The sequence below is a fragment of the Sorangium sp. So ce1014 genome (assembly GCF_051521505.1).
Taxonomy (GTDB): domain Bacteria; phylum Myxococcota_A; class Polyangia; order Polyangiales; family Polyangiaceae; genus Sorangium.
Genome location: NZ_CP150356.1, coordinates 4245244 through 4302665, shown reverse-complemented (window position 1 = coordinate 4302665; position 57422 = coordinate 4245244). Strand labels below are relative to the sequence as shown.

The following is a 57422-nucleotide window of genomic DNA, read 5'->3' as shown; positions in this document are numbered from 1 at the left end:
GACTCGGGCACCGGCCAGGTGCGCCTCTCGCCGGTCGTCGTGCGCGCGAGCGACGACGGCGACGGCTCGACGTCGCTCGCTGTCTCCGCGCCTGCTGCGGGCGGCGCGCCGTTGCTCGTCGAGGGGGCGCGGGTCAAGGGCAAGGTGACGGGCATCGAGCGGTACGGCGTCTTCGTCCAGATCACCGGCACGTCGGGTCGCTCGGGTCGCGGGCTCGTCCCGACAGTCGAGACGGCGACGCCTCGCTCGGCCGACCTGAAGAAGCACTTCACCGTGGGGCAGGAGATCGAAGCGAAGATCCTCAACGTGGACGAGTCCGGCAAGATCCGTCTGTCGATCTCCGCCCTCCGCGTCGACGAGGAGCGCGGCCAGTTCGAGTCGTACGCCAAGGGCGACCGCCCCGGCGGTGCCGGCGGTGCCGGCGACAAGGTCGCCAAGCCTGCCCCTCGCAACTTCGGCACGCTGGGCGACCTGCTCGCGAAGAAGGTCAAGCGCTAGCGCGCCTTCTCCCGCTCCATCCTCCCTCACGCTCACGCCTCGCTCGGCCTCCCCCCATCCCGCCGGCAGGAGATTGCATCTCCCCCTCGGTTGAGCGTACACCTCGCCCGCTCAGCCCCTTGCGGCCCCGGTTTCAGCTTCGCTCGCCCGCTGGTCTCGCGCTCGCGCTCGCCCCCGCGGCCCTCCTCTCTCTGCCTTCGCCTTCGCGCCGATGCTTCCCCTCGCTCGAGCCTCCGCCCCCGCGTCGCTGCCCCCATCGCAGCGCTCCCCGCGCGCCTCGCGCTCTGGCTCCCGCTCCTGCCCCACGGCGCTCACCGGCTCCCTTTCCGGCGCCGGCTCACCCCCGTTCTCGCTCGCCGCCGTCGCCTCCGCTCCCCTCCTCGCCTTGCTGACCGCAGCCTGCGCTCCGGCCCAGGATCCTCCCGGCAGAGCGACCGACGATCCCGTTGCCGGCTCCCCGGAAGCGCCCGCCCCGCTCGCTTTCTCCGCCGTCTCCGCCACCCCGGGTCTCCCCTCGCTCGACCCGGCAGCGCCCTCCGCTGCCTCTCTCTCCCCCTCTCCTGGCTCTGCCTCTGGCTCCCCCTCGCCCGGCGCCGCGCTCCCTGCGTCCCTCACGTCGTCGGCCGCCTCCTCCTCGTCCGCGAAGGAGGCCACCCTTCCGGGCCAGGGCGCGAAGATCGCCAGCATCGCGATGCGCACCTGGATCTACGTCGCCCCCGACGAACGCTCGACGAGGCTCGGCTATCTGCGCGCCGGTGCGGTGGTCGATCGGGCCGAGCTCCCGGTGGGCACCGACGGCTGTGCCGGCGGCTGGTACCGGATCGCGCCGCGCGGCTACGTCTGCGTTGGCAAGGGCGCCTCGCTCGCGCTCGAGCACCAGGTGGTCGCCGCTGCCGTGCGCGGCCCGCGCCGTGGTGCGCCCGTGCCTTACCACTACGTCATGTCGGGCTCGCGCCCGCCGCACCTCTACTTCCGGCTCCCGACCGCCGAGGATCAGCGCCGCGTCGAGGGCTCCACGCTCGGCGTCCACCTCGCTCGCGCCGTTGTTGCGCCCTCGTCGTTGCCGCTCGACCCCGTGCCGGCCTTCCTGCTCGCCGGCCGGGATCTCCCCAAGCCGTACGGCGCCGAGGAGAAGCTCCACTACTCCGTGCACACGGGCCGCGCCAAGGAGAGCTCCGCGTTCGGCCTGATCACGACCTTCGAGTGGACCGATCGCCGCTTCGGCCTCACGACCGAGCTCGACCTCATCCCGCTCGATCGCACGCGTCCCGCGCGCCTCAGCGAGCTGCGCGGCGTGATCATCAAGGATCTCGACGCCGACGGCGCCGACGCCCCCGCGAGCGCCGCCTTGGACGCCGCAAGCTTCTCCATCGCCGAGCCCCCCGCCGACGAGCTGCCGCCCGCGCCGCCTGGCGCCGACCCTCGCGTCGATCCCAGCCTGAAGGGCGCCCCGGCCTTCGTCCGCGTCCACGGGGCGACGCGGCGGCGCCTGTCCGCCTCGGGCCGTGCGCTCGTCGGCGCGGGCGCTGCGCCGTTCCGGTCGGGCTGGGTGCTCACCGGCCGCACGCAAGGCGGCGCCAAGGGGCTCGTCGAGACCACGGAGGGCTCATGGCTTGCCGGGAGCCACCTCGTCATTGCCGAGCTGCGCAAGGACCCTCAAGGGTTCGCGCGCGACGGCAAGAAGTGGATCGACATCTCGATCCGCCGCCAGCTGCTCGTCGCTTACGAGGGCACGCGCCCCGTGTTCGCGTCGCTCATCTCCAGCGGTCGCAGCGGCATGGCGGATCCCGAGGAGACCGACGCCACCGTCCGCGGCTCGTTCTACATCCACGCGAAGCACGTCTCGACCACGATGGATGGCGACGACGAGGCGACCGAGGCGTTCGACCTGCGCGACGTGCCGTACACCCAGTACTTCCACGGGGGATACGCGCTGCACGGCGCCTACTGGCACGACGAGTTCGGCAAGGCGCGCAGCCACGGCTGCATCAACCTGGCGCCTGCCGACGCGGCCTGGCTCTTCGAGTGGACCGAGCCCGCCGTCCCGTCCGAGTGGCACGGAGCCCTCAATATCGAGGGCGGCGGCACGCTCGTTTACGTGCACGGCTGAGCTGGCTCCGCTGCGCGAGGCGGCCGATGCCTCGCGCGCGAAGCCAGCTCACCGCCGGTGCGCTACTGGCTCTCCCGTCCCTGTTACTGGCAGGACGCCGGCATCTGCGCGCCGAGCAGGAGGCCGCGCAGCGTCGAGAGCGCCTGCCGGCCCTGCGGCGAGTTCGCGAGGCCGTCGCACGCCGAGGCCGCCGCGAGGTAGCCGCCCTGCTGCTCGGGCGGCGCCGACTTCGCGTTCTGGCGCAGCGCCGCGCAGCACTTGCGGATCCCGCTGGAGTCACCGGTGACCACCTTCTTGCCGGCGTCCGCGTCCGCCGCGTCGTCCGCCGCGTCCGCCCCGGCGTCCTCTTCAGGCACGATCTGCGTCGTGGGCGTCGGCGTCGGGGCCGGCGTCACCACGGTCGGCGCCGGCACCGGCGGCGGCTCCTCTTCCTCCTTCTTGCACCCGTTGCTGACCAGAGCCACCGCGAGGGGGAACGTCAGCGCCCCCAGAACCGTGAAGAGCCGTGTAGGTTTCATCTCGCCTCAAGTATCCGATCCGCGTTTGCGTGGGAACTTCTGTTCGACGACGGACGCCCCGATCGTAACCAGCTTCCCCGAGCGCACACGGTCATGAACCTCGCCGACTGCACGCCCTCGGCGATCCGAGCGGTCGAAGTATGGGCGTCGCAAGCCCGCTCGCAAGATCGCGAACGCCGCCGACGGGCACGCCTCAGGTGCGCCCCGACCTCGCCTGCAGGCGCGTCCGTCGCCCCACGCGCGGGGCGCATCCGTCGCCACGCGCGCGGGGCGGACGCGGGGCGGAATGGAGCGCAGCGACGTGCGCTGGCCGGCGTGCGAGGCGATCCGGCGCGCGCGCCCCTGGCCCAAGCGCGCGCTCGCGCGCATGTCAAAACCACGAAAGGACACGCCGACCGGCCGGCGGAGCGTCACGACTCCAGCGTTCGACCGATACGGCTGAAGCAGAAGCAACCATGAAGAGCACGCAGCACAAGGAGTGGAGGAACGAACACCGCTCCGCTGTCACCAGCCCCGCGGATGACACCTCGGTCGCGTTCGCGATCGACGCGCCGGCGGCCGGCGAGACCGCTGCCGCGGCGCCCTCGGCCGCGTCCGCGGAGCGGGCCGCGGGCGAAGATCGCGACGTGTCCTCGGGGCAGATCGACCTCACCGCGCTCAGCGCCGGCGCGGAAGGCGCTCCCCCCCAGGTCCTCGACCTCTTGCCGGTCTTCCCGTTCGGCGAGCCGCCAGCGTCCATGCGCGGCCCCGCATCCGCGCGCGGCCCCGCATCCGCGCGCGGCCCTGCATCCGCGCGCGGCCCCGCGTCCGCCCGCACGCCCGCGGCGCCGTCGCTCGACGCGCCGAAGCGCGCGTGGCGCGCCCGCTCGGCCGCCACCCTGCTCGCGGCCGCCGCCGCGGTTGCGGCCCTCACCGCGAGCGTCTCGGCCCCGGACGCCGCCCCGGGGCCTCCCGCGACGGCTGGGCTCGCGGCCGCGGCGCGCGTGGTCGAGGCGCGGCTCCCGCGCGTCGATGCGATCGCCGTCGATGCGATCGCCGTCGATGCGATCGCTGCCGTGCCTGCGGAGCGCGTGCCCGCCGCGCCTCGCGTCGACGGCGCCGTCGCTGCCGACGAGCCCGGCACCACGGCCTCGCGGCGCGCGCCCGAGGGCCGCACGCGGGCCACCGGGGCAGCCGCTCCGCCGCACGGCAAGGCCGGCCCCGCGGCGCCGGACACGACCGACCGCCGCGCTCCCGCCGACCCGTGCCGCGGCGACCTGTTGTGCGCCATGCGCCGCGCGACCGGCGGCTGATCCACCGCGCCTGGGGGATGGCCTTCATGTGAATCACTCCGGGGCGAATCAGGCCACCACCTGCGGCTGAAGCGACCCCTGCGCCGCCGAGCGACGGATCTCCGTCGCTCGGCGGCGGCCCCTCCACGCCGCCGAGCGGCCGCTCCACCGCCGAGCCCCTCGGGTCGGGATCGCGCCCGGCCCGGCCTGACCCCGCTCAGGCGGAGGCGGAGCTCGGCCCGGGCGCCGAGCCGGCGTGCACCGCGATCGAGTCGAGCAGGCGGTTCAGATCGAACGGCTTCGCGACCGACGCGCACGCGCCGACCTCACGGGCCCAGCTGCCGGCGTCCACCGCCGCCGTCATGACCAGGATCGGCGCGCGCGGACCGGGACACGACGCGTACGCCCGCGCGAACCCCCAGCCGTCCATCACCGGCATGCGCATGTCGAGCAGGATGAGGTTCGGCCTGTTGCGCTCGAGCAGCGCCAGCGCAGCCTCTCCGTCGCTGGCCGAGAGGACGTCGTAGCCCTCCTCCGCCAGCGTGATCTCGAGCATCTCCCGGATCTCCTGATCGTCGTCCACGATCAGGATCTGCTTGCGCCGTTTCACGCGGCTCCTTTCGGTTTGCAGCTTGGCTCGAGGCGCGCTGCTCGCCTGCCCCTCCATCCCGGTTCCACAGGTTCCGTCTGCCACGCGTCCCCCCCACACGGGTGCCCCCCGTGCGATCTCCACCCAGGCAAACGATGTCACGCCGGCGTCCCACGTCGCACGTGACAAGCGCAATCTCGACTGCGGAGCCCGTTCGGGGCAGAAGCTCACGCCCGCGGACGCGCGCCGGCCGGTGAGGACGATGCGCTCTCATCCGTGACCTCCATCCTGGGCAGAAGCGACGCGTCGAGCGCTGTCCTCCCCTCGCTCGCGAGTTGCTCGATCGCGCGCGCTGCGCGGGCGATGTCGCCGGACAGGAGACCTACCGCGACGCCGCCCATGCCCTCCGGCACGCCCGCGAGCCGCGCGTGCGCCTTGTCGAGCAGGCGCACCGCCCCCGACGGGCTTCGCATCCGCGTGAGCTTGTGCAGGGCGGCGGCGACGAGGATGAGCCCCTGGAGGAGCGCTTTCCTCACTGGATCCGGCTCGTCGCGCCACCCGTCCTCCCACAGCTCGTGCGCCTCGTAGAACAGCCCGGCGCGGTAGGCGCCCAGCCCGCGCTGGACGATCGCTTCGAGCTCGGCGTCGGGGGTGTTCATGGCGCGGACCGGCGGCAGAGGCGAGCAGAGCAGTGCAGAAGACGAGCGGGACGACGAACGATAGCATGCGCCCCGGCGCGCCCGCGCTCCGCCCCTCCGGTGCTACGCTCGGCGCGTGCAGCGGTGGATCCTCGTCGGGGTGATCGTTGGGCTCCACCTCGTGGCGTTCGGGATCGGCCTGTTCCTGCGCCGCTACCGGCTCCGGCGCCGCCCGCTGCCCTCCGCCGCGTCAGCGCGGCACGCGCCTCCTCCACCCGCCGCCCGCCGCGCTGACGCGGCACGCGCCTCCGCCGCCCGCCGCCCACCGCGCTGACGCGGCACGCGCCCCCCGCCGCGGCGCGCTCAGCGCGCGAGCAGGCTGCGCAGCCGCTCGAGCGCCACGGGGTGCGCCCGCACCGAGAGCCGGCCGCCGGCGTCGTCGTACTCCTCCGAGAGCACGCGCGCGTTCTCGTAGATCTCCCCGATGAGGCTCTGCTTCGCGTACGGCAGGAGGAGCTCGGCCTCCACCATCGACTCCTCGAAGAAGGCGATGATCGCCTCGCGCAGCGCCGCCACGTCGGCCGGGGTCTTCGCCGAGAGCAGCGTCGCCTCGGGGAACTCGAGGCGCAGCGCGTCGCGCTCCTCCTCCGGCAGCCGGTCCACCTTGTTGAGCAGGAGCCGGCTCGGCACCTCGCTCGCGCCGATCTCCGAGAGCACGCCGCGCGTCACCCCGAGCTGATCGCGGAACGTCGGGTCCGACGCGTCGGCCACGTAGAGCAGGAGCGACGCCTCGAGCGCCTCGTCCAGCGTCGACCGGAAGCTCGCCACGAGATCGTGCGGCAGCTTCTTGATGAAGCCGACCGTGTCCGAGACGAGGATCCGCGGGCGCACCTCCGGGTGGAGCGCGCGCACCGTCGTGTCGAGCGTCGCGAACAGCTTGTCCGCGACGAGCACCTCGCTCCCCGTCAGCGCCCGCATCAGCGAGGACTTGCCGGCGTTCGTGTAGCCGACCAGCGCGACGCGGCGCTGCCCCTGCCGGAGCGCGCGGCGCGTCGACTGCTCGCGCTGGACCGCGCCGAGCTCGTGCTTCAGCTCCGCGATGCGGTCGCGGATCTTGCGCCGATCGAGCTCGAGCGCGCTCTCGCCGGCGCCCTTGCCGCCGATGCCGCCGCGCTGCCGGTCCGCGCCGCCGCCCATCTCGCGCATCCGCGGCGCGACGTAGTTGAGCCGCGCGATCTCCACCTCGAGCTTCGCCTCGCGGCTCCGCGCGTGGCGATGAAAGATCTCGATGATCACGCCCGCCCGATCGAGCACCTGCGCGCCCGTCGCGCGCTCCAGGTTGCGCGCCTGGCTCGGCGAGATGTCGTGATCGACCGCCACGACCGTCGCCGTGCGCGCCTCCTGCCGGGCGCCGCCCGCGCCCGGCGCCGCGACGCCGCCATCCTCGTCGTCGTCTGCGTCGTCGGCGTCATCGCCGAGCTCGCCGTCGGCCCCGTCGCCCTCGCCGCTCTCCGCGGCCCGGCGCGCGCGCGCCTTGTTCTTCCGCTCGGGCGCGCCCGAGGGCACGACGCCGCTGCCGCCCGTGAGCTCCGCGAGCTCCTTGAGCTTGCCCTCCCCGAGCACCGCGGCCGCCGCGAGCGCGCTGCGCCGCTGTGACACGGTCGCGATCACCTCGAAGCCGAGCGTGTGAACGAGGCGGCCCAGCTCGGCCAAATCAGCGGCGTGCTCGACATCGTCGACGCCGGGGAGCTGCACCCCGACAAGCACAGCGAGAGGACGTTCGGTTTGGGTCGTGGTCATACGGTGGTGTGCGAGGGCGGGAGCTTCGCCATATCCACCCTCGCGACGCAAGCCGCGCGCTCTCCCGGCGCACGCGAAAGACGGCCCTGGGGGGCGTTCCCCGGGCTCATCCCGGCGCGGACCACGAGGCCGTGCAGGGCCGCCCCGACGCCGCCGGCAGGCCGTCACCTCGGCGGAGCGCCCGCCCGCCGTGCGCCGCGCGACCGCGCCGCGAGGCGCCGCCGCGCTCGCGCCGGCTCACCGCGATCGCGCCGCCTCGCGGTGCAGCCGCGCGCCCTCGATGGCCAGCGACGCGAGGCGCCCGAGCTCCGCGGCGACGCCCGTGTCGTCGTGCCGGAGCTCGCGCTCCACCGTCCAGAGGCTCAGGAGGCCGAGCTTGCGGCCGCGCGCCGCGAGCGGCACGAGGATCGCCGAGCGGGCCCCGAGCTCCCGCAGCGCCGCGAGGTGCTCCGGCCCGCGGGCGACCCGCTGCAGCCACGGATCGGTGACCAGCGGGACGAGCGTGGGCTCCCGGCGGGCCACCGCCTCGGCCAGCGGGCCGGCCTCGCCGAGCAGCAGCGGCGGGTGCCTGAGGAGCCGCGGCAGGAGCGCCCGCGCATCGGCGAGGCGCGCGGACGCGACGAGCCGCGGGAGGCCGCCGTCGTCATGGTCGAGCGCGCAGAGGTCCGCGAAGCGCTCGCCGCCGAGCCGCACCAGCTGCTCGACCGTCGCGTCGTTGTCGAGCGACTCCGCCAGCAGCGCGCTCGCCTCGATCACGAGCTCGCGGCCGCGCTCGGCCTTCCGGAGCTCCGTCATGTCCTCGACGGTCATCACGGCCGCCGAGATCCGCCCGTCGGCGTCGCGCACAGGCGTCGCGCTGAAGCTCCCGAGGCGGCGCTCCCCGTCGCCGCGGATGAACTCGAGCTCCTCGCGGACGACCGTCTCGCCGCCGTGCAGCGCCCGGAAGAGCAGCCAGCGCGCGCGCTGGTCGTCGTCCGCCTCGCTGAGCAGCGTCCGCATCGGCGCGTTGCTCGGGGTCTCCTCGGGGCCGCGGACGATCTCCGCGAACCGCCGGTTGCTGAGCGCGAGGGTGCCCGCCGCCCCCTCCGCCACGGCCACGCCGACCGGGAGCCGCTGGATCGCCGTCTCGAACCGGCTGCGCTCCGAGGCGAGCTGCTCGCGCAGCTGGGCCTGCGTCGCGAGCGCCGCCGCGCGCTCGGCCGCCTTCCTGAAGAGCAGCCGGTCCCCCTCGGAGAACTCGGCCACGCGCCGGGAGCTCACGACCGCGACGCCGACGAGGCGGCCCTCCGAGAGCATCGGCACGCCGTAGAGCGCGTGCAGCGCGTCGCTCGGGCGCTCGCTCTGCGCGCCCGACTCGGGCCCCGCCGCGCCGCCCCCGGCGTCGGTGGCGAGCGGATCCGGCGCCGCCGAGCGCAGCGCCACCGGGCGCCGCTCGCGGACCACGCGGCCCACGAACCCCTCGGCCAGCCGGTAGGCGCGCAGGCCCCACAGCGCCTCGTCGACGCCGATGGCCGCGCGGATCCGCAGCACCTCGCCCTCGATCAGCAGCATCACCGCCCAGTCGACCGAGCGCGCCGACTCGATCAGCACCTCGATCAGCCGCCGCAGGAGCCGGTCGATGTGCACGCTGCCCATGCCCTCGGCCGAGACGCGATCGAGCGCCCCGAGCGCGCGCTCCCGGGCCGCGGCGCTCCGCGTGGCCGGATCGATGATCACCTGATCGAGCGCCTCGTGCAGGACGGTCATCTCGAGCCACGACGGCTGCGTGCCGGTCCGCTCCAGGAGCCGGAGCACGCAGCGGCGCAGCACCGAGTACTGGGCCGTCACGTCCTCCAGCTCGAACCCGTCGCGCAGCCTGTCGCGCACGCGGAAGCCGAGCAGCGGCTCGGGGAACTCGGCCGACAGCGACTCGACGCCGGTCCACGAGTCGCGCGCCTCGTCGCTCTGCGGCACCACCGCCGCGGACACGGCCGCGTCGAGGCGCTCGGCGATGCGCTCGAAGACGGAGGGCAGCTCGTCGCGCAGCGCGACGTAGCCCGGGGACTGCTCGCCCGGCGCGCGGCGTCTCTCGGCGCGCTCCCACGCCGCCAGGACCTCCGCGCCGTGGGAGCGGAGGAAGGCGGCGAGCGGCGACTTGGGCAGGTCTCTAGGGGCCATTCACGCGCTGGCCGTAGCCGAGGCCCCCCCAGTCTACGTCAGCCCGCGACGGCGTAGATCCAGAAACGAACCGGAGGGCCTCCGGCCTATCCGGCTCTCGCACGGACGGCGTGACGTCGGTCACGATCGCGCCGTCCGGTCGCTCCGACCGGCGCTCGCCGTGCGCCCTTCCATAAGCGGTTGTTGAAGCGGCGAGCGGCCCTCGCTCGCCCGCCGGCGCGCCGCGCTTCAGGGCGCCCCCGGCGCGGGTCCGCTCGCGTGCGCCCGCCGGCGCGCCAGCGCGAGCGCCCCGGCGGCCGAGAGCGCGAGCCAGATCACGCTCCTGCCGCCGGGCGGCGCGGCGGCGCCGACGCTCGCGGCGCCCGGCGCGCCGATCTTGCACCCGCACCCGGCCGGCTCCTCGGCGGGCGGCGGCGCCGATCCCCCGCTGCCGGTGCCGACGTCGCCGCCGCACTGACGGGAGCCGATGGTGAGCGCCGTCGCGCCCCAGAGGTCGGTGCAGGTCGAGGCCGCGCCGCTCTCCTTCGCGCACTCGATCGGACCGCAGAGCCCATCGCGGTGCAGGAGGGCCTCGAAGCTCTCTCCCTCGTCGACGGAGCGACCGACGGTGAAGCCGTCGGCGAACTCGTCGCCGCAGGCGAAGAGCGCCGCGGCGGTCCAGGTCAGGCATCGCGCGCCGACGTCCGAGATCTTCTCGAACTCGAGCGAGCTCGTGGGCGCGCGCAAGATCCCGTCCTGGGGGCCGCCCACCATCACGCTCGCTCCGTCCGGCGACAGCGCGAAGCCGAGGAGGTCGCCCTGGCTCTCGAAGACCGTGGTGAAGCTCTCGCCACCGTCGTGCGAGACGATCAGCGCGTCGGTCGGATCGCCGTCGAGCCGCACGTAGATCGTCTCGGGGTCGGCGGGATGGATCGCGCCGATGTACGGCAGGCGCATGTCGTCGCTCCCCGGAATGTCGAGCCGCTCCCAGGTCGCGCCGCGGTCGTCGGTCCGCTGCAGGGCCCCTGTGTACTCGGGCGCGCCGAAGCGGCCGCTCACGTAGACGCGCTCGCGGTTCGACGGGGCTGCGTCGACCGTGTGGGCGAGGAAGTCCTCGGGCAGGTCGGCGCCCGCCTTCGTCCAGCGGTCCGCGTTGTCGCTCGTCTCCCAGAGCTGGGTCAGGAACCGCCCTGCCCCGAGCCCCGCGCTGACGACGAGCACGGCCCGCGAGGGGTCCTCGCGATCGGCCGAGAGGTCGATGACGTAGCGGTCCAGCAGCTCGCCCTGGGCGAACGACCAGTCGCAGCCGCCGTTCTTCGACGCGCTGAGCCCGTCGAAGACCCCGGCGAGGATCGTCCCGTCGGCGAGGAAGGCCAGCATCGGGTCCTCGTTCCCGCCGAAGCCGACGACCGGCTCGCAGATCCAGCGCCACGCCGCGCCGCCATCGTGCGTGGAGAGCAGCCCGTAGGTCGCGCGCACCATCAGGCGCGACGGATCGCTCGGGTGGCTCGCGATCAGGCCTGCGGCCGGGAAGCGCCCGTTGGCCGAGGCCGGCGCGGCGAGCGCCGCGAGCGAGAGCAGCGCCGCGGCGGGGAGGGCCAGGCGGCCGCGCCGCGGCGCGCTCGGCCTCCAGCGCGGGTGAGACGTCGCCTTTGCAAGGGGGTGCACGGGGCGGAAGCCTACTGCACCTCGAACGTGAATCCCGCCTCGTCGATGAGGGACGCGGCCAGGACGCGGCATTCCACATCCCAGGCGCCCATCATCGAGAGGGGCACGTTGACCACCTGGTACAGGCCGGGCTCGATCTCCACGCCGTCGTGCCCGGACCCGTGCCCCATGGAGAGCATCCTGGCGTACACGCGGAGCTTGATCCTCTTCACCGGGTTCCCCGAGTCGGTCCAGGTGAGCCGCACGTTGAAGGTGTTCGGGCCCCGCTTGATCGGCTCGGTCGACTGCACGTCGAACTCGATGCGCCCGTTGACGCCGACGTCCAGCCGGTCCCCGGGATCCGGCTCCCGGTCCGAGGATCCGCAGCCCTGGAGCACGAGGAGGGCGAGCGCCGCGAGCGCCGCGCGGCGGGCCCGCGCCCCGCGGGGCTCCCGAGATGACCTGGTGAGCAGCCGATCACGCGGTTCAATCATGTCGTCCCCACACGTAACGGAGGCCTGCCGACAGGGCGGCGAAGGCGCCCTCGCTGCGGCCGATCCCGGAGATCGGCACGTCCACCTGGAGGTTGCCAACGGCGGTCCAGCGCGCGCCGACGTCGTGGGCCAGCACCGCGAGCAGCGCCGTCCGCTCACGCTCTCCGCCCCGCCGCCCGGGGCGGCTGCTGACCACGCGCGGGGATCCCTCGCGCTCGTAGAGGCCGCCCACGCTGAGCGAGGTGCCGGAGGCCCACACGGGCCCCGCCGCGGCGACGACCTGCACGCGGTCCGCGGGCTGCACCTCCTCGCCTCCCGCGGCGTGGTAGGCCGTGCGGACGCTGATCGACGCGGCGAGCAGCGCCTGGACCGAGCCCCACGACTTCTCGAAGACGATCCCCGGCCGGAACTCGGCCACGCCGAGGTCGGTCGTGTCGGCGCCGTTCGCGCCGAGGTCGATCGCGCTGGTGCCGCCCGCGTCCGCGCCGGACGCGCTGGCGCCGGTGGGCTCGAACACGGGGTCCTCGCCGTACCCGGTCGGGAGCGTGACGCCCAGCGTGAACGCGGCGGACGGGATCCACGGGGACATGGCGCCCTCGATCAGCGCGATGCGGCCTGCCGCGCTGACGTCTCCCACGTCGCCGCCGGAGAACGTGCCCTCGAGGCCCGCCCCGATCCAGGTGTGCCGCAGCGGGAGGGAGATGCCGAGCTGGAGGCGCTCTTCGATCCGCACCATCCACCCGACGTCGGCCCTCAGCTCGCGGTGGTAGACGCCCTCGCCGAGGGCGTCGAAGTCCCGCTCCGGCGTCCACGCCCCGAGCTGCTCGGCGAACCGGAGCGAGAAGCTCGCCGCGGCGCGCTCCGAGGGCGCGAGCCACTGGGCGATCCCGTGGCCCGTCCCGCAGCAGGCGGACGCGCGCGCGGCTCCTGGAGACGCCGCGAGCGAGAGGAGGATCGCGGCGCCGGCGAGGGCTCTGGGCAGCACGGGCGCTGCTATAGGCGACGCCGCTCCCCGGTGACATGCGTCATGTTGTCGCGCAGGGAGCCGCCGTATCGCGGTCGGGTTGCCCCTTGCGGCGGGCCCCTCCGGCGCTCCGTCCGGCGGTGTTCAGCTGGCGAGCGTCTGCCGGTAGACCTGGACGTAGCGGCGCGCGGGTCGGTCCCAGCCGAGGTCGAGGCGCATGATGCGGCGCTGGACGGCGGGCCAGCGGGGCGACGTCAGGGCCGCGAGGGCCCGCTGCACGCCGCCGAGCAGCGAGGTGGCGGTCGGCTTGTCGAACAGGAACCCCGTGCCTGTCTCCAGGGCGGCGTCGAGGTCGACGATCGTGTCGACGAGGCCTCCGGTCCTGCACGCCACCGGGGCGGCGCCGTAGCGCTGCGCGTACAGCTGCACGAGGCCGCACGGCTCGAAGCGCGACGGCACGAGCACGAGGTCGGCTGCGGCCATGAGCCGGTGCACGACGGCCTCGCTCACGCCGCCGAGGAACTTCGCCCGCTCGGGCGCCTTGGCCGCGGCGGCGGTGAGCTTCTCCATGAGCTCGGGGTCGCCCTCGCCGGCCACGACGACGCTGACGTCGCCCTTCAGGATCTTCGGCATGGCGTTCGCGAGCAGGTCGCTGCCCTTCTGCGCGACCACCCTGCCGATGGACACGAGCAGCGGGCGGTCCGGCCGGATCTCGAGCCCGATCTCCTGGAGGAGCGCGCTCTTGCAGCGGCCCTTGTTGCTCACGTCCTCGGCGTCGTAGCGCGCGATGATGGCCGGGTCGGTCATCGGGTTCCAGACGGCGTAGTCGATGCCGTTCACGATGCCGGTCAGCTGGTTCGTCCGGGTGCGGAGCACGCCGTCGAGCCGCTCGCCCTGCTTGGGCGTGAGGATCTCGTTCGCGTAGGTGGTCGAGACGGTGGTGAGCGCGTCCGCGGCCAGGATGCCGCCCTTCAGGAAGTTGAGCTGGCCGTAGAACTCGAGCCGGTCTGGCCGGAAGTGGTCGCTGTCGAGCCCCAGGTACGGGAGCGTGTCCTTCGGGAAGAGGCCCTGGTGGGCCACGTTGTGGAGGGTCAGCACGCTCCGGCCGGGCATGGGCGGCTGCTGGTGCCGGAGCAGGTACGCCACCATCGCGGTGGGCCAGTCGTGGGCGTGCACGATGTCGAACGGCGAGCCGGTCCGTGCCCGCTGGCGGACGAGCTCCACGACGGCGCGGGAGAACAGCGAGAACCGGCGCGCGTTGTCCTCGTAGTCCCGCCCCTCCTCGCCGTAGATGCCGGGCCGATCGTGGAAGCCGGGCACGTCGAGGACGATGAGCTCCACGCCCGTGCTGAGCCGCCCGTCCAGGAGCGTCACCTGGATGGGCCCGCCCGGCGACACCTGCGGGTCGACCTCGAGCGGCATCGGGGTGAGGCGGCGCGCCATCATCAGCCCGCTCGAATCGAGGGCCCGGTAGCGCGGCAGCGCGATCGTCACCTTGTGGCCGAGCAGCCGGAGCGCCTTCGAGAGCGACGACACGACGTCAGCCAGCCCGCCGACCTTGACGATGGGCGCGATCTCGGAAGCAGCGAAGAGGATGTCCATGCGGGCGCGGTGTGTAGCACGAACCGGTGGACGTACGGGGCGCCTTCCGCACACCCGGGCGGGGGGTTGGGAGCGAAGAACGCGAGGCGGCCAGGACGCCGTGCCCTCCGCCTCCGGCTCCTCGTCGAGCGCCTCGACCGTCTCCACGGCGGCCCGAGCCGTGTCAGCCCGCGACAGGAGCCGCGGCGAGCGCCCCTGGCCGCGCATGGCGGAGACACGCCGAGCCGCTCTGTGTATCTTTACCTCATGAGCAGCACACTTATCTTTCCCAGGCTCTCTTGGTACCTCGCCCTCCTCGCCACCGGCATCGCCGTGAGCTGCGGTGGCAACAACGACGGCGATCCACCGCCCCAGGGCTCCGGCTCCAGCTCCGTCAGCGGCAGCGGCAGCGGCGGCGCGGCCGGCGGCGTCGGCTCCACGGGCGGCGGCGAGGAGCCGATCTTCGTCGGCAGCGGCGGCGGCCTGATCAGCACCAGCGGAAGCGGCGGCGCCGGCGCCTGCCAGCAGCTCGACATCACCTTCGAGCCGCAGACGCCGACCGTGATGATCGTCGTCGATCGCTCCGGCAGCATGTATGACAGCGGCTACTGGGCTCCGCTGCAGACGGCCGTGCTCAACGTCGTCGAGAGCCTGCAGGCGAACGTGCGCTTCGGCTTCCTCACGTTCACGGGGGTCGCTCCGGCGCAGTGCCCGCTGCTCACCGGGACCGACGTCATCGCCCTCAACAGCCACGCCGACATCGCGGCCGCCTACGAGGAGGCCTCCGTGAGGCCGGCTCAGAAGCTCGAGACGCCCACCGGCATGACGTTCAACGAGACGGTCATCCCCGATCTCGTCGCCTTCGGAGAGCCCGGCCCCAAGTACATCCTCTTCGTCACCGACGGCGAGCCCGATCGCTGCGACGACGGGCCCTCCGTGTGCGCGCGCGACGACGTGGTAGGCGCGGTGCAGTCCGCGTACACGCAGGGCATCGGGACGTTCGTCTTCGGCCTCGGCGACGGCGACTTCGCGGAGCACCTCCAGGATCTGGCGAACGCCGGCGTCGGCCAGCCGGTCCGGCGACCCCAGAACACCCAGCAGGACTGCTTCACCGGCGCGGGCACGTACGCCGACGCCGGCGGCTCGGCGATGTACTACACGCCGGACCCGACCAACGCGACCGCCCTCGAGAACGAGCTCAACGCGGCCATCTCCGGCGCCAAGAGCTGCACGTTCGACCTCCAGGGCTCGATCGCGGTCGATCTCGATCACGCGTCGGAAGGCCAGGTGCTCATCGACGGCACGCCCGTGCCCTACGACGCGCAGAACGGCTGGACCATGGAGAGCCCGACCCAGCTCGTCCTCGCCGGCGACGCCTGCGCGCAGCTCAAGAGCGCGACGCAGGGCATCTCGTTCGACTTCCCCTGCGAGATCATCGACCCCCTGTGAGCGGCGGGCCGGCGCGCCTCGACGCGGCGCCCGCGGGCGGCTTCCTTTTCCGCGCACCCGGCCGGCGCCTTTGCTAAAGCCCCACGGCAACCTCGACCCATGACCAGGATCAGCGCGCGGGAGCTCTCCGGCACGAGCGGCCCCTTCGGCCGCGGCACACAGGTGGTGCGGCCGGAGGAGGTGCCGGAAGGGTCGGTCGTCACCGTGCTCCGCGTGCCGCCCGAGTCGGCGGGCATGCGGCTCGACCGGTTCGTGCAGTCGCAGCTCAAGCGGACGAGCCGCACGCGCGCCGCCGAGATCGTCTCCCGCGGCGCCTACTCGCCCGAGGCGCGGCGCCTGCGCGGCAGCGATCGCGTCCGGCCGGAGCAGTGCATCCTCCTCTGGCGCGCGCCGTGGGACGAGCAGGCGCCCGACACGGCGATCCCGGTGCTCCACGAGGACGAAGCGCTGCTCGCCGTCAACAAGCCGCCGGGCCTGCCCGTGCACCCCACGGCCCGGTACCACAAGAGCACCGTCATCAAGATGATGGAGGCCGCGCGCCCCGGCGAGCGGCTGTTCCTGGCGCACCGGATCGACAGGGAGACGAGCGGCGTGCTCCTCCTCTGCCGAACGCCCGAGGCCGATCGGAGGGTGAAGGCGCAGTTCGAGGAGCGCACCGGCGTCCTCAAGCGCTACGTCGCGATCACCTGGGGCTGGCCCGAGCACGACGCCTTCCGGGTCGAGCTGCCGCTCGAGCTCGACACCGCGAGCCGCTACAAGGTGAAGATGCGGGTGGCAACGCCGGGCCGCGGCCTCTCGTCGGCCACGGCGTGCGAGGTGCTGGGCCGCCGCGCCGACCCCCTCACCGGCCGGCGCTACGCGCTGATCCGCTGCACGCTCGAGACCGGCCGGCAGCACCAGATCCGGGTCCACCTCGCGACGAGCGGCCTGCCGCTCGTGGGCGACAAGCTCTACGGGCCGGACGAGGGCATGTTCGCGCGCGGCGCCGACGGCGAGCTCACCGACGAGGACCGCCGCGCGCTCGAGCTCGACCGCCACGCCCTCCACGCCGCGCTCCTGGAGCTCACGCATCCGGCGACAGGCGGACGCGTGCGCATCGAGGCGCCGCTCTCGGACGATCTGCGCATCTTCTGGGACGCGCTCGACGCCTGATCCGCGCCCGAGGACGGGGCCGCCGCGGGGGGTGGCCTGATTTGCCCCGGAGAGATCCCCATGAAGGCGGGAAGACCGGAAGATCATTGATCTTTTCTCCCCGCCTTCCCGCCTTCATGCTCACATCCGGCCACCACCCCCGCGCGCGGCGCCCCTGCCGCGGCGGCCCCGCCGTCGGCGCGCGCGAGGGGCCGCGGATCTTGTACCGTCGCGCCGACTTACGTACGATGACCAGGATGACGCGTGCGCGAGACGACCTCGAGGCGCTGCGGGATCCAGCGCTTCGGTCCACACCGCTCGAGGCCGAGAGCACCGCCCAGCGCACGGCAGCCGGGCCGGTGGAGCCCGGTCCGGAAGAGACACAACAGGCCGCCGAAGCGCCCTCTCCAGGGGAGCTCCCCGGCGCGGACGGCGAGCGACCCGACGCGGACGGGCCGCAGCAGGCGAGCTCGGAGCGGTCGGAGCCGGCCTCTTCCGCCGGCGTCGCGCCGTCCGAGGCCGACCCGCGCCCCCGGGGCGACGAGAGCCTGGATCGCGAGCGCTACGAGCGGTACGCGATGCCCGCGAGCGACCTCCCCGCGGCCCACGTGCAGGCCTTCCGCGGGGACGCGGGCGGGGTGCTCGCGATCGTCCGGCGCGCCGTGCAGTCCGTGACGCGCGATCCGGCGCGCCACCGGCGCCGGCTGCCGAAGTCCCGCTTCGACGCGATCCGCAGCCTGCCGGAGCTCGCGATGGCGCTCGACCATGCGGTGGCGCGCATGCAACCCGAGAGCGCGCCGCCGCCCGAGGTGGCCGAGCGGCTCGACGCGCTCTACGAGGCGCTGCGCCCGACGCTCGCCGCGGCCGAGGTGTGCTTCCCGCGCGGGATCGTCCCGGAGACCTACGGCATCGTCCGGCGCGCGCTCGTCGCCGGAGATCCCGCGAGCGCGGCGGCCAGCATCACCAACCTCATCCTGGACCGGTGGAACCACGTGCAAGGCCGGATCTCCCTCACCAGGGACGAGGTGACCCGGGTGAACAGCACCGCGAAGTGGCTGCTCAGCAACACCCGCCCGACCGAGCGGCTCGACTCGCGCGACATCCGCGATCGGCTGTGGTCGCTCCTGCGCGAGCGCTACGAGCAGCTCCGCGTCATCGCCCAGGAGGTCTCCGGCGACGACTCGCGAGACTACGCCCCCGAGCGACTCGCGGCCGACTAGCCCCGCGCGGCGCGGTGTACCGCCGCGCGCGCGTGCTCTAGCCTGCCGCTGTGCAGGAGATCCGCAAGACGGTCTGTAACCGCGACTGCCCCGACGCTTGCAGCATCGTGGCCACCGTGAAGGACGGCCGCGTCGTGCGCCTCGGCGGCGACCCGGACCACCCGGTCACGAGGGGCTTCCTCTGCTACCGGACGTCGCGCTTCCTGGAGACCCAGGACTCACCCGAGCGCCTGACGACGCCGCTGCTCCGCAAGGGCGGCGAGCTCGTCCCGGTCTCCTGGGAAGAAGCGCTCGACGCCGCGGCCGAGCGGCTGCTCGCGATCCGGCGCGAGTCGGGCCCGGCCGCGATCTTCCACTACCGGAGCGGCGGCTCGCTCGGGATGCTCACGGGGATCACCGACGCCTTCTTCGCGCGGTTCGGGCCGGTCACGGTCAAGCGCGGCGACATCTGCTCCGGCGCGGGCGACGCCGCGCAGCTCGCCGATTTCGGCGAGGAGGACAGCCACGACCTCGCCGACCTGAAGAACGCCCGGCAGATCCTCCTCTGGGGCAAGAACGTCTTCACGTCGAGCCCGCACACCCTGCCGGTGCTGCGCGAGGCGAGGGCGCGCGGCGCGGAGCTCGTGCTCGTCGATCCGGTGCACCACAGGACGGCCTCCCTGTGCGCGGCGTTCTACCAGCCGCGCCCGGGCGGCGACTTCGCGCTCGCCATGGCCGTCGCCCGCGTGCTCTTCGACGAGGGGTGGACCGATCCGCGCGCCGCGGACTACTGCGATCACCTCGACGCCTTCCGCGCGCTCGCGCGGGGCCGCTCCGTCGCGGCGTGGTGCGGCGAGGCCGACGTGCCCGAGAGCGCCGCCCTGGATCTCGCGCGCCGCCTCGCCGACAGGCCCGCGGCGATCCTCGTGGGCTGGGGCATGGGCCGGCGCACCACGGGCGGGGCGATCGTGCGCGCGCTCGACGCGCTCTCGGCGGTGAGCGGGAACCTCGGCATCCCCGGCGGCGGCGTCTCGTTTTACTTCAAGCGGCGCGGCGCGTTCGATCTCTCGCCGTTCGGGGGCGATCGCCCCGCGCCCCGCACCGTCTGCGAGCCGCTGTTCGGGCAGGAGGTGCTCCGGATGAGCGACCCGCCGATCCGCGCCGTCTGGGTGACCGCCGGCAACCCGGTCGCGATGCTGCCCGCGTCGGACGCCGTCGCGGAGGCGCTCGCGACGCGCGAGTTCGTCGTCGTCGTCGACTCCTTCCTCACGGACACGGCGCGGCTCGCCCACCTGGTGCTGCCCACGACGACGCTGCTCGAGGCGGACGACGTGCTCGGCGCCTACGGCCACCATTACCTCGGCGTCGCCACGCCCGTGGTCCCGCCCCCGGACGGGGTGAAGAGCGATCTCGAGATCATGCAGGCGCTCGCGCCGCGCGTGGGCCTCGGCGGCGCGCTCGACGGCAGCGCCCGCGACTGGAAGCGGCGGGTCGTCGAGCCCAGGCTCGCGCCGTTCGGCATCACCCTCGAGGCGCTGGAGCGCGCGCCGGTGCGCAATCCGCTGGCGCCGAAGGTGCTGTTCGAGGACCGCAAGTTCCCGACCCCGACCGGGCGGGTCAACCTCATCACCGAGGAGCCGGAGGAGCGCGCGGATCCCGACGAGCGCGAGCTCCCGCTGCTCCTCATGGCGCTGTCCACCGAGAAGGCCCAGTCGTCGCAGTGGGCCAGGCCCCAGCGAGGCCCGGCCGTCGTGACGGTCCACCCCGACGCGGCGAGCGGCGTGGCCGACGGCGGCCTCTGCCGGATCGTGTCGCGCGTCGGCGCGATGACGGTGCAGCTCCGCCACGATCCCGCGCAGCGCCGCGACGTCGCGCTCATCCCGAAGGGCGGCCACCTCCGCGACGGCCGCTGCGCCAACGCGCTGATCCGCGCCCGCACCACGGACATCGGCGAGGGCGGCGCGCTCTACGAGGAGCGGGTGCGTATCGAGCCGGACGAGGGCGGCACCTGACCGGCGGCGCGCCGCGGCTCAGTCCTCCTGCGCAGGCGCCCGCATCGGCTCTCTCGGCGTGGTGCGCTCGGGGGGAGCCGCGGCCGAGCCCTCCACGGCGTCGCCGATCTCGCGCGCCACGCCCTCGACGGTGCGCAGGCTGATCCGCCCGGCGAGCACCAGGGTGGCGCCGATCTCGCGGCAGTCGATCGGATCCAGCCGGATGGGGGACGCGAACGCGTTGACCGCCGCCATCTGCCCCGCCGCGTAGTCGAAGCGCGCGCCGAACACGAGATCGCCGTACTGCGTATAGGAGACCATGCCGAGCCCCGCGTGCACGCCGCTCATCCGCTCCAGGAAGAGCTTCGACTCGGCGGTCGTGGGGCCCCGCAGGCTCGACAGCGCGTTGAAATCGGTGACCACGCCGCCCACCACGCTGAGGTCGCGCGTGACGAACACCTCGGCGCCGAGCCCCACGTTGACGATGGGCGCCGCCTCCTCGACGATGTCGAGCCGGCTCTGCCTCCGGCTCGTCACCGCGCCCCTCTCGATCGCGATCTCCTCCCGATCGGCGGTGATCCGCGCGAGCTCGCGCTGGCCCAGGTAGAAGAAGCCGTCGAGCTCCAGCCGCAGCCGGCTCCACTCCGCGCTCGCGCCCACCGCCACGCGCGCCGGCGAGGGAGCCACGAACTCCCCTTCACCTGCCCAGGTGCGGACCGACGCTGTCCCGGTGGCGAGCGTGTCGTGATAGCTCGCGTCCAGCGCGTCGAAGAGATGCACGCTGGGCGTCCGCACGCTGATCCCGGCAGAGAACACCGAGGTCAGCCGGTACGTCACCCCGAGGTGCGCGAGCACGTCCCAGGAGTCTCCGGAGAGCGCGGCCTGGTACGTCGCGCTGCTCGCCGAGCCCGTGCTTGTGTCCTCCACGACGCTGGCGACGCCGAGCGAGCTCGTGTAGCGGGTGCGCACGACCGGGAGCGAGGCGCCGATGGCGAGGCGATCGGTGACGCGGTAGCTCCACGACGGACCGGCGCTGAAGCGACCCCATGCGTAGCGGAGCGTCTGCGCCTGGCTCACGCGGCGCGGGCCGGATTCCCCCGAGAACCGCAGCGCGTCGAACCCGAACTCGTTCTCCTCGGTCTTCCCGAGGCAAGCGGCGATGGTCTGGCGGCCGACCCGCGCTCGCCGCGAATCCGCGTCGCCCGCGCCGCGCTGCCAGTCGAAGAAATAGCACATCGCATCAGGGAGGGAGTCCAGGCCGTGATCGCTCACCGTCGTGTGATCGAGCCGGAGGTCGCCGTACAGGGCGGAGTCGACCGGACCTGGCTGATGCCACGCCTCCAGCGTGCGATGCGCGTAGCGAAAGAACGTCGACGAGAACGCGATGTTCCGGTCCTCGATGCGGATGATGGTGGCCGGGTTCAGGAAGGGCGCGGCGCCGTCGACGCCCAGCACGACCCCTGTGCCTCCGAGGAGCGCCGAGCGCCCGCCGAGGAGCGCGGACTCGTACCGTCCTTGCGCATGCGCCGCGGCTCCGTCGAGCATCCCGAGGAGCGCGCCGGCGATGCCGGCCAGCGCCCCGCGCGCTCCGCCGCGGAGAACGCGGGCGTGCGGGCTCGGCGGCGTGTCCGGCGCCAGCATGGCTCGTGGCGCCGTGACCGCGGCGGCAGCGATGCCCCGCTGTGGCAGGACGCGACGTGCGTGCGCCGCGAGACGTGCGCGCGCCGGGACGTCCCTGGGCGCCACGGCGCGCATCCTCTTCGCCCTTCCCTCGCCTCCGGGGCTGCGCGCGGCTTGCGGCGGAGCCGTGTCTGGAGCCCAGGCGGGCGCACCGGCGCTCGGCACTAGCGGCGCGCCGCCAGCGCGCCCAGGCCGAAGGCGATGGCGTCCTCGACGGCGGCTGCGACCGGTGCGGGAATGCGCGTCCTGCGGTCCAGCCACACGCGGGCGCGATTCCCGACGAGCGCGCCGATGGCGGCCGCCGTTGCCCCGACCACGGCGCCTGCGAACCGCATGTTCCTCTCGGGGCTTTGCGTGCCGACGGCGGCGCCCAGGAGCGCCCCGATCAGGAGCCGCGCGCCGAGCGGACCTCTTGCGAGTCGGCTCGGCGCGGAGGGCAGCTTGTCCATCAACAGCTCTCCGCCTGCGAGCACGTTGAGCGCGCGCTGGGCTCCGGGCGAGCGAAGCGTGCGCCAGAAGCTCCCGCGTTGCCCGTCGAACGCGCCGCGCCGCGCGCTGGCCGCGAGGAGCCTCACGCCCAGCATGGAACGCATTCCTGTCACCATCCCGAGCCCAGCTGCCTGCCCCAGGAGAAGAATCTCCGAGTGGCGCGACTGCCGGGCGCTTCCCACAGCCCTTACCGTCTCCATGGCGATCCCAGAAGCAACGCATATGCCCTGGTGGGTCTGGGGCGTGCGAAGTACACTTGCGAGGGACAGCTCACCCGCCTGCGAACCGGTCCGTCATCCCTGTGACACCCATCACCACGCTGAGGACTGTCGACCTCGAGGGGGATCGGCTGAAGCGCCTGAACGCGCTCGGCCACTTCCTGGACAATGCGATCCGCATCCCCGGCGTCGGCTATCGGGTCGGTTACGACGCGCTGATCGGGTTGGTCCCGGGGGTCGGAGATCTCATCGGCTTCGGTCTCTCGATGTACATCGTGCTTTCGGCGGCGCGTTATCGTCTCCCCGTCTCGACGGTGCTTCGGATGATGCTCAACGTGGGTCTCGAGACGTTGTTCGGCACGGTGCCTTTGCTGGGCGACCTGTTCGACGCCGCCTACAAGGCGAACGCGCGCAACCTCGACCTCCTGCAAGCGCACCTTGCAGCGCGCGCGCAGCTCGGCGCCCGCCCCTCTGATCGAGGCTTCTACGCCGGCCTGGCCGTAGCGATCGGCTGCCTCCTGGCCCTGGCCGCCCTCCTACTTTTCTCCCTGACCAGAGCGCTACAAGCCCTCCTACCCCCCTAAACCCCCGCCCCCGGTCCCCCCGTCCCCCCCGTCCCCCCGGTCCCCCGAGCTGCCCGAGCGGCGCGCGCCCGCACAGGAGACGGGCCCAGATCGGCGTTTTCGGCGCGGAGGCGTACTCCAGTACGCCGAGCACCGAAAACGTCGAGATGGGCCCGTATCCGAAGCGGGCGCGTGCCGCTCAGTTGCGGGAGGAGGTGAAGAGGCGGAGGACGTACCAGAACAGCAGGGCGACGGAGGCGAAGAGCTCGAGCGCGGCGCCGACGTACCGGTCCTCGGGGAAGTGGTGCAGGATGTTCGACGTGTCGTAGAGGATGGCGGCGCCGGCGAAGGCGACCATCGCGACGCTGAAGAACGTGCCGAGCTGGAAGCCGAACAGCAGCCCGGCCCCGATGAGGACGAGCGCGCAGATGCCGCCCCAGCGCAGGAGACCGCCCAGGAAGGAGAAGTCCTTGCGGGTCACGAACGCGATCGCGGTGAGCCCGGCGAAGCCCGCCATCGTGGCGAGCGCGGCGCTCTGGATCGCGCCGGGCGCGACCATGTCCGCGATGTAGAGGAGCGGCACGAAGAGGATCGCCTGGGCGACCACGTAGCCGCCGAGCGCGGCGTACTGCACCGGCTTCGACATCGACGTGTGCGCCGCGCGGCTGGCGAGCCAGCTCACGAGCATGAAGGCTCCGAGCACCACCAGCCAGCTCGTGCCCATCATCGCCCTGGCGATGACCGAGGCGACGCCGGTCTTGAACAGCGCGACCTCGATCGCCGCGAAGAGCACGATCGCCCCGAACAGGTGATTGTACGTTCGCACGAGGAAGCGCTCGCGCGAATCCGCGGCGGCACGGAGAGCCGAAGAACGGGTCCCGTATCCTGCGAAGTTCTGGTCCATGTTCCCTCTCTGGGTAGGCCTCGATTTTCGGCTCGTGGCTCCCCGATTCCTGATCCCGACCCTAGCACGCGACAACCCCGCGGCGCTGCTGCCGGGCGAGGTCATGCCGCGCGAGGCCGCGCCGCCGTCGCCTCGTCGAGGTCTCCCTGGAAAGTCGACCTAGATCCCCTTGGGGATCTTGTCGAGGTCCACCTGGGAGAGCGCATGCCGGATCAGCGCGCTTCGGTTGGCCTTCGTCATGCCGCGCGCCTTGAGGGCGCTGACCATCTCATCCAGCCTCTCGAGATCCCCGGTGTACATCGAGATACAGATGACCTTGTAGTGCTGCGGTCTCTCGGGCGGCGGCGCAGCACCTGGCTCGGATGCGGCGCCGGTCGCCCGGGTCTTCGCGCGCGAACGCGGCGCTTCCGTGGGTGTATAGAACGCCCCGGACAGAACACCTTCCACCTCGTCGCGATCGAGCAGCGCCCGCGCGGCGCCCCCGAGATCGCCTTCGCTCTTCATTGCGTCCTCCAGCTCTCTGCCCGGTCGGGGCTCCGCGAGTGCGGGCCCTTCATCCATCGAGACCCGCTGCCGCGGGTCCCTTCATCCAGCGAGACCCGCTGCCGCGGGTCCCTTCATGCGCCGGCCGCCGCAGCGCCCGGCCGCTCTGCCGCCGCGTCCGCCCGGTCGGTGCCCCGCGATCCCGGCTCGTGCGCCGCCCCTGCCTCCGAGCCGGCCGCGCCCCGCTCGCGACTCTCGATGATGCGATCGACCACCGCCAGATAATCGTCGGCCGCCGGGGTCCCCGGCGCATACTCGAAGATCGTCTGCCCCTGCGCGGGCGCCTCCTTGACCTTGATCGCCTGCCGGATCGGCGCGAGGCAACGCTCCCCGAAGTGCTGCTTCATCGTGCTGACCGCCTCACGCGCGATCCTCGCGCGGCCGTCGAAGAAGGTCGGCAGCACGCCCCAGATCTGCACCGGATGGTGCAGCAGCGCGTTCACGTTCTTCACCGTCTTGATCACCTGCCGGACGCCGACCAGCGACAGGTAATCGCACGCGACCGGGACGAGCACGCTGTCGGCGAACACAAGCGCGTTCTGGTTCATCAACGACAGGCTCGGCGAGCAGTCGAGCACCACGTAGTCGTAGTCGGCCGCAGCCGCGGAGAGGCGATCCGAGAGCACGCGGTCCCGGTTCTGGCGCCCGGCCAGGTAGAGCTCGGCCGCGGCCAGGGTCTCGTTGGAGGGGAGGAGATCCAGGTTCGGCCGCACCGCCCTCGTCGCGTCCGCGACCCGGAGCCCCATCACGAGCACGTGATAGAGCGAGCGCTCCGCGCCCGCGCCGAGCGAGACGGAGACGTTCCCCTGCGCGTCGGTGTCGACGAGGAGCACCCGCTTGTCTCGCGCCGCGAGCCCGGCCGCCACGCTCACGGCCGTCGTCGTCTTGCCCGTGCCGCCCTTGTGGTTGAACACGGCCAGATACCGGGGCACCCCGGCCGGGCGCTGCGGCGCCCGCTTCGCGCTCCCCGCCGGCGACACGGGCACCGCGACCGCCCCCTGCTGCCCCCTGGGCTCCGCCGGGCGCGCAGCCGGCGCGCCCGGCGCAACGGCCGACGCCGCTGCCTGCGCGCCAGCCCGCGCCGAAAGCTCCGGGGACGCCGGCTCAGCGGCCTCCGCGACGGCGCGGGAGCCGCTCCCCGACAACGGAGCTTCGCGGCGGGTCGGCGGCAGCCCCTCGGCCGGCGCCGCGGCCGCCGCCGCGATGTCTCCGAGCCGCACCCCCTTCGCCTCGCGGACCAGCTGCGCCCGGCACCCCAGCGAGCACGCGTAGTGCCGCCGCCCGGCGACGTAGAGCACCTGCGACACGAGATCCGGGGGAAAGCGCTTCGCGCACGCGTCGCACGTGGCGAGCGAGGCGCCGCTCTCCCCGCCGAGCTGGCTCTTCTCCAGGCATTTTTGCGAGCAGAAGAAGGAGAAGCCGCCGTCCTTCTCCTCCATCTGGTACCGGAACTGGACCTCGAATCCGGTCCCGCACACGCTGCACGTCTCGCTGATTCCGCCCACAGCTCGCTCCTTCGCGCCGCGCACAGCGCTTTGCCCAGGCGCAGCGTTGACCATCATCACAGTCAAGCAACAAAGGTCAACTTTTCTGCGAACGCGGCGCACCCTTCCAGCGCAGGAAAGATCGCGCATCCCGGGACGGGGCCGGGACGAGGGCTGGCCAGCTGGGGCGGGGGCGGGCCGGCTCAGTGACGGAAGTGCCGGACCCCGGTGAACACCATCGCAACCCCCGCCGCGTCCGCCGCGGCGATGACCTCCGGGTCCCTCACGCTGCCTCCCGGCTGCGCGACCGCCGTGATCCCGTGCTCGGCGGCGAGCGCCAGGCCGTCCGGGAACGGGAAGTAAGCGTCCGACGCGAGGACGCTCCCGCGAGCCCGCTCGCCCGCCTTGCTGCAGGCGATGCGCACGCTCTCGACCCGCGACATCTGTCCGGCGCCGACCCCGACCGTGCTCCCGGGCACCGTGAGCACAATCGCGTTGGATTTCACGTGCTTGCAAACGCGCCAGCCGAGATCGAGCGCGTCGATCTCCTGCGCCGTGGGCGCCCGCTTCGTCACGACCTTGCCGCCGCGCACCTCGCCCCCCGCGGTCGCGTCCCGATCCTGGACCACGAGGCCCCCGCCGACGCGCTTGAACGTCAACTCCCGGTGATCCGCGGGCAGGAGCGCGCCGGTCGCGAGCACCCGGAGGTTCTTCTTCGTCCGGAGCACCTCCAGCGCCTCGGGGGCGTAGGCAGGCGCGATCACGCACTCCAGGAACGTCTCGATAAGCACCTCCGCCGCCGCCCGGTCGACCTCGCGGTTCAGCGCCACGATCCCGCCAAAGGCGCTCACCGGGTCCGCCTCGCGCGCCGTCCGGTAGGCGGCCGCGAGATCGCTGCCGATCGCGACGCCGCACGGGTTCGTGTGCTTCACGACGACCGCGGCGGGCTGGGTGAGCTCGCGCACCGCCTCGAACGCCGCGTCCACGTCGACGAGGTTGTTGAACGAGAGCTCCTTGCCGCCCGCACCCAGCGACTCGGCCAGCGCGAGCGACCCCACGGCCGCGCCGCGCTCGCGGTAGAAGGCGCCCGACTGGTGCGGGTTCTCGCCGTACCGGAGCGGATAGGCCCGCTCGAGGGCGAGCGTCAGGAAGCGCGGGTAGGCCTCGCGCTCGTCGGCGCTCGGCTCGCCCTCCTCCGGCAGCGACGACAGGTAGCCGGACACCATCCCGTCGTAAGCCGCCGTGTGGGCGAACGCCTTCGTGGCCAGCCGGCGGCGCGTGGAGCTCGACACCTCACCCGCCCTGTCGATCTCGGCGAGCACCGCGTCGTAGTCGGCCGGATCGACCACCACCGCCACGCGCGCGTGGTTCTTGGCCGCGCTCCGCACCATCGACGGCCCGCCGATATCGATGTTCTCGATGATCTCGGGGTGCGTGACCCCCGGCTTCCGGACCGTCGCCTCGAACGGATAGAGATTGCACACGACGAGATCGATCGGCTGGCCCCCGAGCCGCGCGAGGTCGTCCTCGTCGATCGCGCCGCGCATCAGGATGCCGCCGTGCACCCGGGGATGGAGCGTCTTCACCCGCCCATCCATCACCTCGGGCGAGCCGGTATAGGCCTCCACGCCGACGACCGGCACGTTGGCGTCCTGGAGCGCCCGCTGCGTCCCCCCGGTCGAGAGGATCTCCACGCCCTTTTCCGCGAGCCGCCGGGCCAGCGGGAGCAGGCCCGTCTTGTCGGATACCGAGATCAATGCGCGTCGAATCATCGCGACGCCAGCTAGTGCGTCTCGACGCGCGCCGCCAGCCTATCCGTCCGTCGCCGCGCTCACGCGCCGGGCGGGGCAGCCGGCGTCGGCTCGCCGGCCGCGGCCGGCGGCGCCTTGACCGGCGCGGCCTCGGTCACGAGCTCGCCGTCCCGGTACTCCAGGACGCCCTTGGGCGGCCCGAAGATCGCGTAGGCGTCGGGCAGGACGAGCGCCTCGCGGAGCACGTCGTCCACGTGCTCCACGAGCACGAGCCGCAGCGACTTCAGCACACGCCGGGGCACGTCCCGCAGATCCTTCCGGTTCTCCTTCGGCAGGATCACGGTCGTGATGCCGCCGCGATGGGCGGCGAGCAGCTTCTCCTTGAGCCCGCCGATCGGCATCACCCGGCCGCGCAGGGTGATCTCGCCCGTCATCGCGAGATCCCGCCGGACGGGCACCTTCATCAGCGCGCTCACGAGCGCGGTCACCATGGTGACGCCGGCGCTGGGCCCGTCCTTCCGGACGAAATCGGGGAAGTGAATGTGGACGTCGACCTTCTGATAGACGTCCGCCTCGAGCCCGAGGCGATCGAGGCGCGAGCGCACGTAGCTCATCGCCGCGTGCCCGCTCTCCTCCATCCCCTTCTCGAGCAGCCCGGTGATGACGAGCTTGCCCTTGCCCGGGACCACCGTCGCCTCGGCCGGGAGCAGATCGCCTCCGACGTTGGTCACGGCCAGGCCGTTCACGAGGCCGACCTCGTCGCGCTCCTCGCGCCTGCCGAGCCGGAACTTCGGCACGCCGAGGTACTTCGGGATGCTCTTCGCGACGACCTCGATCGGCTTCTCCTTGCCGTCCGACACGACCTTCCGGGCCACCTTGCGGCACACGCTCGCGATCTCGCGCTCCAGCGAGCGCACGCCGCTCTCCTTCGTGTAGTGGTGGATGATCGTCCGGAGCGCCCCCTCGGTGAAGTCGAGCGACACGTCCTCGAGGCCGCACTCCTTCCGCTGCCGGGGCACGAGGTACTTCACCGCGATGTTCAGCTTCTCGAACTCCGTGTAACCCGAGAGCTGGATGACCTCCATGCGGTCCTGGAGAGGCACCGGGATGCCGGACAGCGTGTTCGCCGTCGTGATGAACATCACGTCGGAGAGGTCGTAATCGAGATCCAGGTAGTGATCGTTGAAGGTGTGGTTCTGCTCCGGATCGAGCACCTCGAGCAGCGCCGCCGCCGGATCCCCGCGGAAGTCGGTCGACATCTTGTCGACCTCGTCGAGCAGGAAAACGGGGTTGTTCGTCCCGACCTTCTTGAGCGACTGGATCAGCTTGCCAGGCAGCGCGCCGATGTACGTCCGCCGGTGGCCGCGGATCTCCGCCTCGTCGCGCACGCCGCCGAGCGACAGCCGCACGAACTTGCGCCCCGTCGCGCGCGCGATCGACTTCGCCAGGCTCGTCTTGCCGACGCCGGGCGGGCCCACGAAGCAGAGCACCGGCCCCTTGAGCTTCTTCGTCAGCGCCTGGACCGCGAGGTACTCGAGGATCCGCTCCTTGATCTTCTTCAGGCCGTAATGGTCCTCATCGAGGATCCGCTCGGCCTCGACGAGGTCATAACGCTCCTCGCTCTTGTCGTACCAGGGGAGCTCCAGGATCCAGTCGATGTAGTTGCGCACCACGGTCGCCTCGGCGCTCGTGGGGTGCATCATCTTGAGCTTCTTGAGCTCCTTCTTGACCTTGGCGGCGGCCTCCTTGCTCATCCGCTTGGTCTTGAGGGCCTCCTCGATCTCCTGGATCTCGTTCTTGAACTCGTCGCGCTCGCCGCCGCCCAGCTCCTTCTGGATGGCCTGCATCTGCTCGTTGAGGTAGTATTCCTTCTGCGTCTTCTCCATCTGCTTCTTGACGCGACTCCGGATCTTCTTCTCCACCTGGAGAATCTCGATCTCGGACTGCATCAGCTCGATGAGACGCTCGAGCCGCTTCTGCGGCTCCTCCATCTCGAGCAGCGCTTGCCGGTCCGTCAGCTTGATGGTCGGCAGGTTGGCGATGATGGTGTCGGCGAGCCTCGAGGCCTCGTCGATCGCCTGCACCGCCATCAGGACCTCGGGCTGGATCTTCTTGTTGAGCTTGACGTACATCTCGAACGTCGACTGGACCGAGCGCATCAGCGCCTCGACCTCGACGCTCGCCACCGAGCTCTCGACGATCTCGTCGTACTCGATCAGGAAGTACGCATCGCTCTGGACGTAACGACGGATGCGCGCCCGGCGCTTGCCCTCGATGAGGACCTTGACGGTCCCGTCCGGCAGGCGGAGCAGCTGCATGATGGCGCCGACCGAGCCGACGCCGAAGATGTCGTCCGGCGTCGGGTCGTTCGTCTTCGCGTTCCGCTGCGCGGCCAGGAAGATCTCCTTGCCGCGGTTCATCGCCTCGTCGAGCGCGGCGATGCTGCGCTCGCGCCCGACGAACAGCTGTGAGACCATGTGTGGAAAGACGATGATGTCGCGTAGCGGGAGCAACGGGACGATCCCGCGCTCGGGTGCGTTCTTGCCGCGATCACTGTCGTTCTTGAAGAACATCCGCCGTCTTTCCGGGAGTATCGGGAGGCCGGGGCAGCCCCCACCTCGGTTGTCACACGTGGCTTGATCTACTGCTGAACTTCCACCGGAGCCGCGCGCGTCCCCCCGGGGACGCGCGCGATGCCGGCATCATCGAAGGGGGCGATCCAGGTGTTCGAGGCGAGGGCGCGCCGCACACGCGCCTTCCACCACGGCGCGCGCTCGGGCCGCGCGCCCTGACCCAAGAACCCCCTCGGGGCGAGCGCTACGCGAGCTCCGCCTCCTTCGTGTACACGATGAGCGGCGCCTCGTGCTTGACGATCACGTCCTCGCTGACGACGACCTCCTTGATGCCCGTGCGGGACGGGACGTCGTACATGATGTCGAGCATCGCCGACTCGAGGATCGCGCGCAGGCCGCGGGCGCCGCTGTTCCTCTCGAGGGCCTGGCGGGCCACCGCGACGAGCGCGCCCCGGGTGAACTTGAGCTTCACCCCGTCCATCTCGAAGAGCTTCTGGTACTGCTTGACCAGGCTGTTCTTCGGCTTCGTGAGGATGTCGATCAGCGCCTCCTCGTTGAGCTCGTGCAGCGTCGCGATGATCGGAAGGCGGCCGATGAACTCGGGGATGAGCCCGAACTTGAGGAGGTCCTCCGGCTGGACGACGCTGAGCAGATCGCCCAGCTTGAAGTCCTTCTTCGCCTTGATCTCCGCGCCGAAGCCGAGCGTGTTCTGGCCGGTGCGCCGCTGGATGATCTGGTCCAGGCCGACGAACGCGCCGCCGCAGATGAACAGGATGTTCGTCGTGTCGACCTGGAGGAAGTCCTGCTGCGGGTGCTTGCGTCCGCCCTTCGGCGGGACGTTGGCGATCGTCCCCTCGATGATCTTGAGCAGCGCCTGCTGCACGCCCTCGCCCGAGACGTCGCGCGTGATGCTCGGGTTGTCGCTCTTCCGGCTGATCTTGTCGATCTCGTCGATGTAGACGATGCCGCGCTGCGCGCGCTCGACGTCGTGATCCGCGTTCTGGAGGAGCTGGACGATGATGTTCTCGACGTCCTCGCCGACGTAGCCGGCCTCGGTCAGCGTCGTCGCGTCCGCGATCGCGAACGGGACGTTGATGATCTTGGCGAGCGTCTGCGCAAGGAGCGTCTTGCCGGAGCCCGTCGGGCCCAGCAGGAGGATGTTCGACTTGGACAGCTCCACATCGTCCGCGGCGACCCGGCTGTCGATGCGCTTGTAGTGGTTGTGAACCGCCACAGCGAGGATCTTCTTGGCGCGGTTCTGGCCGACGACGTACTCATCCAGCGTCGCCTTGATGTCGGCGGGCTTGGGGACCGGGGTCGACCCCGCGTACGGCTCGTCCTTCTCGACCTCCTCCGCGATGATGTCATTGCAGAGCCCGATGCACTCATCACAGATGTACACCGTGGGGCCCGCGATGAGCTTCTTCACCTCTTTCTGCGATTTACCGCAGAAGGAGCAGCTTAAATTGCCATTCGAGTGATCGTCCCGCCTTCGCTCCACTTCGACCCTCAGTGCGGCCGGCCGACGCGTCCGCTTCGATGAGAGGTAGGGTCCCGCCGCGGCGGCCCCTCCAACTTGGAACGGGAACGGCTTCCACCGTTCCCTGTATTTTCAGCGATGCGCAGCCAAACGCCGCGCCCGGATTCTAGTCCGGTGCCCGTACCGTCGCAAGCTAACGGGGGTGGTCTCCAGCCTGTGGCCGAAGTCAGGGAATCGCCTGATGGCGCCGCGGCGCGCGCCCTCGATGAGGCTGCGCGCCGCAGGCCGACGCCGCTCGCGCCAGCCCTCCGCCAGGGCACGCCCGCCGGACGAGGGGGCGCGGGCACCTACTTGATCCGCTTCGGGAAGACCTCGTCGATGAGGCCATACTCCTTGGCCTGCGTCGCGCTCAGGTAGAAGTCGCGCTCGATGTCCTTCGCCAGCTCGTCCCGGTTCTTGCCGGTCGCTTCGACGAGGATGTCGATCAGCGTCTCCTTGATCTTCTTGATCTCGCGCGCCTGGATCTCGATGTCCGTCGCCTGACCGCGCGCGCCGCCGAGCGGCTGGTGGATCATCATCCGGGCGTGCGGCAGCGCGAAGCGCCGGCCCTTGCGACCCGCGGCGAGCAGCACGGCGCCCATCGACGCGGCCTGGCCGATGCACATCGTCGACACCGGGCACCGCACGTACTGCATCGTGTCGTACATGGCGAGCCCCGACGTCACCACGCCGCCCGGGCTGTTGATGTAGACCTGGATCTCCTTCTCGGGATCCTCGCTCTCCAGGAAGAGGAACTGCGCGATCACGGCGTTCGCGACGAAGTCATCGATCTCCGTGCCGATGAAGACGATGCGATCCTTGAGGAGGCGGCTGAAGATGTTCCACTCCCGCTCGCCGCGGTGGGTCACTTCCGTGACCGTCGGGAGGATGTAGGCCTTCTCGCGTTCGAGAAACTCGATGGCTTGGGTGCGGGTTTCGACTCGTCGGGTCATCCGGTGCTCCGGGGGGTTTCCTGCCGCGCGGCAGGGCTTCTACTCCTGGGCCAGACTGCGTCCGATCGCAAGACCGAACGCGCCCGAGGTTACCGGAAATGTCGGCCGCTCGTTGGCATCCGCGCCTGCGCGCCTGCGCGCCTGCGCGCCTTCGCGCCTCCGCGCTTCCGCACAGATTGCGCGGGGCGCGCGAAGCGCCGGCGCGCCGCGCGTTGAACGCACGCTCGACGCACGCTCGACGTACGCGATGTGGCTCGATGAGGGCGCCGCGCAGCCACGCGCGACACGACCCGGACGAACTGCGCCGCCGGATCGGCTCCGGCGGCGCGCCGTGGCTAGCTCGCGTCCGTGACCTTCGCGGCGGCCTCGATGATGTCGAGGATCTTGTCCTCGAGGATCATCCCGGCGAAGAGCTCGCGCTTCTGGGGCTCGCGGTACTCCGCCTTGATCTTCGCGACGTTCTTGCCGCTCTGCTCGGCGAGCTCCTGGTAGCCCTTCTCGAGATCGGCCTCGGTGATCCTGACCTCCTTCGCCTTCGCGATCTCGGCCATGGCCAGGCCCGCGCGCACCTTCATCTCGGCGTCGAGCCGCACGCGGGCGCGGAACTCCGGCGTCGGATCGACGCGCTGCCCCTGCCGCCGGGCCGTCGCGAGCAGCTCGCGCTCGGCGAGCTGCGCCTGCTGATCGACGAGCGACGGCGGGACCGGGATCGGGTTCGCCTTGCAGAGCTCGATCACGAGCTGCTCGGCGACCGCGTCGCTCGCGCGCTGGGTCAGCTCCTTCTCGATCTTCTTGCGGACCGCCTCGCGGAGCGCGGGGAGGCTCTCCTCGCCGCAGTCCTTCGCGAACTCGTCGTCGACCTCCGGGAAGATGCGCTCACGCAGGTCCTTCAGCGTGATGTGGAAGAGCGCCTGCTTGCCCCGCAGATCCGCGTTCGAGTGCTGCTCGGAGAACGTGACCGGGACGTCCTTCGACTGGCCCGGCGTCATCCCGAGGAGCGCGTCCTCGATCTCCTTGAAGATCTGGCCGCTGCCGAGCTCGGTCTCGATCTCCTGCTGCTTCGTGTCGCGGAGGGCGCCGGCGACCTCGAGCGTGAAGGAGAGCGTCGCCATGTCCCCCTTGGCGCCCGGGCGCTCCGGGTCCGGCGCCTGCAGCGTCGAGTGCTCGCGCCGGAGGGCGGTGAGCTCGGCGTCGATCATCTCCTCCGTCGGCGTGGTCGAGGGGCGCTTCACCTCGAAGCCCTCCCACTTCACCTCGGCGATGTCGGGGCGGACCTCGAAGCGGGCCTTGTAGGAGAACGCGTCGTCCGGGCGCAGCTCGGCGGGCGCGATCGCCGGCTGGGACAGGGGCTGCACCTGCTTGTCGGCGAGCGCCTGGTTCAGCGTGGAGTCGACGAGCCGCTGGGCGACATCGGCGTGGATGCGGCCGCCGTAGAGGTGCGCGAGCACCTGGCGCGGCGCCTTGCCAGGCCGGTAGCCCCGGACCCGGGCCGTCCGCTGGAGCGCCGAATAGGCCTTGTCGACCTCGCTCCGGACCCGGTCCGCGGGGACCTCCACCTGAAACTCCATCAGCACGGGAGAAAGCTTTTCGACGTTGACTTGCATGGCGTTTTTTTCGAAGGGCGGCACTCGTGCCACGCGTCGCTGGGGGGGTCAAGCCACGCGTCGCTGGGGGGTCGAGACGACCGACAGGACGCTGCTTTAAAAAAAGGAGCCCCGGCGGAGAGGCGGCCGCCGGGGCTCGGGGATCCCGGGAGGGATCGTGCAAGCTGATGTGCCGCGCGGCGCCCGCACCGGCGCGAGCGCGGGGCCGTCGCGCTCAGTCGTTGTCCGAGGCGTCGAAGGGGTCCTTCTCGAAATCGAGCTCGGCGTCGAAGGGGCCCTCCTCGACGATGTCTTCGAGCGAGAAGCCCACACGGTTCGGGCGGAGAATCTCGCGCTCGAACTCTGCAAAGTTCTGATACGACCTGGGAAGCGGCATCTGTCCTCCTCACATGTGCCGAGGCGACGTCATGGCGTCGGTCTGCTCGGCGAAGCTGGGCACCACGTCCGTGATCAAGGAGCGGTCAGCGCCGACCCTCGACGCGCGTCGAGGGCAGACGACGGCGCGAGCCGAGCGCCGACCTGCGTTGAAGCGAAGGCGAAAGCACGAGGACCTGCGCAGGAGCGAGCACCGCAGGCTCGCGCCCGTCGCACCAGAACGCGTGGGCAAGGATCCGATCGACCGGGCCGGAGTCGCCGCTGGACAGCAGCGCCCCCCCGAGGCCGAAGCAACGACCTCGCCCGCGGGCCAACGGCCCCGTCGTTCGATCACTTTTGCCTACACCAAGCGACATGTGGGCCACTGTAGACACCCCTGCCGTTCAGGCCAACAATCCGACGAGCGAACGGTGGGGGAACGGCGGGCGGGCGGGCGCCGCCCAGCGTCCGGGGCATGCCCGAGCGCCGCGGCCCGGCCGCCTGGAGGCGTGCTCCCGGGGCGCTGGCGGGGCGCTGGCGAGGCGTTGAACGCGCGCCCGGAGCCTGCGTCAGGCCGGGCCGGACCCGCGCGTCCGTTCGAACATGCAGCGGAGACGCCTGCATCTCTCGACGTGCCGGTGGGGGTCGTGTAAGCAGCCGGGTCGGACGCGACACAGCACGATGCCATCGCACAACCAGGGGGGCGCGCCCGGCAAGCCCGGTTCCGCTCCCAAGCCTTCGCCTGTCATCTTCGCCGTCGCCAACCAGAAGGGGGGCGTCGGCAAGACCACGACCTCGGTCAACCTGGCCGCGAGCTTCGCCGCGGCGGAGTACCGGACGCTGCTCGTCGACTGCGATCCTCAGGGGAACGCGTCGAGCGGCGTCGGCGTGCGGCGGGGGAGCTTCGAGCTGTCCCTCTACGACGTCCTGATCGGGCAGGCAGCGCTGAAGGAGGCGATCGTCGCGACCGAGGTGCCCTTGCTCGACGTGGTGCCGGCGACGCAGGACCTCGTCGCGGCGGAGCTCGAGCTTGTCGACGCGACCGACCGCGCGACGCGGCTGCGCCAGGCGCTGCGCCCGCAGCTCGACGGGTACGCGTTCGTCGTCCTCGACTGCCCGCCGTCGCTCGGGCTGCTCACCTTGAACGCGCTCACCGCGGCGCACCGCGTGCTCGTGCCGCTCCAGTGCGAGTACTACGCGCTCGAGGGGCTGACGCACCTCATGGCGACGATCGATCGGGTGAAGAGCGCCTTCAACCCGGAGCTCACGGTCGAGGGCGTCGTCCTGACGATGTTCGACGGGCGCAACTCGCTCACCCACCAGGTGGCCGACGAGGTGAGGGCGCACTTCCGCGTCTTCGACGCGATCATCCCGCGCAACGTGAAGCTCAGCGAGGCGCCGTCGCACGGCAAGCCGGCGCTGCTCTACGACGCCCAGTCGAAGGGGGCGCAGGGCTACCTGAGCCTCGCGCGCGAGATCCTGGACGGCCCGCCCGCCGCCGCGGCAGATCCGAAGAAGACGCAGCGCGCGAATGACGAGGCGGAGCCGCAGGCCGAGCCCCCGCCCACCACCGGAGCGCGCGCGAGGGACGCACGACCCAGATCATGAATGCCGATCAGAAAGGGGCGCGGCGCGCGCTCGGACGGGGGCTCGACGCCCTGCTCCCGGCGCCGCCGCCGGCGACGTCGAAGGCGGCCGAGGGGCGCAGCGTGTTCGTCTGCGCGATCGAGAAGATCGTCCCGCAGAAGGGGCAGCCGCGGCAGCACTTCGACGAGGCCGAGCTGGAGGAGCTCACCGGGAGCATCCGCGAGCACGGGCTCATCGAGCCGCTCATCGTGCGCAGGACGCAGGCCGGGAACGACACCTTCGAGCTCATCGCGGGCGAGCGGCGGTGGCGCGCCGCGCAGCGCGCGGGGCTCAGGGAGGTGCTCGTCGTCGTCAAGGACGTCTCCCCCAGGGAGGCGTTCGAGCTGGCGCTGGTCGAGAACGTGCAGCGGGCCGACCTGAACGCGATCGAGATCGCCGAGGCGTTCGACCGGCTGCTGCGCGAGCACAGCTACACGCACCAGACCCTCGCGGAGCGCGTCGGCAAGGACCGCACGACGATCGTCAACTCGCTCCGGCTCCTCCGGCTGCCGCAGCGGATCCGCAGCATGGTGATCTCGCGCGAGCTCAGCGAGGGCCACGCGCGCGCGCTGCTCGGGGCGCCGAGCGACAAGGTGATGGCCGACGTCGCCGAGCGGACCGTCCACGGCAAGCTCCCGGTCCGCAAGGTCGAGGCGCTGATCAAGGCGGCGAAGGAGAAGGAGAGCCGGGCCGCGGAGAGCGGCGGGGAGGACCCCGGCGAGAAGAAGCCCGCGGGGAAATCGCCCGCGATCAAGGACCTGGAGGCGCGCCTCATGCGGAGGCTCGGGACGCGCGTCGAGGTGCGCGACGAGGGCGGCCGCGGCGAGCTCGGCGTCACGTACGGCTCGCTCGACGAGCTCGACAGGATCCTCGCGCTGCTCGGCGCGTGAGCCGCCGCCCCGCTCCGGCGAGCGGGATCGGCGGGCGGCCGCGCTACTTCACCCGGACGCTGAGCTCCTTCACCCGGGCGCGGGCGCGCTTGCCGATCTCGGTGTCGCCCCCGTGCTTGCCGGCCTCGGTGAGCGCCGCGAGCGCGCTCTGCGGCTTGCGCTCGGCCAGGAACGACAGACCCAGGTAGTAGTGCGCGGCCGCGAACCGCGGGTCCACCTTGATCGCCGCCTGGAAGTCCGCGCGCGCCCCCGGCTCGTCGCCGAGCTCGTGCCGGCACGTGCCGCGGCGCACATGGAACTCCGCCTCCGGCTTCAGCTTGATGGCGCGGTCGAAGGCCGCCACGCAGTCGGCGTACGCCTTGGCCGGCCCGAGCATCCGCCCGATCGTCGCGATCGTCGCCACGTCGTCGCCGGTCGCGGCGAGCGCCTTCTTGAGCTCGGCCGCGGCCCGGTCGAGCTCCTTCGCCTCGAACAGCATCGCGCCGTAGGCGAAGCGCGTGGCGGCCGTGTCCTCGGCCTTGAGCGCCGCCTCGTAGTGCTTGCTCGCGCTCGCGACGTCGCGCTTCAGGCCGTACGCGTAGCCCAGGTTCTGGTGGAGCGCGGAGCGGCCCGGCGCCTGCTCGAGCGCCTTCGAGAGCACCGCGATCGCCTCGTCGGGCCGGGGCGGCTCGTCCAGGTAGAGCGCCGCCAGGTTCAGCGCGGCGGCCTCCAGCTTGGGATCGCTCGCGAGCGCCTTCTTGTACGACGCCTCGGCGCCGGCGCGGTCGTTCGTCTTCTCGCGCGCGAGCCCGAGGTAGTAGTGCGCCTCGGCGCTGCTCGGCTCGTGCTCGATCGCCCGGAGGAGGTGCTGCTTCGCCTCCTCGTACTTCTCGTTCTTGATGTAAGCGACGCCCCGGTCGAGCGCGCTCGTCGACGTCCCCTTCGAGGTCGCCGCGTCGCTGCCGTCGGGCGGATCGGCGAGCAGCGGATCCGCGAACTGCTCGCGCGGGGGCTCCTGCGCTCCCCCGCACGCCGCGACGCACGCCGCGAGCGCCACACACACACCGCCGCGACGAGCGGCGATCGCCGCCCGCGCCGCACGCGAAAGCCACTTCTTGTTCATCCGACACTCCCTTCGCCGTCCAGGCCCTGGAGCACCGCGTGCAGCCGCTCCTCGACCTCTTGCAGCCGTTTGCCGTTCGCGACCTTCGTCCCGTCCGCCTCGCTCACATAGAACACGTCGGCCACGCGCGTCCCCTCGGTGTTGATCTTGGCGACCGAGATCGAGAGGCCGAGCTGGTAGAGCGCGTCCGAGATCGCGAACAGGAGGCCGGGGCGGTCGCGCGTGAGGACCTCGATCACCGTGTGATGGGACGCGCGGTCGTCGATGGATATCTGCGTCTTGACCTTCGGCGTCGGGCGCTCGCGCAGCCCGCCGCCCCGGCGCTTCTTGGCGAGCTCGGCGCCCGAGATCTGGCCCGAGAGCGCCGCCTGGATGTCGGTCACGAGCTTCGGGATGGCGCGGGCCACCCCCGCGACCCCCTCGCTGCGATCGCGCACCCAGAACAGGTCGACGGCCTGCAGGCGCACGCCCGCGGGCGGAAACGAGCCCGTCCTCGCGCGGAGCACGCCGCTCTCGTCGACGCCCGGGTCGTCGCTCGCGCGCGAGTGGATCTGCGCGGCGTGGACCTCGAGGCGCGAGGAGGCGAGCGCCGCCGTGATCCCCGCGAGCAAGCCGGGTCGATCCGGCGCGACGACGCAGAGCTCCGCGGCCTCCGGGTGGCGCGACGGCACGAGCGCGACCGAGACGCTGTTTTCGCCGCCCTCCTGCTGCCGCGCGAGCTCGGAGTGCGCCGCGATCGCGGCCGGGCTGTTCGCGAGGAGGTAGCGCTCGGGCATCGACGAGAGATACCGGGCCAGGAAGTCCCGCTGCGCGCGCCGCTCCGCCTCGCTCGCGGCCGGGAGATCCTCGAGCGCGCCCACGGTGTCGCTGATCGCGCGGGCCATGCGCTGATCGTCGATGCCGAGCGGCCCGCCCTCCCCCCGCGCGCCGCGCAGGGCCGCGTCCGCCGAGAGGTAGAGCTCGTCGAGCATCCGCGCCTTCCACGACGTCATCGACGTGGGGCTCGTGGTCGACAGATCGGCGACCGTGAGCAGGTAGAGATCGCGCAGCCCCTCGCGGCCGTGCACCTCGTGGCAGAACTCCGAGATCGTCGCGGGGTCGTCGAGATCGCGCCGGGTCGCGATGAGGTACATCACGAGGTGCTTCAGGATGAGGTGGCACGCCTCGTCGATGTCCTCCGGGGGGAAGCCGAGCCGCGCCAGGATCTTGCGCGCCATCTCGGCGCCGCGCCGGCTGTGATCGGTGCCCCCGATCGCCTTGCCCACGTCGTGCAGGAGCGTGGCGAAGAACAGCATCGTCGGCCGCGTCGCCTCGGCGGCGAGCCGGCACGGGAGCCCGAACTCGGCCGCGAGCTCGCCCCGCACGAGCGCCGCCAGCCGATCGACCGCGGCGACCGAGTGCACGTCCACCGTGTACACGTGGTAGACGTCGTGGTGGACGCGCCCGACGACCGGCAAGAACTCGGGGATCATGGCGAGCAGGAGGCCGACGTCGTGCAGCTCGCGGACGACGGAGCCGCTCTGGAGCTCCGTCTCCTTGCACGTGGCGACGAGGGTCCGGAACAGCGCGGCGGCCTCGGGGCTCTCGCGGAGCGCCGCGCAGAACGCCGGGTCGCCGGCGGCGCGGACGATCGCCCCGCGCGCGTAGGGCAGCAGCGGGACGCCGCGCTCGACGGCCTCCGCGACGAGCCGCAGCGCGATCGGCGGATCGGTCCGGAGCAGATCCGGATCGCTCATCGTGATGCAGCCGTCGAAGAGGCGGATGCCGCCGCCGAGGTCCTCGTCGCGGCGGCGGCGCTTCGTGAGCGTCGGCGTGGCGCGCGAGACGATCATGTCGAGGGCCCGCGAGATGGTCCGGGCGCTCCGGTAGTAATCGCTCATCATCCGCTCGATCGCCTCGGGCGACACGGCGGGCTCGTCGGGCGGGGGCGCGCTCTTCGCGCCGCTCCCGGCCGCCTCGGCGGCCTTGTTGTAGCCGAGCACGCCCGCGCAGAGCTCCTGCTCGTCGAACGTCAGCCGGTCGGTCCTCCGCCCGGAGTGGGCGTGGAGGAGGTTGCGGATGCGCCAGAGCATCTCCGCGGCGTGGCGGATCTCCTCGGCCTCGCGGGCGACGAGCGCGCCGAAGCGGACCAGCGCGTCGAACTCGCCGACGCCGTAGCGCGCCTTCGCCGCCCAGCGGGCGACGTCGAGGTCGCGCAGCCCGCCCGCGCCGTTCTTCACGTCGGGCTCCAGCAGGTAGACCGAGCCGCCGAAGCGCTCGTGCCGCTGCGAGATCTCCTTCCCGAGCCGCTCGATGAAGCGGGGGAGCTCCGAGTGCGCGAAGAGGCCCGCGGCGGCGCGCTGCCACAGCGACTCGGACATCGACGCGTCGCCGACGACGTGCCGCCAGTCGAGCAGGCTCGTCGCGGTGGGCAGATCCTCGCGCGCGCTCTCGACGAGGTCGTCGATGGTGACGACCTGGTGCCCCACGGTGACCCCCATGTCCCAGAGCGGGTAGAGCAGCGCGTCCGCGATGGCGCTGGCGCGCTGGGCGTCGCGGGCGAGGATGCGCACGTCGAGGTCGCTCCGCAGCGCGACGGCGCCGCGGCCGTAGCCGCCGACCCCGGCGATGGCGACCGCGTCCCACGCGGCGCGGCTCGGGGAGCCGGACTCGCGCAGCAGGTGGAAGAGGCGCGCCAGGAGATCGTCGAGCAGGCGCGCGTGGCGCCGGCCGAGGGCGACCCCGAGCGCGGACGGATCCGCCGCCGGGGTGGGGCCGCTCGGCGCGGTGCGATCGAGCTCAGCGCGCTCGCGCGCGTAGGCGGCGCGGAGCTCGGCGAGCCCGCTGGGCCTGGACGTGGGGGAGAGGTCGACGCTCATGCGATGGGTTGTCGCTTTCTCAGGTGCCCGGGGCGCGGAAGGCGGTGACGTGCGCGTTCACCCTGACCGCGGTGAGGCCGGCGCCGCAGAGCCGAGGCGCCTCGCTCGCGGCCGAGAAGAGGAGCCCGCCGGGGCCGAGCTCGGCGGCGAGGCGGCGGGCGACCGCGTCGCCCGCGGGCTCCGCGAGGTACAGGAGGACGTTCTTGAAGAAGATGATCTGGAAGCCGCCGCTCGGCACGGCGTGGACCAGATCGCAGACCTCGAAGGATACGACGTCACGGAGCTTCTGGCCGACGTGCAGCGCGCCGCCCTTCTGCTCACAGTAGCGCTGAACGAAGGCCGGGGGGAGCTGGTCGGCGGCCTCGGCGGAGTAGGCGGCCTCGCGCGCCGCGTCGATCGCCGGGGCGGCGCGGTCGACCCCGAGCACGCTGAAGCGGCGGCCGGCGCTGGCGAGGACCATCCCCAGGGTATAGGCCTCCTCGCCGGTGCTGCAGCCGGCCGAGAGGCCGGCGATCGGGACGTCGGGCGGGATCCTGGGCAGCACCGCGGCGGCGATGGCCTCCCAGATGATCGGATCGCGGTAGAACCGCGTCTCGCCGACGCGGAGAGCGCTGACGATGTCCTCGATGGCCTCCCTGTCCTCGTGCAGCCGCTCGGCGGCCGCGAGCGGGGACACGCCGTGGCGCGCGGCCACGGCGCTCAGGACGGCGAGGACGCGCTCGCGCACCCATCCCGGAGCGGCGAGGCTGCGGCCCAGGCCGAAGCGGCGCTCCAGCTCGGCGAGCGCGAGGTCGACGGCCCGCTCGGCGGAGCGCGCCGCAGGACCTCCTCCCGCTCTCGGCGATCTGGCCATGGAAGGGGCGCCGCGTTCAGCCGAGGAAGCCGGCCTTCCTGGTCTGGGATCCCTTGCCGCCGCCGCCGTCGAGGGCGATGGCGAACACGTCCTTCAGCGCGAGCACGAAGGTCTCGCCCTTGGTGCTGCGCGCCTTGAGGAGCCCGCCGACGCTGAGCACGGCGTCGATCTTTGTCACCGGGAGCGCCACGCCGTCGTGGGCTGCGTAGAGCGTGAGCGCGCGCCCTTCGGGGAGCTCGGCCCAGCCGTCTTTGTCGGTCTTGGCCTCGGCCGTGTCGAGGGCTGCCTTGAGGAGGTCGTCGGTCATGACCAACGTTTCCGTCCCGCGCCCGGCCGCGTCAAGCGCGTGCTCGCCCTTACGGCAATGCAAGGCGATCGGCGTCCTGCGGGCCCCCCTCCGTGGTACCGTGCCGCGCCGATGTCGAGAAGGCCGCCCAGCCAGCCTCCCCGGAACGGGGCCGCCTCCGGGGCGCAGCCGGGGGTCGCGATGCCGCCGGGGTGGGAGCCGGAGGATCATCTCTTCGTCGACGACATCAAGAAGTCGTTCGGGGCGACGAAGGTGCTGCACGGCATCACCATGCACCTCCGGCGGACCGAGACGGCGGTGATCATCGGCGGATCGGGCGCGGGCAAGACCACGCTGCTCCGGCTGCTCATCGGCCTGGAGCGGCCGACCAGCGGGCACATCTGGGTCGACGGCGTGGATATGGGCGCGCTCGACGACTACGAGATGAACCGGATGCGCCAGCGGTTCGGCATGGTGTTCCAGTACGCGGCGCTGCTCGACTCGCTCACGATCTTCGACAACGTGGCGTTCCCGCTGCGCGAGCACCGGAAGCACATGTCGAGGAAGGACATCCGCGAGAAGGTCGTGGGGATGCTGAACTCGCTCGGCCTCGAGAACAAGGAGGACCGGATGCCGTCGGAGCTGTCCGGCGGGCAGCGCAAGCGCGTGGGTCTGGCGCGCGCGCTGATGCTCGAGCCCGAGATCCTGATCTACGACGAGCCGACCAGCGGGCTCGATCCGCTGACGAGCCGGATGGTCGACGATCTGATCGAGGAGACGCGGTCGCGCCACAAGGTGACGAGCGTGGTGATCTCGCACGACATGGCGAGCACGTTCCGCATCGCGCACAAGGCGTTCCTCGTGATCCAGGGGCGGGTCGTCGCGTCGGGGACGCCGGACGAGCTGGCGACCGGCGAGAACGAGCAGGCGCGCCAGTTCATCGCGGCGGCGGGGGTGGCGCCGGATCACATCTCCCGGGTGAACCGGCCGGCGCTGGTGGACAGCAAGAGCGGCGAGGGCGGCCGGGTGATCGAGTTCAGGAAGGCCGCGGAGTAGGGCGCGGGCAGCAGCCGCCGGCCTCAAAGCGCGCGACGGGCGCGATAAAGTGAAGCGAATGGATCGGTGGTTCTGGATCGGGCTCGGCGGCGCGGCGGGGACCCTCGCCCGCTACGGTCTATCGACGTGGTGCCAGCAGCGCTTCGGCGCCGGGTTTCCGTATGGGACGCTCGCGGTCAACGTGATCGGGTCGTTCTTGCTCGGCGTCCTCATGCAGGTCGCCGCGACGACGGAGCTGCTGTCGCCGACGCTCCGCCTCGGGCTGGGCGCGGGCGTGATGGGAGGGTTCACGACGTACTCGAGCTTCAACTACGAGACGCTCAAGCTCTTCGAGGGCCGCGCGTGGATGACGGGCGTGGTGAATGTCGTGGTCACCGTCGTCGGGTGCCTGCTCGCCGGTGTCCTCGGGATGGCGTTCGCGCGGCGGCTCGTCGCGAGCTGAGGCGCCGGAGGGGGGCCTCGTACGATCGCGCGCGGCATGCGCCGCCCAGGGTCCGGGGACGGGGATCAGCCATCGGCGCCGAGGATCGGCGTCGTCTCTTCCTGCACCGCGGGGACATCGCCCTGCGCTCCGCCTCCGCCGGACGCGGGCTTTTCTCCGCCGGGCGGGGGCCTTTCTCCGCCGGGCGCGGGCTTTTCTCCGCCGGGCGCGGGCTTCTTGGCGGAGCTGCCCGAGCGGGCCTCGAACATCCATGCGGCCTTGTTCAGCTCGGGGACCAGGATGGTTCCATCGACCCGGCGCGCCGCCCTGAAGGCGCGGAGGATCTTCTCGATCACGATCGCGACCCTCCCGTCCTGCAGATCGAGCGCCCGCTGCGTCACCCGGCGCCCTGCGGCGATCTGGATGCTGCCGATGCCGCGCACCCGCTGCGCCGTGACCCGGAGCGCGGCCGCGCACTCGGCGCCGACGTCGTAGTCCTCGAGGACCTTCGCGTCCTGCGCCGGATCGGCCCTCCGGGTCTCCTCGATGAAGCTCGCGAGCGCCTCGAGGCCCTTGGCGAGGCTCTCGGGGGAATCCGCGCGCCCCACCACGGCGTCGACCCGCGCCATGCGGCGCGCGCCGAGCGCGTTGCGCAGGCCGTCGTAGCAGAGATCGCGCTCGCCGATGCCGTCGCGCATCGCGCTCCGCCCCTGCACCTCGAGCGCGGCCCTCGCGCCGGCGACCTCGGTCGCCGCGGCCTCGTGCGACCGCTTCATCGCCTGGAGCCTGCCCGCCTCGGCGACGAGCAGCGGCAAGAGCGCCGCGGGCATGCGCACCTTGCCGCGCTGCGCCTCCGACAGCGAGCCCAGGATCCGCCGCGCCGAGGCGACGAAATGCGGGACATCGTCGATGAGGCTCTGCGAATCGATGCGCGTCCCCTCCGCGACGAGATCCTCCTCGGGGATCCCCGCGTACGTCCGCGCGGCGAACGCGCCGTCCGCGGGACCGAGCTCCCTCGCGAGCGCGTCGAGGGTGACGGTGGTGGATGAAACGGTCGGTACCTCCGCCGGCGAGGTGGCCGGCGCGGGCTTCTTTGTCTTTGAAGTGGCCATGAGAGGAAAAGCTAAGGGAAAGCGTCAATGAAAGGAAAGCGGGCACCTCCGCTGAGCAAGATCACGTCGCGGCGATCCGTCCCGGCCGACGGGACACACCGCGCCGGGAGGGCGCACGAGGGCGGCGAGGGGGCGCACCGGCGGGGCGCGGCGCGCACGCAACGCCGGGTGGACGGCGGCACGACGGCGGACGGCGCGCGCGAGGCCGGCGCAGAGCCGCGCGCAACCCCGGTCAGGCCAGCGCACCGGCGGGCCGAGGCGCGCGCGCGGCACGGCGAGACGCGCGCGCAGGCGGGTCGAACACGCGCACGAGGCGGGGGTGGCGCGCGGGAAGCCTGTCGCCCCCGCGCGCCGGAGACCGCGGGAACGCGCACGACGCGCCGGAACGCGCGCACGACGCGCCGGAACGCGCGCACGACGCGCCGGGGACGCGCGCACGACGCGCCGGAACGCGCGCACGACGCGCCGCGTTACATCACCCTCCCCTGGCCTCCAGCCGGCAACAGCCGCGCCACGGGCCGCCGCCCGCAGGGAAACTCAGAGCGAGCGCTCTGCGGCGCGGAGCAGCTCGTCCCACGCGGGCACGCCGAGGCCGCCGAGGGGCCGGGCGAGCGTCGCAGCGCGCTGCGCGACGGAGCGAGCGTCACCGGCGCCGGCCCGCGCGAGCCGCCGCGCGTGCTCGCGGTTCGCCGCCACCGCGAGGACGCGGCTCATGTGGTCCTCCGCAGTGGAGCCGAGGAGCGCCTCGGCCTCGTGGGCGAGATCGCGCGCCGACGCGAGGACGCGATCGCCCTCCGGCTCGAGCGAGGTCCGAAGCAGCTCCACGAGAAGCTGCGCGCGAAAGCGCGATCGCCGGTCCAGGCCGCATCGACCCCAGTCGGCGACCAGGCCGCGCGCGCGTTCAAACCACGTCGATGCGCCCCCAGGATCCCCCGTGACCATCGCGAGGAGCCCCGACGTCACCGCATGGAACGCCTCCGCTCGAAAGCCGCCCTCTGGCTCGAGCTCCCCCCAGTCCGAGGGAGCCGGTGGAGCCCTCGGACGCCCGAGGAGCTTCGAGGCCCGCTCCTCGTTCCCGCGGACGATCTCGACGAGCGCCATGGCGACTTCCCCGCGGCGAGGGAGGCTCGCGTGCTCGTCCGGCCAGGTCGTCCCCTCGACGAGGGCTCGTTCATGCTCCCGAATCGACGAATCGAGGTGACCGGAGAGAAACTCGAGATCCGCGATGACACCACGCGTGATCGCATCCGCTGCCACCGACGAACTCCGGAGAGATCCCGCCTGCGGCCCGGGATCGAGCAGCCCGGGGACCTGTTCTCGCACCGCGACGACATGGCCGCGCTCGAGGAGCCGGAGGAGACGCGAGCGAGCGACGACGGGGAGAAGGAGCCGTCGTGCGGCCTCTGCCGACGCCTCGATCCCGGCGGCGAGCGTCTGGTCGAGCTGCTCCGCGTCCTCGAGGTGACCGAGGCACCACTGCGCGAGCGCGTTGGCCCGCAGCACGCACGCTGTCACGCCCGGCGACACAGCCGCGCTGACGCCCGCGCCGCCGGGCTCGACGTTGACGAGCGAAAGCGCCCGACGCCCATGGACGGCGGCTTCGGCGGCGCGGTCCTGCGCGGCGACCGCGATGGAGAGGTCCGAGAGCGCGACGGCGGTCAGCTCCGTGGAGCCGGCGTCGGCGCGCTCCAGGAGACCGACGAGGAGCTCCTCGGCAGCGTGGAAGGACCGCTCGGCGAGCATCGCATCGGCGCGGCGTAACTCCCGCTGCGCCTCGATGGACGCCTCAACGTCCGATAGCCCGCGCTGCTCGATCAACAGATCACCGGCCCAGCGCGCGGCGAGGAGATCATCAACCCAGGGCCTGACCACGAGATCGCCGCCGAAGAGCGCCAGCGGCGACACGGCGCGGAAGAGCAGCAGCGCATCGTCGACGCGCCCTCCCACGTTCCCCGGCACCGTCGCGCTCAGTGAGGGTAAGACCCCACGAGCAACGCCCACAAACGAGATGGATCCCTGCGCCGAAACCTCCAGGCCGGCTCCCCGCGCGCTCCCGTCCTCCTCGATCACGTACTCCCCGCTCCGGATCGACCACACATCAGGCGCCGCGGCCGCGAACACCGGCGCGAGCGCGGCCGGCAGCATCACCACGACCTCGCCGCGGGACGGGCCGAGGACGTTGCGCTTCTCGTTCCAGAGCGAGAAGAAGCGCGCCCACGCCGCCGTGTCCCGATACGTCGCGCGCGACGCGTCGACGAGGTGGATCGCGCCGCGGAGCTCCTCAGGCGGATCGAGGAGCGGAAGCAGGACGCGATCCGCGAGCTCGCCGTCTGTGAGCGGCGTGTCCGAAATCCGCCCGCTATAGGGCTCCAGCCGCACCAGGTGGACGTCGGCGCGACCGAGCTGCGGGAGCTCCGCCAACAGCTTCGCGACAAGCTGATCCGCCGCGCGGGGGCTCGCGCACCGCGCGAGGTAGAGGTGAAACCGCCGCGAGAGCGCGAGCGCCCGGATCAGCCGCGAGCGCTCCCCGCCCGCGGCGCCGGTCATGCGCCCTTCTCCGCCGCGGCATCCTTGACGTCCATGGAGGGATCGGCAAGTTCCCGCATTCCGGCAACGGACGGATGGACGTCGACCCATTCCTCGTCGTTGAGGTAACGCAGGATGACGTTGTTCTGGAGCAGGTGGTCGGCGGCCTCGCGCTCCTGATCGCTCGTGGTGATGAGCCGCTTCGTGCGCTTCACCGTCGCGAGCCAAGAGATCGCGCCGCTGTCGTAGACGATGCTCCGGTAGGCGTTCCCCGCGCGGTAGAGCTCCCGCTCGAGCGTCTTCGCGTCGACGGGGAACGCCTCGAGCTCGAGCAGCGTCTGGAGCAACCGCACGATCTCGCGCGGATAGCCCCCCGACCAGAGCGCGATGGCGCGGATCCTGTCCCGGAGCGCGGTCTTGCCGAAGATCTCCTCGAGCGCGGCCTCGTCGATCCGCTTCTTCACGAGCTCCGCGATGACCTCGACCCCGTCGGGGTGGAGCGTGCCCTCGGCGTCCCGGACCTTGATCATCGGCAGGAACGACACGGGCGGCTCGACCATGCGGCGCGCGAGCGCCGGGGGGATCGTGTAGAGCACGTGCACGGGCAGCTGGAGGTAGGGCGCGCCGGTCGAGAAGATGCGCTCGGCGCTCTCGAGCACCGGCTTCCACGTGAGGCTCGTACCCCGGAGCTTCTCCAGCGAGTCGAAGAGGATCACGAGGCCAGAGCGCCCGAGCTTGCGCGCGCGCCAGTCGAGCTCCCGGAGCTCGTCGTGCACGAAGCGGACGAAGGTGGACAGGTGCCTGGCCACGATCTCGCGGACCCGGTGGCGTACGGTCGGGTTGGTCTTGAGGTTGAGCTCGATGCCGGCCTTCGCGCCCGCATCAACGCCCGCGGTGAGCTTTCCGATCTCTACATCCGTCCGCGAGAGCCACGCCCAGAGCCGCCGGTGAGGGCCGTCCGTCAACGCGCTGGCCGCATCGCCTCCCTCCGCGGCCAGGACGGTGCGCTCGGCGTGGAGCAGCACGAGCGCAAGCACGTCCGAGATGTCGATCTCCACGGTGAGGTCGAGGACATCGTCGGCGTCGATCAGGACCGTGAGCAGGTTGCGTCGCTTCGGATCGGAGAGCCGCTCGGCGAGCCGCTGGATCTCGGTGCTCTTCCCCGTGCCGCGGAGGCCGGTGAAGAGCTGGCAGACCGGCGTCCTGGAGAGCTCGATCTGACGCGCCAGCTTGTTCGTCCAGTGAGCCCCGCGGACACCCCGGTGATCGATGTCGACGTTGCGCGGGTCGCCCGGCGACAGCGGCTCGTCCGGGTTGCAGCGGTTGTAGAGCTCCTGCAGGCGCTCGAACTCCATCGCCGGGAAGGTACCCGACGGCACCATGCTCGTCAGGCAATTCGCGCCGCCCGTCGACGCCGATCCCCCGGTCACTCCACGAGCCCGCTGTCCCTGGCCGCCTCGTCCAGCCGCACGAACGTCGCCCCTCCCCGAGCAACCTCCTCCACGAACGCCCCCAGCGCCTCGAGCCGCCTGCCGAGCGGCACACGGAGCTCCGGCTGGTACGGCGCGAGCGCCTCGAGGCCGTCGCCCCGGTCGAGGAAATCCATGCCGTGCAGCTCCAGGTTGACGAGCGCCTCCCCCGCGCAGGCGCGCGCCAGCCACCGCGCACCGGCGGCGCCCGCGAGCGCGACGCTCGTCCCGATGACCGGCAGCCGCAACCCGGGCGTCACCTGGATCGGCAGCTCGACGAAGCGCCGCCCGCCGCGCGTGTACCACGGCCGCCCAGGCCGGTAAGGCCGGCGCGGCGCCGCGAGCACGCGCGGGGTGTCCAGGATCGCCGACGATCCCCTCCCCTTCACGCGCTGCACCCCCATCGCGAGCGCCTTGGCGGCGTAGTACGGCGGGCACGGGAACACCGAGGAGTCGAACGCGACCCCGACCGCATCGAGCGCGTCGAACAGCGCGTCGCTCACCGTGTACCCCGGCGCGCGGAAGCCCGTCGGACGCCGGCCCACCGCCTCGGCGATCGCCTCGGCGCCGAGCAGGACGTCCCACGCGATCGCGGCGCGCGGGAGCTGCGAGAGGTCGTAACGGTGCCCGTACGAGTGGTTCTCGACCGCGTGGCCCGCGTCGCTCAGCGCGCGCAACGCCGCCGCGCTCTCGGGGCGGGCGAGGTCGCGGCCGATCGCGAACAGCGTGACAGGGATGCCGTGGGATGCAGCGAAGCCCGCGATGCGCGGCAGCGCCGTGTCATAGACGGCGCTCAGCGAGACCGCCGCCCCGGAGCGCTCCGGGACGGCGAGCCCGTGAATGGCGAAGTAGTTCGGGACCTCGTCGAGGTCGATCGAGACGGCGGCGAGACGCCCCCGCATCGGACCGCTTCAGCTCGCGGCCATCTTCGCCACCTCGGCGGCGAAGTCGTCCTCTTTCTTGGCGATGCCCTCGCCGCGCTCGTACCGCACGAAGCGCGTGAGCGTGAGCTCGCCGCCGGCCGCCTTCTCCGCCGCCTGGCGGAGCTTGTCGATCGTCTGGCCCGCCGCGCCGCGCGACGCCGCCTCGACCGACTCCTGCTCGAGGAGCGCGACCTCCGAGTACCACTTGTTGAACTTGCCCTCGATGATCTTCGGCCACGCCGCCTCGGGCTTCGGCTTCGGATCCTCGCGCAGCTGCGCCTCGAAGATCTCCTGCTGCTTGGCCTTCAGGTCCGCCGAGACCTCGTCGCGACGGAGGACGAGCGGGCTCATCGCGGCGGCCTGCATCGCCGTCTCGTCGATGAACTTCTGCACCTCGGGGTGCTCCGCCACCGCCTGGCTCGACGCCTCGACCGCCACGAGCACGCCGATCTTGCCGCCGAGGTGCACGTACGCGTGCGCGACGCCGTGCTTGCCCGCCGGGATCGACACGCGATCCCAGCGGCGCACAGCGACCTTCTCGCCGATGCGCGCGGTCAGCTCCGTCGCGGCGTCGGCGACCGACTTGCCGCCCATCGAGAGCTGGCTCGCGTCCGAACCCTCGGGCGCCTTCTCGGCCGCGGCGAGCACCTCGCCGACGAACTGCCGGAACGCGTCGTTGCGGGCGGCGAAATCGGTCTGGATGTTGACCTCGACCATCGTCGCGCTGCGCCGATCGGCCGCGACCGCCGCGCGAACCTCGCCCTCGGTCGCGGACGCGCCGGCCCGCTTGGCGCTCTTCGCGAGACCCTTCTTCAGGATGATCTCGACCGCCTTCTCCATGTCGCCCTCGGCCTCGGTGAGGGCGCCCTTGCAGTCGCTCATCCCCGCCTGGGTACGCTCACGAAGCTCCTTGATCGCCTGAGCATTGATGCCGGCCATGGCTCTTTCTCCTTCAACCTAGATAGGAAGAGGCCGCGCCGAGCGGCCCCTCTTCATCGCACTTCAGACTGATGACCCCGAGGGCCCGCGCGACGAGCCGGCCGAACCGCAGAGGCGCAGAAGGCGCAGAGGCACGAAATTTTCATTTCTGTCCCCGCGCCCCCTGCGCTCCTGCGATCGCCGCGTCTCCCGGGCGGAGGCGACATCGTCACCCCCGCCGCCCGAGCGCCGGGCCGCTCCGACGCGGCTCGCGCCGCGCTACGACGCCTGCTGGCGCGGACCGCCGCGGCCGCCGCCGCCGCGGCCGCCCTGGTACACGTTGATCTCGTCGCGCTGGCCGCGACCGCCGCCGCCCTGAGGCTGCGAGCCGTCGCCGTGATCCCGGCGGCGCTGCGCACCCTCGACGCACGCGTCCGCGACGCGCGCCGTGATCAGCCGGATCGAGCGGATGGCGTCGTCGTTGCCAGGGATCACGAAGTCGACGAGATCCGGGTCGCAGTTCGTGTCCGTGATGGCCACGACCGGGACGTTCAGCTTGCGCGCCTCGCTGATCGCGATCGACTCCTGGTGCGGATCGATCACGAAGATCGCCGCCGGGAGGCCGCCCATGCCCTTGAGACCGCCCAGGTACTTCTCGAGCCGATCGCGCTCCTTCTCGAGCCGGACGACCTCCTTCTTGAGCAGCTGCTCGTAGGTCCCGTCCTCCTTCATGCGCTCGAGGGTGCGGAGGCGATCGAGGCCCTGCTTGATGGTCCGGAAGTTCGTCAGCGTGCCGCCGAGCCAGCGGTTCGTGACGAAGTACATGCCCGACCGCCGGGCCTCTTCCTGCACGATGTCCTGCGCCTGGCGCTTCGTGCCGACGAACAGCACGTGGCCGCCGCGGCCGACGGCGTCGGTCAGGAAGTCGTACGCGCGCTTGAAGAGCCGCGTCGTCTGGTCGAGATCGATGATGTGGATGCCGTTGCGCGCGCCGTAGATGAACGGCCGCATCTTCGGGTTCCAGCGCTTGGTCTGGTGGCCGAAGTGCACGCCCGCGTCGAGCAGCGAGCGGAGCGGGAGCGGGAACTCCCCCGGCTGGGGGGCAACGGCCTGCATGGTGTCGGCCGCGGGAACGGATTCGGAGAAGCTTGTATCGGTCACGGCTTTGTCCTTTCGGTTGGTCCGCCGCTCCCCCTCCCGCCACCAACCCCTCGCGCGGACCTGGAAAAAGCGTCCGTGTCGAGGGGCACCGGGTCGCGGAATGCCGTGGGTGCCAGGAGAGCGTGTGGATTTGCGCTGCGACAGCGAAAGCGAGGATTCAACCTCCGCTGTCCCCCTCGTCACGAGCCGCGAGAAGGGGGCGGTTTGCTACCCCGATGCGCCGCGCTTGTCAAGCGACGGCGCGGGAGCGCCAGCGGGCGACATTATCACGTGGTTTCACGTGCTTCCGCAGGGTTCGGGAAGCGGGAGCGCGGCGCCGCGCGCCGCGCTCCCGCTCCTGCGCGCGCGCGCCGTGGCCCAGCACCCACGATGGCGTAGACTCGGTTCGTGCGAACCGCGTCACGACGCTTTCTTACTGCACGCTTCGCCCCGATTTGCGCAAGCCTCGCGGTCGTCTCCGCCTGCATCGCCTCGGCCCCCGAGGGCATCCGCCGGCAGACCGACGGCGACGGCGGCGACTTCGGGGTGGACCCGCAGACAACGTCGTCCACCACCAGCACGGGGCTGCCGGACGCCGATCCGCACGCCCTGCTCGGCGCCGATCCGACGCACGGCCCGTTCAACGGAGGCCAGCGCGTCCTGCTCCACGGCAACGGCTTCAGCTCCAAGGTCCGCGTCTGGTTCGGCGACGTCGAGGTCGATCCGTCCGCGATCGTGCCCATCGATCCGAGCCGGGTCCAGGTGGCGGCGCCGCCGGGCGAAGCAGGGCCGGTGGAGCTCACGGCGCAGAACGGCGACGACACCTCGACCCGGAGATCGCTGCCGGGCGGCTACGTCTACGACGCGCTCTATGCGTCTCCGTCGAGCGGGCCGATCTCCGGCGGGACGGCGATCGAGCTCATCGGTCAGGGCACGCGCTGGGACGCGACCACCGTCGCCAGGATCGATCAGAAGCCGTGCACGTCGCTCGCCGTCGACGGGCCGACCCGGCTCGTCTGCACCGTGCCCCAGGGCACGCCGGGCGCGAAGACGATCTCGGTGACGACCGGCGACGACACGATCCTCGTGCTCGACGGCTACACCTACGAGGACAGCCAGAACGGCTACAAAGGCGGGCTCAGCGGCGCCCCCCTCGCCGGGCGGCTCAAGGTCCTCGCCTACAACAACTTCACCGGCGATCCGATCCCGGGGGCGCGCGTCCTCGTGGGCAACAACGTGTCGTCCGCGCTCAGCCGCGTCGCGGACGCGTCCGGCGTCGCCGTGTTCGAGGACGCCTCGCTCGACGCCCCGCGGACCGTCACCGTCGCCGCGACGTGCCACAGCCCGATCTCGTTCGTCGACGTGCCGGTCGACACGGTGACCGTGTACCTGGACCCGGTGCTCACCCCCGCCTGCGGCGCCTCCGGCGACCCGCCCCCGCCGGTCGGCGGCAAGGTGGGCAGCGCGGGCGCGCTCGAAGGCGAGCTCGTCTGGGAGAAGTCGCTCGACCCGGGGAGCGCCGCGTGGGGCAACATCCCGAACCCGAAGCGCGCGACCGAGCGCCGGGCGGCGTACGTGTTCACGACGGGGACCGATCCGCTCGCGACCTTCCAGCTGCCGCCCGAGTACCAGGCGATCACCCCGGACACGGCGGGAGAGCTCGGGCACGGGTTCACGATGTACCTCGCGCCCGGCAACCGCTCGATCTACGCGCTGGCAGGGCTCGAGGATCGATCGACGACGCCGCCGCGGTTCACCGCCTACGCCATGGGGGTCGTCCGCGGGATCCCGCTGCACCCGAACCGGGTGACGAGGGACGTGTTCGTGCGGATCGACCAGCCGCTCGACCACGCCCTCTCGATGGACGTCACCGCGCCCGCGAAGGGGCCGAAGGGGCCGGACCGGATCCAGGCGAACGTGTCCTTGATGATCGGCAACGACGGGTTCGCCACGCTGCCCATCGGCGCGCAGCGCCCGCTGATCCCGTTCGACGGGCGGCTGACGTTCGTGGGCGTGCCGCCGCTCAACCGCGATCTGTTCGGGGCGAGCTACCACTCCTCGGCGCGCGCCGTCACCGGCCAGGCCGGGCTCGCGCCGCTCTCCGTCGTCGGGCGGGTGCTCTCGACGAGCACGAGCGCGCCGGTGCGCATCGGCGACTTCGTGGGCGTACCGACCGTGGAGACGCCGGCGCAGAACAGCGCCTGGGACGGCGCGCACCTCGCGACCTCGTTCAGCGCGGGCGCGCCCGTCGACCTCAGCGTCTACGACATCGCGAGCGGCAGCGGGCTCATCCGGTGGACCGTGGCCGTGCCGGCAGGGTCGCACGCCGTCGAGCTGCCGGACCTCCGGCAGCTCGGGATCGAGCACGGCGCGCTGCCGCCGGGGCCGGTCACGATCGGCGTGTACGGGGCGCGGATCGACGCCTTCGAGTACGGCAAGCTCGTCTACCGGCAGCTCAAGCCGCAAGGGATGGCGGCCTACTCCCTCGACAGCTCCAGCGCGCACCTGTGATGAGCGAGCCGGTCCCCCCGAGGCGAGCCCGCAGGTCACGACGCCGCGCCCGCCCGCGGCCCGCGGCGGCCGCCGCCCTCCTCGCCACCGCCGCGGGGCTCGCGCTCTCGCCAAGCTGCTTCGACCGCGGCGTGCGGTGGGGCGATCGCCCGGAGGAGCCGCCGCCCTGCACGGCCGGCGAGACCCGGTGCGGCGCAGAGCTCGCGCGCTGCGAGGAGACGGCGGCGGGGCCGGCCTGGGTGACGCTCGACGACTGCGCCGCCCGGGGGCTCGTGTGCGCGTCGCTCGAGCTCGGGTGCAGGCCGTGCGTGCCCGGCGTGACGTCGTGCCGAGGGCAGGACGTCGTGACCTGCGCGCCGGACGGCAGCTTCGGCGACGTGCTCGACACGTGCGACACGGAGGTCGGCGAGGCGTGCCGGGGCGGGAGCTGCCTTGCGCTCTGCGCCGTCGCCGAGGTCGAGCGGAGCAACGTGGGGTGCGAGTACTGGGCGGTCGATCTGGACAACGCGCGGATCGAGGCGACGAGCAACGCGGCGGCGCAGCAGTTCGCGGTGGTGATCTCGAACCCGCAGCCGGACGTGCCCAACGAGGTCCGTATCTTCCAGGACAACGGCGCGCCCGGCGACGCGCCCGCCCCCGTGGAGATCGCGAGCGCGCTCATCGCGCCGTTCTATCTCCAGGTGTTCAAGCTCGGGCCGCGCGAGGTCGATGGCAGCCCGGAGGGCAAGTACAACACGGGCACGCACACGGCGCTCACGCGGCACGCGTACAAGATCACGTCGAAGTTCCCCATCGTCGCCTACCAGTTCAACCCGCTGGACAACGTCAACGTGTTCTCCAACGACGCCTCGCTGCTGAAGCCGCGCGAGGCGCTGACGTACAACCCGGGCGCGATGTCGACGGCGTACGTCGTCGCCGGGTGGCCGCAGACCATCGCGAGCACGGACGATCCGGACACGAACTTCAATCCGCTGAACCCGATCGATCTGCGGGCGTTCTTGACCATCGTCGGGACGCGCGAGGAGACCACCGTGCAGGTGCAGACGACGGCGAAGGTCGTCGGCGGCGGGCCGGTCCCGGAGACGCCGGCGGGCGGGTCGATCGAGGTCAAGCTCGGCGCGTTCGACGTGCTCAACCTGGAGACCGGCGGGTTCAACGCGGACTTCACCGGCTCGATCGTCAGGGCCGATCAGCCGATCGCGGCCTTCACCGGCAGCGAGGCCTCGGACGCGCCCCACTTCGCCACGCTCGCGGATCGGCGCTGCTGCGCCGACCACCTGGAGGACCAGCTCGATCCGACCCGGACGACCGGCAAACGGTTCGTCGTGCCGCATACGCCGAGCCGATCGCAAACCGTGAAGGAGGCCGGCGCGCAGATCGAGGTCGTGCCTGAGCCGGAGTACGTCAGGATCGTGGCGGCCAGCAGCCGGGGCGCCGTGATCGAGACGACCCTGCCGCCGCCGGACGATCGGATCACGCTGGCGTCGCGGGGCCAGTTCCACGAGGTGACGGCGTGGGGCGACTTCATGCTCGAGAGCTCCGAGCCGGTCATCGTGTCGCAGATCATGGCCAGCCAGAACGCGACCGGGGTCAGACAAGGGCTGCCAGGCGGAGACCCGAGCCTCCTCATCCTGCCGCCCATCGAGCAGTTCCGGCCGGACTACGTGTTCCTGACGCCGGACAAGTACGCGTTCGACTTCATCTCGGTGATCGCGCCGCGGTCGGCCGTCGTGCGGCTCAACGACGTGGAGCTCGGGCCGGAGGATTGCGAGATCGCGCCCGCGGACGGGCTCACGGACGAGGAGCGCGGGCGCCGCGCGCCGCCGTTCGTCGTCTACCGCTGCCAGCTGAGCTTCGCGACGATCGATCCGACGCAGCAGGCGCCGGACAACGTGCTGCCCGGGCGGCAGCGCGACGGCGTGCACTGGATCACGGCCTCCGCGCCCGTGGGGCTGCTCGTGACGGGGTTCGACTCGTTCGTGAGCTACGCGTACGCCGGCGGCACCGAGCTCCGGGAGATCGCGCCGCCGGATTGAGGCGCGGCCGGCGCGAGGGCCGCCGTCACTTGCCGGCGCCGCCGAGCAGGCCCTTCAGCTTCGCCACGAGCCTCAGCGCGTCGAGCGGCGCGAGCCGATCGACGTCCACCGCGCGCAGGGTCTCGATGACGGCCGCCTGCTCCGGCGCAGCCGCCGCCTGCGCGGGGACGAACAGGTCGAGCTGCGCTCCGCCGCCGCGCGTGCGGCCGCGGAGCGAGGCGTGCTTGCCGCCCGGCAGCGCGGCGCCCGACTCCAGCGTCGCGAGGATCGCGCGGGCGCGCGCGAGCACGCCCTCGGGGACGCCCGCGAGCCGCGCGACCGCCACGCCGTAGCTGCGGCTCGCGGGGCCCGCCTCGAGCTTGTGCAGGAAGATCACGTCGTCGCCGTGCTCGCGCGCGGCGACCGAGTAGTTGGCGATGCCCGGCGCGCGCGACGAGAGCTCCGTCAGCTCGTGGTAGTGCGTCGCGAACAGGGCGCGGCAGCCGATCGCGTCGAGCAGGTGCTCGGCCACCGCCCAGGCGATCGCGAGGCCGTCGTAGGTGCTCGTGCCCCTCCCGATCTCGTCGAGGATCACCAGCGATCTCCGCGTCGCGTCGCGGAGGATCTCGGCCGTCTCCCGCATCTCGACCATGAACGTGCTCTCGCCCCGCGCGACGTTGTCGCTCGCGCCCACGCGCGAGAGGATCCGGTCGACGAGGCCGATCTCCGCCTCGCGCGCGGGCACGTAGCTGCCCATCTGCGCGAGCACGACGATCAGCGCGACCTGGCGCATGAGCGTCGACTTGCCGGCCATGTTGGGGCCCGTGATCAGCCAGAGCCGCTCGCCCGCGAGATCGAGGCGGGTGTCGTTCGGCACGAAGTGCCCCGCGGCCGCGTAGCGCTCGACCACGGGGTGGCGGCCGTCGCGGATCGCGATCGCCTCGCCCGACGTGACGTGCGGCCGCACGTAGTCGTTGCGGTGGGCGACGTCGGCGAGGGCGGCGGCGACGTCCCACGACGCGACCTTTCGCGCGAGGGCGCGGAGGCGGCCCTCGCTCTTCGCCA

General features: G+C 72.3%; 46 protein-coding genes (2 of these 46 only partly in view). 15 read left to right on the top strand and 31 right to left on the bottom strand.

All coding sequences use genetic code 11. From position 1 onward, the window contains the following. Both WME75_RS16315 and WME75_RS16310 read left to right on the top strand, forming a co-directional pair. Positions 1-498, top strand: partial view of a S1 RNA-binding domain-containing protein gene (locus WME75_RS16315; protein WP_437491769.1) — the 3' portion only. The gene continues 267 nt to the left of window position 1, outside the view; the window shows 498 of its 765 coding nt (coding positions 268-765); its start codon lies beyond the left edge, outside the window; it ends in the stop codon at positions 496-498. A gap of 691 nt (positions 499-1189) precedes the next feature. After that, on the top strand, positions 1190-2608 hold the full coding sequence (locus tag WME75_RS16310; protein WP_437491766.1) for a L,D-transpeptidase: 1419 nt from the start codon (positions 1190-1192) through the stop codon (positions 2606-2608). An 83-nt stretch (positions 2609-2691) separates the two neighbouring features. Here WME75_RS16310 and WME75_RS16305 read toward each other — a convergent pair whose 3' ends face one another. Then, positions 2692-3126 carry an acyltransferase gene (locus tag WME75_RS16305; protein ID WP_437491763.1) on the bottom strand — a complete coding sequence of 145 codons (435 nt, stop codon included), beginning with the start codon at positions 3124-3126 and terminating at the stop codon, positions 2692-2694. A gap of 455 nt (positions 3127-3581) precedes the next feature. Here WME75_RS16305 and WME75_RS16300 point away from each other — a divergent pair, with 455 nt between their 5' ends. Continuing rightward, the gene (locus WME75_RS16300; protein WP_437491760.1) at positions 3582-4418 is read left to right on the top strand and encodes a hypothetical protein; all 837 of its coding nucleotides are present in this window, start codon (positions 3582-3584) and stop codon (positions 4416-4418) included. 196 nt (positions 4419-4614) lie between these two features. Here WME75_RS16300 and WME75_RS16295 read toward each other — a convergent pair whose 3' ends face one another. Both WME75_RS16295 and WME75_RS16290 read right to left on the bottom strand, forming a co-directional pair. After that, positions 4615-5007 carry a response regulator gene (locus tag WME75_RS16295; protein WP_437491757.1) on the bottom strand — a complete coding sequence of 131 codons (393 nt, stop codon included), beginning with the start codon at positions 5005-5007 and terminating at the stop codon, positions 4615-4617. A gap of 206 nt (positions 5008-5213) precedes the next feature. Beyond that, the gene (locus WME75_RS16290; protein WP_437491754.1) at positions 5214-5645 is read right to left on the bottom strand and encodes a DUF309 domain-containing protein; all 432 of its coding nucleotides are present in this window, start codon (positions 5643-5645) and stop codon (positions 5214-5216) included. A gap of 115 nt (positions 5646-5760) precedes the next feature. Here WME75_RS16290 and WME75_RS16285 point away from each other — a divergent pair, with 115 nt between their 5' ends. Beyond that, a complete protein-coding gene (locus WME75_RS16285) occupies positions 5761-5958 on the top strand; it encodes a hypothetical protein (protein WP_437491751.1) in 198 nt (65 codons plus the stop codon). Between the two features lie 29 nt (positions 5959-5987). Here WME75_RS16285 and hflX read toward each other — a convergent pair whose 3' ends face one another. The 6 genes from hflX to glgA all read right to left on the bottom strand — a co-directional run bounded on the left by hflX (position 5988) and on the right by glgA (position 14267). Next, positions 5988-7424: a GTPase HflX gene (gene hflX, locus WME75_RS16280; RefSeq protein ID WP_437491748.1), complete on the bottom strand. Its 1437-nt coding sequence runs from the start codon at positions 7422-7424 to the stop codon at positions 5988-5990. Between the two features lie 237 nt (positions 7425-7661). Beyond that, the gene (locus WME75_RS16275; protein ID WP_437491746.1) at positions 7662-9581 is read right to left on the bottom strand and encodes a GAF domain-containing protein; all 1920 of its coding nucleotides are present in this window, start codon (positions 9579-9581) and stop codon (positions 7662-7664) included. Positions 9582-9809: 228 nt separating this feature from the next. Further along, a complete protein-coding gene (locus WME75_RS16270) occupies positions 9810-11228 on the bottom strand; it encodes a WD40/YVTN/BNR-like repeat-containing protein (protein ID WP_437491741.1) in 1419 nt (472 codons plus the stop codon). Positions 11229-11239: 11 nt separating this feature from the next. Next, the gene (locus WME75_RS16265) at positions 11240-11701 is read right to left on the bottom strand and encodes a FixH family protein (RefSeq protein ID WP_437491739.1); all 462 of its coding nucleotides are present in this window, start codon (positions 11699-11701) and stop codon (positions 11240-11242) included. Then, the gene (locus tag WME75_RS16260) at positions 11694-12686 is read right to left on the bottom strand and encodes a hypothetical protein (protein WP_437491738.1); all 993 of its coding nucleotides are present in this window, start codon (positions 12684-12686) and stop codon (positions 11694-11696) included. Before WME75_RS16260 ends, WME75_RS16265 begins: the two co-directional genes overlap by 8 nt. A gap of 123 nt (positions 12687-12809) precedes the next feature. Beyond that, positions 12810-14267 (bottom strand): glycogen synthase GlgA, encoded by a 1458-nt coding sequence (gene glgA, locus WME75_RS16255; protein WP_437491735.1) that lies wholly within the window; start codon positions 14265-14267, stop codon positions 12810-12812. A gap of 246 nt (positions 14268-14513) precedes the next feature. Here glgA and WME75_RS16250 point away from each other — a divergent pair, with 246 nt between their 5' ends. From WME75_RS16250 to WME75_RS16235, 4 genes are all read left to right on the top strand, one after another. Next, positions 14514-15695, top strand: a complete 1182-nt coding sequence (locus WME75_RS16250) for a vWA domain-containing protein (protein ID WP_437491732.1) — start codon at positions 14514-14516, stop codon at positions 15693-15695. Between the two features lie 99 nt (positions 15696-15794). Then, complete coding sequence (locus WME75_RS16245) at positions 15795-16847, top strand: RluA family pseudouridine synthase (protein WP_437491729.1); 1053 nt, start codon at positions 15795-15797, stop codon at positions 16845-16847. A 236-nt stretch (positions 16848-17083) separates the two neighbouring features. Beyond that, positions 17084-18046 carry a hypothetical protein gene (locus WME75_RS16240; protein WP_437491726.1) on the top strand — a complete coding sequence of 321 codons (963 nt, stop codon included), beginning with the start codon at positions 17084-17086 and terminating at the stop codon, positions 18044-18046. 50 nt (positions 18047-18096) lie between these two features. After that, positions 18097-20037: a molybdopterin-dependent oxidoreductase gene (locus WME75_RS16235; RefSeq protein WP_437491723.1), complete on the top strand. Its 1941-nt coding sequence runs from the start codon at positions 18097-18099 to the stop codon at positions 20035-20037. A gap of 18 nt (positions 20038-20055) precedes the next feature. Here the strand turns inward: WME75_RS16235 and WME75_RS16230 are convergent, their stop codons facing one another. Further along, positions 20056-21657, bottom strand: a complete 1602-nt coding sequence (locus WME75_RS16230; RefSeq protein WP_437491720.1) for a hypothetical protein — start codon at positions 21655-21657, stop codon at positions 20056-20058. Between the two features lie 203 nt (positions 21658-21860). Continuing rightward, on the bottom strand, positions 21861-22385 hold the full coding sequence (locus tag WME75_RS16225; RefSeq protein WP_437491718.1) for a DUF4126 family protein: 525 nt from the start codon (positions 22383-22385) through the stop codon (positions 21861-21863). Between the two features lie 101 nt (positions 22386-22486). Between WME75_RS16225 and WME75_RS16220 the strand changes: the two genes are divergently transcribed. Beyond that, positions 22487-22987 (top strand): DUF4112 domain-containing protein, encoded by a 501-nt coding sequence (locus tag WME75_RS16220; protein ID WP_437491715.1) that lies wholly within the window; start codon positions 22487-22489, stop codon positions 22985-22987. A 178-nt stretch (positions 22988-23165) separates the two neighbouring features. Here the strand turns inward: WME75_RS16220 and WME75_RS16215 are convergent, their stop codons facing one another. The 9 genes from WME75_RS16215 to WME75_RS16175 form a co-directional block, all read right to left on the bottom strand. Next, on the bottom strand, positions 23166-23870 hold the full coding sequence (locus tag WME75_RS16215; RefSeq protein ID WP_437491713.1) for a Bax inhibitor-1/YccA family protein: 705 nt from the start codon (positions 23868-23870) through the stop codon (positions 23166-23168). A 159-nt stretch (positions 23871-24029) separates the two neighbouring features. Next, entirely contained in the window at positions 24030-24374 is a 345-nt protein-coding gene (locus tag WME75_RS16210; RefSeq protein WP_437491711.1) for a hypothetical protein, read from the bottom strand. 113 nt (positions 24375-24487) lie between these two features. Then, positions 24488-25918, bottom strand: coding sequence for a ParA family protein (locus WME75_RS16205; protein ID WP_437491709.1), 1431 nt, complete (start codon positions 25916-25918; stop codon positions 24488-24490). A 182-nt stretch (positions 25919-26100) separates the two neighbouring features. After that, positions 26101-27669: a bifunctional phosphoribosylaminoimidazolecarboxamide formyltransferase/IMP cyclohydrolase gene (gene purH, locus WME75_RS16200; protein ID WP_437491706.1), complete on the bottom strand. Its 1569-nt coding sequence runs from the start codon at positions 27667-27669 to the stop codon at positions 26101-26103. Positions 27670-27728: 59 nt separating this feature from the next. Beyond that, entirely contained in the window at positions 27729-30221 is a 2493-nt protein-coding gene (lon, locus tag WME75_RS16195; protein ID WP_437491703.1) for an endopeptidase La, read from the bottom strand. Positions 30222-30465: 244 nt separating this feature from the next. Then, positions 30466-31722 carry an ATP-dependent Clp protease ATP-binding subunit ClpX gene (clpX, locus tag WME75_RS16190; RefSeq protein ID WP_437491700.1) on the bottom strand — a complete coding sequence of 419 codons (1257 nt, stop codon included), beginning with the start codon at positions 31720-31722 and terminating at the stop codon, positions 30466-30468. Between the two features lie 326 nt (positions 31723-32048). After that, a complete protein-coding gene (locus tag WME75_RS16185) occupies positions 32049-32693 on the bottom strand; it encodes an ATP-dependent Clp protease proteolytic subunit (protein ID WP_437491697.1) in 645 nt (214 codons plus the stop codon). 335 nt (positions 32694-33028) lie between these two features. Beyond that, positions 33029-34297: a trigger factor gene (gene tig, locus WME75_RS16180; RefSeq protein WP_437491695.1), complete on the bottom strand. Its 1269-nt coding sequence runs from the start codon at positions 34295-34297 to the stop codon at positions 33029-33031. 214 nt (positions 34298-34511) lie between these two features. Continuing rightward, positions 34512-34673: a transcriptional regulator gene (locus WME75_RS16175; protein ID WP_437491693.1), complete on the bottom strand. Its 162-nt coding sequence runs from the start codon at positions 34671-34673 to the stop codon at positions 34512-34514. 659 nt (positions 34674-35332) lie between these two features. Between WME75_RS16175 and WME75_RS16170 the strand changes: the two genes are divergently transcribed. Both WME75_RS16170 and WME75_RS16165 read left to right on the top strand, forming a co-directional pair. Beyond that, positions 35333-36259 (top strand): ParA family protein, encoded by a 927-nt coding sequence (locus WME75_RS16170; protein ID WP_437491691.1) that lies wholly within the window; start codon positions 35333-35335, stop codon positions 36257-36259. After that, positions 36256-37167, top strand: a complete 912-nt coding sequence (locus WME75_RS16165; protein WP_437491688.1) for a ParB/RepB/Spo0J family partition protein — start codon at positions 36256-36258, stop codon at positions 37165-37167. The genes WME75_RS16170 and WME75_RS16165 overlap by 4 nt, the downstream gene beginning before the upstream one ends. Positions 37168-37210: 43 nt before the next feature. Here the strand turns inward: WME75_RS16165 and WME75_RS16160 are convergent, their stop codons facing one another. From WME75_RS16160 to WME75_RS16145, 4 genes are read right to left on the bottom strand one after another with little or no spacing between them, the layout of a single operon-like run. Beyond that, on the bottom strand, positions 37211-38269 hold the full coding sequence (locus tag WME75_RS16160; protein ID WP_437491685.1) for a tetratricopeptide repeat protein: 1059 nt from the start codon (positions 38267-38269) through the stop codon (positions 37211-37213). Next, the gene (gene glnD, locus WME75_RS16155) at positions 38266-41127 is read right to left on the bottom strand and encodes a [protein-PII] uridylyltransferase (RefSeq protein WP_437491683.1); all 2862 of its coding nucleotides are present in this window, start codon (positions 41125-41127) and stop codon (positions 38266-38268) included. Before glnD ends, WME75_RS16160 begins: the two co-directional genes overlap by 4 nt. Positions 41128-41146: 19 nt before the next feature. After that, positions 41147-41980 (bottom strand): CheR family methyltransferase, encoded by an 834-nt coding sequence (locus WME75_RS16150; protein WP_437491680.1) that lies wholly within the window; start codon positions 41978-41980, stop codon positions 41147-41149. Positions 41981-41996: 16 nt separating this feature from the next. After that, positions 41997-42287 (bottom strand): hypothetical protein, encoded by a 291-nt coding sequence (locus WME75_RS16145; protein WP_437491677.1) that lies wholly within the window; start codon positions 42285-42287, stop codon positions 41997-41999. Between the two features lie 111 nt (positions 42288-42398). Between WME75_RS16145 and WME75_RS16140 the strand changes: the two genes are divergently transcribed. Further along, positions 42399-43322, top strand: coding sequence for an ABC transporter ATP-binding protein (locus WME75_RS16140; protein ID WP_437491674.1), 924 nt, complete (start codon positions 42399-42401; stop codon positions 43320-43322). A gap of 58 nt (positions 43323-43380) precedes the next feature. Beyond that, a complete protein-coding gene (gene crcB, locus WME75_RS16135; RefSeq protein ID WP_437491671.1) occupies positions 43381-43764 on the top strand; it encodes a fluoride efflux transporter CrcB in 384 nt (127 codons plus the stop codon). A gap of 65 nt (positions 43765-43829) precedes the next feature. Here crcB and WME75_RS16130 read toward each other — a convergent pair whose 3' ends face one another. From WME75_RS16130 to rpsB, 6 genes are all read right to left on the bottom strand, one after another. Further along, a complete protein-coding gene (locus WME75_RS16130; RefSeq protein WP_437491668.1) occupies positions 43830-44855 on the bottom strand; it encodes a hypothetical protein in 1026 nt (341 codons plus the stop codon). 537 nt (positions 44856-45392) lie between these two features. Further along, complete coding sequence (locus tag WME75_RS16125; RefSeq protein WP_437491665.1) at positions 45393-47402, bottom strand: hypothetical protein; 2010 nt, start codon at positions 47400-47402, stop codon at positions 45393-45395. Next, entirely contained in the window at positions 47399-48763 is a 1365-nt protein-coding gene (locus tag WME75_RS16120; RefSeq protein WP_437491662.1) for a hypothetical protein, read from the bottom strand. The genes WME75_RS16125 and WME75_RS16120 overlap by 4 nt, the downstream gene beginning before the upstream one ends. Before the next feature lie 44 nt (positions 48764-48807). Then, complete coding sequence (locus WME75_RS16115) at positions 48808-49752, bottom strand: polysaccharide deacetylase family protein (protein WP_437491660.1); 945 nt, start codon at positions 49750-49752, stop codon at positions 48808-48810. A 9-nt stretch (positions 49753-49761) separates the two neighbouring features. Further along, the gene (tsf, locus tag WME75_RS16110) at positions 49762-50712 is read right to left on the bottom strand and encodes a translation elongation factor Ts (protein WP_437491658.1); all 951 of its coding nucleotides are present in this window, start codon (positions 50710-50712) and stop codon (positions 49762-49764) included. A 258-nt stretch (positions 50713-50970) separates the two neighbouring features. Then, positions 50971-51807: a 30S ribosomal protein S2 gene (rpsB, locus tag WME75_RS16105; RefSeq protein ID WP_437494837.1), complete on the bottom strand. Its 837-nt coding sequence runs from the start codon at positions 51805-51807 to the stop codon at positions 50971-50973. A gap of 432 nt (positions 51808-52239) precedes the next feature. Here rpsB and WME75_RS16100 point away from each other — a divergent pair, with 432 nt between their 5' ends. Together WME75_RS16100 and WME75_RS16095 are read left to right on the top strand one after the other, a co-directional pair. Beyond that, the gene (locus WME75_RS16100; RefSeq protein WP_437491655.1) at positions 52240-54342 is read left to right on the top strand and encodes an IPT/TIG domain-containing protein; all 2103 of its coding nucleotides are present in this window, start codon (positions 52240-52242) and stop codon (positions 54340-54342) included. Beyond that, a complete protein-coding gene (locus tag WME75_RS16095; protein WP_437491653.1) occupies positions 54342-56378 on the top strand; it encodes an IgGFc-binding protein in 2037 nt (678 codons plus the stop codon). The genes WME75_RS16100 and WME75_RS16095 overlap by 1 nt, the downstream gene beginning before the upstream one ends. Before the next feature lie 25 nt (positions 56379-56403). Here the strand turns inward: WME75_RS16095 and mutS are convergent, their stop codons facing one another. Next, positions 56404-57422 carry the 3' end of a DNA mismatch repair protein MutS gene (gene mutS, locus WME75_RS16090; RefSeq protein WP_437491651.1) on the bottom strand. It continues 1675 nt past the right edge of the window, so the window shows 1019 of its 2694 coding nt (coding positions 1676-2694); the start codon falls outside the window, past its right edge; it ends in the stop codon at positions 56404-56406.

What these genes read in the sequence shown, in the direction of transcription:
- WME75_RS16310 (WP_437491766.1), top strand. Translation starts at nt 1,190, where the DNA reads ATGCGCACCTGGATCTACGTCGCCCCCGACGAACGCTCGACGAGGCTC.
- WME75_RS16305 (WP_437491763.1), bottom strand. Translation starts at nt 3,126, where the DNA reads ATGAAACCTACACGGCTCTTCACGGTTCTGGGGGCGCTGACGTTCCCC.
- WME75_RS16300 (WP_437491760.1), top strand. Translation starts at nt 3,582, where the DNA reads ATGAAGAGCACGCAGCACAAGGAGTGGAGGAACGAACACCGCTCCGCT.
- WME75_RS16290 (WP_437491754.1), bottom strand. Translation starts at nt 5,645, where the DNA reads ATGAACACCCCCGACGCCGAGCTCGAAGCGATCGTCCAGCGCGGGCTG.
- hflX (WP_437491748.1), bottom strand. Translation starts at nt 7,424, where the DNA reads ATGACCACGACCCAAACCGAACGTCCTCTCGCTGTGCTTGTCGGGGTG.
- WME75_RS16275 (WP_437491746.1), bottom strand. Translation starts at nt 9,581, where the DNA reads ATGGCCCCTAGAGACCTGCCCAAGTCGCCGCTCGCCGCCTTCCTCCGC.
- WME75_RS16265 (WP_437491739.1), bottom strand. Translation starts at nt 11,701, where the DNA reads ATGATTGAACCGCGTGATCGGCTGCTCACCAGGTCATCTCGGGAGCCC.
- glgA (WP_437491735.1), bottom strand. Translation starts at nt 14,267, where the DNA reads ATGGACATCCTCTTCGCTGCTTCCGAGATCGCGCCCATCGTCAAGGTC.
- WME75_RS16250 (WP_437491732.1), top strand. Translation starts at nt 14,514, where the DNA reads ATGAGCAGCACACTTATCTTTCCCAGGCTCTCTTGGTACCTCGCCCTC.
- WME75_RS16245 (WP_437491729.1), top strand. Translation starts at nt 15,795, where the DNA reads ATGACCAGGATCAGCGCGCGGGAGCTCTCCGGCACGAGCGGCCCCTTC.
- WME75_RS16240 (WP_437491726.1), top strand. Translation starts at nt 17,084, where the DNA reads ATGACGCGTGCGCGAGACGACCTCGAGGCGCTGCGGGATCCAGCGCTT.
- WME75_RS16230 (WP_437491720.1), bottom strand. Translation starts at nt 21,657, where the DNA reads ATGCTGGCGCCGGACACGCCGCCGAGCCCGCACGCCCGCGTTCTCCGC.
- WME75_RS16225 (WP_437491718.1), bottom strand. Translation starts at nt 22,385, where the DNA reads ATGGAGACGGTAAGGGCTGTGGGAAGCGCCCGGCAGTCGCGCCACTCG.
- WME75_RS16215 (WP_437491713.1), bottom strand. Translation starts at nt 23,870, where the DNA reads ATGGACCAGAACTTCGCAGGATACGGGACCCGTTCTTCGGCTCTCCGT.
- WME75_RS16210 (WP_437491711.1), bottom strand. Translation starts at nt 24,374, where the DNA reads ATGAAGAGCGAAGGCGATCTCGGGGGCGCCGCGCGGGCGCTGCTCGAT.
- purH (WP_437491706.1), bottom strand. Translation starts at nt 27,669, where the DNA reads ATGATTCGACGCGCATTGATCTCGGTATCCGACAAGACGGGCCTGCTC.
- lon (WP_437491703.1), bottom strand. Translation starts at nt 30,221, where the DNA reads ATGTTCTTCAAGAACGACAGTGATCGCGGCAAGAACGCACCCGAGCGC.
- WME75_RS16185 (WP_437491697.1), bottom strand. Translation starts at nt 32,693, where the DNA reads ATGACCCGACGAGTCGAAACCCGCACCCAAGCCATCGAGTTTCTCGAA.
- tig (WP_437491695.1), bottom strand. Translation starts at nt 34,297, where the DNA reads ATGCAAGTCAACGTCGAAAAGCTTTCTCCCGTGCTGATGGAGTTTCAG.
- WME75_RS16175 (WP_437491693.1), bottom strand. Translation starts at nt 34,673, where the DNA reads ATGCCGCTTCCCAGGTCGTATCAGAACTTTGCAGAGTTCGAGCGCGAG.
- WME75_RS16170 (WP_437491691.1), top strand. Translation starts at nt 35,333, where the DNA reads ATGCCATCGCACAACCAGGGGGGCGCGCCCGGCAAGCCCGGTTCCGCT.
- WME75_RS16165 (WP_437491688.1), top strand. Translation starts at nt 36,256, where the DNA reads ATGAATGCCGATCAGAAAGGGGCGCGGCGCGCGCTCGGACGGGGGCTC.
- WME75_RS16160 (WP_437491685.1), bottom strand. Translation starts at nt 38,269, where the DNA reads ATGAACAAGAAGTGGCTTTCGCGTGCGGCGCGGGCGGCGATCGCCGCT.
- glnD (WP_437491683.1), bottom strand. Translation starts at nt 41,127, where the DNA reads ATGAGCGTCGACCTCTCCCCCACGTCCAGGCCCAGCGGGCTCGCCGAG.
- WME75_RS16150 (WP_437491680.1), bottom strand. Translation starts at nt 41,980, where the DNA reads ATGGCCAGATCGCCGAGAGCGGGAGGAGGTCCTGCGGCGCGCTCCGCC.
- WME75_RS16145 (WP_437491677.1), bottom strand. Translation starts at nt 42,287, where the DNA reads ATGACCGACGACCTCCTCAAGGCAGCCCTCGACACGGCCGAGGCCAAG.
- WME75_RS16140 (WP_437491674.1), top strand. Translation starts at nt 42,399, where the DNA reads ATGTCGAGAAGGCCGCCCAGCCAGCCTCCCCGGAACGGGGCCGCCTCC.
- crcB (WP_437491671.1), top strand. Translation starts at nt 43,381, where the DNA reads ATGGATCGGTGGTTCTGGATCGGGCTCGGCGGCGCGGCGGGGACCCTC.
- WME75_RS16130 (WP_437491668.1), bottom strand. Translation starts at nt 44,855, where the DNA reads ATGGCCACTTCAAAGACAAAGAAGCCCGCGCCGGCCACCTCGCCGGCG.
- WME75_RS16125 (WP_437491665.1), bottom strand. Translation starts at nt 47,402, where the DNA reads ATGACCGGCGCCGCGGGCGGGGAGCGCTCGCGGCTGATCCGGGCGCTC.
- WME75_RS16120 (WP_437491662.1), bottom strand. Translation starts at nt 48,763, where the DNA reads ATGGTGCCGTCGGGTACCTTCCCGGCGATGGAGTTCGAGCGCCTGCAG.
- WME75_RS16115 (WP_437491660.1), bottom strand. Translation starts at nt 49,752, where the DNA reads ATGCGGGGGCGTCTCGCCGCCGTCTCGATCGACCTCGACGAGGTCCCG.
- tsf (WP_437491658.1), bottom strand. Translation starts at nt 50,712, where the DNA reads ATGGCCGGCATCAATGCTCAGGCGATCAAGGAGCTTCGTGAGCGTACC.
- rpsB (WP_437494837.1), bottom strand. Translation starts at nt 51,807, where the DNA reads ATGCAGGCCGTTGCCCCCCAGCCGGGGGAGTTCCCGCTCCCGCTCCGC.
- WME75_RS16095 (WP_437491653.1), top strand. Translation starts at nt 54,342, where the DNA reads ATGAGCGAGCCGGTCCCCCCGAGGCGAGCCCGCAGGTCACGACGCCGC.